General features: G+C 60.7%; 34 protein-coding genes and 2 rRNA genes. 26 read left to right on the plus strand and 10 right to left on the minus strand.

The window, feature by feature from the left end; genetic code table 11:
• Positions 1-99 precede the first annotated feature (99 nt).
• Together rrf (DYL61_RS24320) and rrf (DYL61_RS24325) are read left to right on the plus strand one after the other, a co-directional pair.
• Positions 100-215, plus strand: a 5S ribosomal RNA gene (gene rrf, locus DYL61_RS24320).
• 109 nt (positions 216-324) lie between these two features.
• Positions 325-440 (plus strand): 5S ribosomal RNA (gene rrf / locus DYL61_RS24325).
• A gap of 163 nt (positions 441-603) precedes the next feature.
• Here rrf (DYL61_RS24325) and DYL61_RS24330 read toward each other — a convergent pair.
• From DYL61_RS24330 to DYL61_RS24340, 3 genes are all read right to left on the minus strand, one after another.
• On the minus strand, positions 604-3,090 hold the full coding sequence (locus tag DYL61_RS24330) for a TonB-dependent siderophore receptor (protein ID WP_135310449.1): 2,487 nt from the start codon (positions 3,088-3,090) through the stop codon (positions 604-606).
• Positions 3,091-3,174: 84 nt separating this feature from the next.
• On the minus strand, positions 3,175-4,158 hold the full coding sequence (locus DYL61_RS24335; RefSeq protein WP_135310450.1) for a FecR domain-containing protein: 984 nt from the start codon (positions 4,156-4,158) through the stop codon (positions 3,175-3,177).
• Entirely contained in the window at positions 4,155-4,670 is a 516-nt protein-coding gene (locus DYL61_RS24340) for a sigma-70 family RNA polymerase sigma factor (protein ID WP_135310451.1), read from the minus strand. Before DYL61_RS24340 ends, DYL61_RS24335 begins: the two co-directional genes overlap by 4 nt.
• A 282-nt stretch (positions 4,671-4,952) precedes the next feature.
• Between DYL61_RS24340 and DYL61_RS24345 the strand changes: the two genes are divergently transcribed.
• Entirely contained in the window at positions 4,953-6,833 is a 1,881-nt protein-coding gene (locus DYL61_RS24345) for a methyl-accepting chemotaxis protein (RefSeq protein ID WP_135310452.1), read from the plus strand.
• Between the two features lie 40 nt (positions 6,834-6,873).
• On the opposite strand, the gene DYL61_RS24350 is transcribed toward DYL61_RS24345, so the two are convergent.
• The 5 genes from DYL61_RS24350 to DYL61_RS24370 form a co-directional block, all read right to left on the minus strand.
• Positions 6,874-7,332 carry an SRPBCC family protein gene (locus DYL61_RS24350; protein ID WP_135310453.1) on the minus strand — a complete coding sequence of 153 codons (459 nt, stop codon included), beginning with the start codon at positions 7,330-7,332 and terminating at the stop codon, positions 6,874-6,876.
• A gap of 17 nt (positions 7,333-7,349) precedes the next feature.
• Complete coding sequence (locus DYL61_RS24355) at positions 7,350-10,727, minus strand: amino acid adenylation domain-containing protein (RefSeq protein WP_135310454.1); 3,378 nt, start codon at positions 10,725-10,727, stop codon at positions 7,350-7,352.
• Positions 10,724-11,671: a diiron oxygenase gene (locus DYL61_RS24360; RefSeq protein ID WP_135310455.1), complete on the minus strand. Its 948-nt coding sequence runs from the start codon at positions 11,669-11,671 to the stop codon at positions 10,724-10,726. Before DYL61_RS24360 ends, DYL61_RS24355 begins: the two co-directional genes overlap by 4 nt.
• The gene (locus DYL61_RS24365; RefSeq protein ID WP_135310456.1) at positions 11,668-12,426 is read right to left on the minus strand and encodes a DUF3050 domain-containing protein; all 759 of its coding nucleotides are present in this window, start codon (positions 12,424-12,426) and stop codon (positions 11,668-11,670) included. Before DYL61_RS24365 ends, DYL61_RS24360 begins: the two co-directional genes overlap by 4 nt.
• A 318-nt stretch (positions 12,427-12,744) precedes the next feature.
• The gene (locus DYL61_RS24370) at positions 12,745-13,452 is read right to left on the minus strand and encodes a GntR family transcriptional regulator (RefSeq protein ID WP_135310457.1); all 708 of its coding nucleotides are present in this window, start codon (positions 13,450-13,452) and stop codon (positions 12,745-12,747) included.
• A 244-nt stretch (positions 13,453-13,696) separates the two neighbouring features.
• Between DYL61_RS24370 and DYL61_RS24375 the strand changes: the two genes are divergently transcribed.
• The 9 genes from DYL61_RS24375 (at position 13,697) to DYL61_RS31735 (ending at position 22,850) form a co-directional block, all read left to right on the plus strand.
• Positions 13,697-14,590 carry a TauD/TfdA dioxygenase family protein gene (locus DYL61_RS24375; protein ID WP_135310458.1) on the plus strand — a complete coding sequence of 298 codons (894 nt, stop codon included), beginning with the start codon at positions 13,697-13,699 and terminating at the stop codon, positions 14,588-14,590.
• A gap of 14 nt (positions 14,591-14,604) precedes the next feature.
• On the plus strand, positions 14,605-15,630 hold the full coding sequence (locus DYL61_RS24380; protein ID WP_135310459.1) for an ABC transporter substrate-binding protein: 1,026 nt from the start codon (positions 14,605-14,607) through the stop codon (positions 15,628-15,630).
• A 1-nt stretch (position 15,631) separates the two neighbouring features.
• Positions 15,632-16,483 (plus strand): ABC transporter ATP-binding protein, encoded by an 852-nt coding sequence (locus DYL61_RS24385; RefSeq protein WP_135310460.1) that lies wholly within the window; start codon positions 15,632-15,634, stop codon positions 16,481-16,483.
• A gap of 10 nt (positions 16,484-16,493) precedes the next feature.
• On the plus strand, positions 16,494-17,342 hold the full coding sequence (locus tag DYL61_RS24390) for an ABC transporter permease (protein ID WP_105698297.1): 849 nt from the start codon (positions 16,494-16,496) through the stop codon (positions 17,340-17,342).
• A gap of 53 nt (positions 17,343-17,395) precedes the next feature.
• Complete coding sequence (locus DYL61_RS24395) at positions 17,396-18,322, plus strand: LysR family transcriptional regulator (protein WP_135310461.1); 927 nt, start codon at positions 17,396-17,398, stop codon at positions 18,320-18,322.
• 242 nt (positions 18,323-18,564) lie between these two features.
• Entirely contained in the window at positions 18,565-20,100 is a 1,536-nt protein-coding gene (locus tag DYL61_RS24400; RefSeq protein WP_135310462.1) for an MFS transporter, read from the plus strand.
• A 15-nt stretch (positions 20,101-20,115) separates the two neighbouring features.
• Positions 20,116-21,174: an HlyD family secretion protein gene (locus DYL61_RS24405; protein ID WP_135310463.1), complete on the plus strand. Its 1,059-nt coding sequence runs from the start codon at positions 20,116-20,118 to the stop codon at positions 21,172-21,174.
• Positions 21,171-22,616: an efflux transporter outer membrane subunit gene (locus tag DYL61_RS24410; protein WP_135310464.1), complete on the plus strand. Its 1,446-nt coding sequence runs from the start codon at positions 21,171-21,173 to the stop codon at positions 22,614-22,616. Before DYL61_RS24405 ends, DYL61_RS24410 begins: the two co-directional genes overlap by 4 nt.
• A 105-nt stretch (positions 22,617-22,721) precedes the next feature.
• The gene (locus tag DYL61_RS31735) at positions 22,722-22,850 is read left to right on the plus strand and encodes a hypothetical protein (protein ID WP_274594959.1); all 129 of its coding nucleotides are present in this window, start codon (positions 22,722-22,724) and stop codon (positions 22,848-22,850) included.
• Between the two features lie 209 nt (positions 22,851-23,059).
• Here the strand turns inward: DYL61_RS31735 and DYL61_RS24415 are convergent, their stop codons facing one another.
• Both DYL61_RS24415 and DYL61_RS24420 read right to left on the minus strand, forming a co-directional pair.
• Complete coding sequence (locus DYL61_RS24415) at positions 23,060-23,764, minus strand: DUF3142 domain-containing protein (protein ID WP_135310465.1); 705 nt, start codon at positions 23,762-23,764, stop codon at positions 23,060-23,062.
• Positions 23,761-25,920 carry a PA5441 family protein gene (locus DYL61_RS24420; RefSeq protein ID WP_135310466.1) on the minus strand — a complete coding sequence of 720 codons (2,160 nt, stop codon included), beginning with the start codon at positions 25,918-25,920 and terminating at the stop codon, positions 23,761-23,763. Before DYL61_RS24420 ends, DYL61_RS24415 begins: the two co-directional genes overlap by 4 nt.
• Before the next feature lie 173 nt (positions 25,921-26,093).
• On the opposite strand from DYL61_RS24420, the gene DYL61_RS24425 reads away from it, so the two are divergent.
• The 14 genes from DYL61_RS24425 to pgaD all read left to right on the plus strand — a co-directional run bounded on the left by DYL61_RS24425 (position 26,094) and on the right by pgaD (position 43,924).
• Positions 26,094-27,662, plus strand: coding sequence for a glycosyltransferase family 39 protein (locus DYL61_RS24425; RefSeq protein ID WP_135310467.1), 1,569 nt, complete (start codon positions 26,094-26,096; stop codon positions 27,660-27,662).
• Between the two features lie 34 nt (positions 27,663-27,696).
• On the plus strand, positions 27,697-27,942 hold the full coding sequence (locus tag DYL61_RS24430) for a DUF2789 domain-containing protein (protein WP_135310468.1): 246 nt from the start codon (positions 27,697-27,699) through the stop codon (positions 27,940-27,942).
• Between the two features lie 101 nt (positions 27,943-28,043).
• Positions 28,044-29,534, plus strand: a complete 1,491-nt coding sequence (locus DYL61_RS24435) for a Fic family protein (RefSeq protein ID WP_135310469.1) — start codon at positions 28,044-28,046, stop codon at positions 29,532-29,534.
• 387 nt (positions 29,535-29,921) lie between these two features.
• Positions 29,922-30,332, plus strand: a complete 411-nt coding sequence (locus tag DYL61_RS24440; protein WP_135310470.1) for a MarR family winged helix-turn-helix transcriptional regulator — start codon at positions 29,922-29,924, stop codon at positions 30,330-30,332.
• A complete protein-coding gene (locus tag DYL61_RS24445; protein WP_135310471.1) occupies positions 30,329-32,407 on the plus strand; it encodes an FUSC family protein in 2,079 nt (692 codons plus the stop codon). Before DYL61_RS24440 ends, DYL61_RS24445 begins: the two co-directional genes overlap by 4 nt.
• The gene (locus DYL61_RS24450) at positions 32,404-32,613 is read left to right on the plus strand and encodes a DUF1656 domain-containing protein (protein ID WP_010214247.1); all 210 of its coding nucleotides are present in this window, start codon (positions 32,404-32,406) and stop codon (positions 32,611-32,613) included. Before DYL61_RS24445 ends, DYL61_RS24450 begins: the two co-directional genes overlap by 4 nt.
• On the plus strand, positions 32,610-33,500 hold the full coding sequence (locus DYL61_RS24455) for an efflux RND transporter periplasmic adaptor subunit (protein WP_135310472.1): 891 nt from the start codon (positions 32,610-32,612) through the stop codon (positions 33,498-33,500). Before DYL61_RS24450 ends, DYL61_RS24455 begins: the two co-directional genes overlap by 4 nt.
• Complete coding sequence (locus DYL61_RS24460; RefSeq protein ID WP_135310473.1) at positions 33,497-34,939, plus strand: efflux transporter outer membrane subunit; 1,443 nt, start codon at positions 33,497-33,499, stop codon at positions 34,937-34,939. Before DYL61_RS24455 ends, DYL61_RS24460 begins: the two co-directional genes overlap by 4 nt.
• A gap of 79 nt (positions 34,940-35,018) precedes the next feature.
• Complete coding sequence (locus DYL61_RS24465; RefSeq protein WP_135310474.1) at positions 35,019-35,651, plus strand: NADH:ubiquinone oxidoreductase subunit N; 633 nt, start codon at positions 35,019-35,021, stop codon at positions 35,649-35,651.
• 159 nt (positions 35,652-35,810) lie between these two features.
• Positions 35,811-37,307 (plus strand): YdgA family protein, encoded by a 1,497-nt coding sequence (locus DYL61_RS24470; RefSeq protein ID WP_135310475.1) that lies wholly within the window; start codon positions 35,811-35,813, stop codon positions 37,305-37,307.
• A 298-nt stretch (positions 37,308-37,605) separates the two neighbouring features.
• Complete coding sequence (gene pgaA, locus DYL61_RS24475) at positions 37,606-40,086, plus strand: poly-beta-1,6 N-acetyl-D-glucosamine export porin PgaA (RefSeq protein WP_135310476.1); 2,481 nt, start codon at positions 37,606-37,608, stop codon at positions 40,084-40,086.
• Between the two features lie 12 nt (positions 40,087-40,098).
• Positions 40,099-42,096 (plus strand): poly-beta-1,6-N-acetyl-D-glucosamine N-deacetylase PgaB, encoded by a 1,998-nt coding sequence (gene pgaB / locus DYL61_RS24480; protein WP_135310477.1) that lies wholly within the window; start codon positions 40,099-40,101, stop codon positions 42,094-42,096.
• Between the two features lie 2 nt (positions 42,097-42,098).
• Positions 42,099-43,439 (plus strand): poly-beta-1,6-N-acetyl-D-glucosamine synthase, encoded by a 1,341-nt coding sequence (gene pgaC, locus DYL61_RS24485; protein WP_135310478.1) that lies wholly within the window; start codon positions 42,099-42,101, stop codon positions 43,437-43,439.
• 2 nt (positions 43,440-43,441) lie between these two features.
• On the plus strand, positions 43,442-43,924 hold the full coding sequence (gene pgaD / locus DYL61_RS24490; RefSeq protein WP_135310479.1) for a poly-beta-1,6-N-acetyl-D-glucosamine biosynthesis protein PgaD: 483 nt from the start codon (positions 43,442-43,444) through the stop codon (positions 43,922-43,924).
• Positions 43,925-44,048 lie beyond the last annotated feature (124 nt).

The following is a 44,048-nucleotide window of genomic DNA, read 5'->3' on the forward strand; positions in this document are numbered from 1 at the left end:
AAATGAACCGAAAGTTCGACGCTCACAAAACACCGATTTTTATCACATACCCAATTTGCTGAAGCGAAGCCAGCTGGCTACGACTCAGTACCCGAATTTCTTGACGACCATAGAGCATTGGAACCACCTGATCCCATCCCGAACTCAGCAGTGAAACGATGCATCGCCGATGGTAGTGTGGGGTTTCCCCATGTGAGAGTAGGTCATCGTCAAGATTAAATTCCAAAACCCCTGATTGCTAACGCAGTCAGGGGTTTTGTTTATGTAGAAGTCCATGAATTTCATCGGCACGATGCTAACGCAACGGTCCGGTACACAGAATTTCTTGACGACCATAGAGCATTGGAACCACCTGATCCCATCCCGAACTCAGCAGTGAAACGATGCATCGCCGATGGTAGTGTGGGGTTTCCCCATGTGAGAGTAGGTCATCGTCAAGATTGAATTCCGAAACCCCTGTCTGCTAACGCAGACAGGGGTTTTGTCGTTTAGAAGATGTGGAAGCGCCTGCAACCCCACCGTGTGTCCAACAGGTCGTCAGTGGTAGCCACAAAAAAACCAGCGTCAGGTAGCGGACGCTGGCTTGGTTCAAACACGAATGAATCAGAACTGGTAGCTCACCGTCGCGCTGACGTTGCGCTCTTCCCCCAGGTAACAAAAGTTAAGGCTGGCACAAGACGCTACATAGGTTTCGTTGGTCAGGTTGTTAGCATTCAGTCGTACATCTACCCCCTTTAACCCAACCTTACCCAAGTCATACCCAACCGAGGCATCGAGCAAGGTGTAGGAGGGGACTTTCATCGTGTTCTCTGCGTCCGCCCAGCTGTAGCCCACATACCGGACGCCGCCGCCGAGCCTCAACCCATCAAGAACGTTGCTATCAAATTTGTAGTCCGCCCACACGGACGCCATGTGACGGGGTGCCTGTGTCGGCGAGTTACCCTTGTTCTCAACCAAATTGTCAGCAGTGCTGAGCGTGCTCACCATCGATTTGGAATACTTGATATCGGTAAAGGTATAGCTGCCCAGGATCTTGAGGTTATCGGTCAGTTGCATATGCGCTTCCAACTCCAACCCCTGAGAGCGCACCGCGCCCACCGCTCGGTAGAAATTCTCCTGCGGTAGTTTGGTTGCCAGATTTTCCTGGTCGATACGGAACCACGACGCGGTAAACAGGTTATCGGTGCCTGGCGGCTGATACTTCAACCCCACTTCCCATTGAGTACCATCAGTCGGAGCCAGTGGGTTGCCGGCACTGTCGGAATAAGAGTTGGGATTGAAGGATTCCGAGTAGCTGACATAGGGCGCAAGGCCGCTATCGAACAAATATAGCGCCCCCGCACGGCCCGTAAGCTTGGTGCGTTTATCACTGATCTCAGTGCCTACTGGCCGGCTAGCCTCGGCGATTCGGTTTTCATCGGACGTCTCTACCCAATCTTGGCGCAGTCCAAGGGAAAACCGCCATTTATCCATTTCAATCAGGTCTTGCAGATAAACACCGGTTTGCTCCAGTCGCCGTAGATAGCTGGTGGGGCTGTAGTAACTGATAGCGGAATTGCCGTAGACAGGGTTGAACGCATTGATCGGCTGCAACGATCCGCTCGTCCAGTCCACTACTGTTTTACGCCGTTGATAATCGGCGCCCATCAACACGGTATGTTTGGTGGCTCCCGTGAAAAATTCTGCTTGGAGCATGTTGTCGATAATGAATGCATGCAGCTTCTCATCACCGCCTGAGTAGTAACGGTTGAGCTCGTTACTGGTGGGTGTGGTCCAGCCGTAGGCGTACACCTGATCCAGCTGCACCTTGGAGTCCAGATAACGAAAATTCTGCCGTGCGGTGAATACATCATTAAAGCGATGCTCAAATTGATAGCCAAATGACTGCTGATCTCGCTTGTAGCCATCAACCCCCGGTTCACCCTCAAAGAAATGACTGGAGATTCGCTGGCCATTGCGCTGATGCAAGGCGCCATCCGCCGGCATGCCGCCGTGATAGCCGCCGTCTGGGTCATGCTGCAGGTAGGCCTGCAATGTCAGCGACGTGTCTTCGGTAAAGTCGATGCTCAGGGTCGGTGCCAGCGCGTAGCGTTTTTCCTTGGCGTGGTCGAATTGTGTGTCGGATTTGTCTGCTAACCCCGTCAGTCGATAGGCAATGCGCTTGTCGTCATCCACAGGCCCGCTGAAATCAAAACCCATGCCTCGCTGCCCGTTACTGCCTACTGTCGCCTGTACCTGGTGATAGGGCTCGAATAACGGCTTTTTGCTAGTGAGCGCCACCAGGCCGCCGGGCGAACTGCGTCCGTACAGCACCGAGGAAGGGCCCTTGAGAATATCCACGCGTTCCAGAAAGTACGGGTCTACCTGCATTGTGCTGTAGGTGCCGCTGTCCCCCATCGACTTCAATCCATCCAGGTAGATGTTATCCACCGAACCATCATTGAAGCCGCGCATTGCCACATAGTCATACCGATGCGTTGCGCCGTAGGGGTTGGTCAGCACGCCAGGGGTATAGCGCATGGCTTGCGCAACGGTCTGGGAGCCTTGGTCATCCATTTGTTCACGGGTCACGACGGAGACCGTTTGCGATGTCTCCAGCAGAGCGGTGCTGGTCTTGGTAGCAATCTGGCTATGCGTCGCGTTGTAGCCCTCCATGCTGCCCAGAGCGTTACCCAGGGCAAATCCCTTGATATCGGTGGTTGGCAAGGTAAGCGCGTCGCTTTGCGGCGGCACCTGCAATACGAAGCTGACGCCATCCTCGGAAATAGCCTGCAGCCCTGAGCCATTGAGCAAATGATTCAAGCCTTGCTCGACGGAGTACTCGCCCTGCAGCCCCGTCGATTGCTTGCCCTGAGTTTGCACGGGGGTACTGGAGAGGGTGATGCCCGCTTGCCGCGCAAATTGATTGAGCGCCTCGCTCAGTGGGCCTGCGGGGATCTGGTAGCGTTGATTGACCTGCTGGGCACCTGCTTCTGCGGCCATGCCAGTGACCGGCACTACGCTGATACCCAATGTTGTCGACAGCAAAGCCGCACGTATGGCTTTTCTTAATTGCGGGTAGGAAGAGTTGTAGGGTAAGCACACTGTCATGGTCAAGATCCGTAGAGGCCGGGGAAGGCAAAGTGAATGGCTTACTGTCTAAGCCGGACTCACGGAAAAAAGCCGCCAAAAAAATCAGGCCGATTGCTCCACGCTCACCCACCAACGGGTGCGATAGCGCACTTGTACGGGGAGTGTCTGCGGCAGGACCGCCAGTAACTTGTCGGTATCCTCCAGACGAAATACCCCCGATAAACGCAACTCGGCGATCCCTGCCGAACACCCTAAATAGCCATGACGATAACGCCCCACTTCGCCAAGAAAGTCCGCAAGACGCATACCCCGCGTGACGATCAGTCCATCGGCCCAGGCGCCGACATCCATGTTCATCGGCGGGGCAGGAACGGCTTCGGACGGGCGCACAAGGTAGTTTTCCCCCGCATGAACCTGGGTCGATAGCCCATCCGCCTGATGAGGTGAATGAATGGCCACGTTGCCGCTGACCACACTCAGACGCGTGCAATCACTGTCCTGGCGCACCGAAAAGCGCCCGTCGATGCCTTCGAACAGTCCATGGCGGGTTTGCACCAGCAAAGGTGCTGACGAATCTGCACCGCAGGTAACCAGGATTTCCCCACGCACCAGGTTGATCAGGCGTTGGTGCAGGTTGAAGTTCAAGTCCACTGCGCTGTCGGTATTGAGTTGCAGGCGAGTGCCATCCGGTAATTGGATACTGCGGCGCTCACCGGTCGCGGTCGCAAGGTCGGAAGTCCAGCGCTGCCAGCCCGTCAGGTCTCGGCTGATCCAGGCCGCAGAGCCTACCAGCGCCACGCCGGAAAGCATCTTCATCGCCTGGCGCCGGCTCAAACCCTGGGCACTGCTCTCCAATGCCACGTGCGCTCCCGGAATGGCAGTCAGCTGACTGCTCAGTTCCTGTTGCAGCGCCTGCACTCGCTGCCACGCCATTTCGTGATCATGATGAGCTGCGCGCCACTGTTCACATTGTGCGCGCAAGCGTACGTTGGCACGGTTGTTACGCAGGCGCAGTGCCCAACTTATGGCCTGTTTGACCACCTGGGGGTCAGGCCCGAAACGCGTGGCGTTGTTCACCCGCGTCATGCCTCATACCGTAGGACGTAGCAGTGATACAGCGCCTCAGCGATGTAACGCTCAACCGAGCGCAGTGACACGCCCAACTGCTCCGCGATTTGCTTGTACGTCAGCCCATCACACTGGGCCATTAGAAACGCCTTACGTACCTTGGGTTTCAATCCTTCCAAAAGCCGGGCGATGTCTTCCAGCAACTCGAGAACGAGCGCACGTGCTTCAGCACTCGGCGCCAATGCTTCAGGCAAATGGGCGATGGATTCCAGATACGCCCGTTCGATTTCTTCACGGCGCCAGTGATCAATCACCAGTCCTCGGGCAATGGTGCGCAAGAATGCCCGGGGCGCCTTGAGTTCAAAGCGTTCGGTCTTCTGCAGGAGTCGCACAAAGGTGTCTTGCGCCAGGTCTGCGGCATCGCACGCGTTGCCCAACCGGCTGCGCAGCCAGGTGTTCAACCACGTGTGATGGGCGTGATAAAGCGTCGTTACAACACTTTCACGCGGGATGTACTCAGAGGGCTGCATTCACACGAACCTGGCCAAACGTCACAAATGATAATTAGTCGCATTGTTTGGGAGGCTGACAAATTTTGCAACTCTGATCCTTGTACGACAACCACTGGTCGGTTTCCTACGTAAAACGAAGGGCAATCCTACAAATCGCTCAGTTTTGCTTCGACTTGGCCGAAAGCCTGATGAGCCATGCGTGCACCGAAATAGAGCGGCCAAAGAAGCCGCCTATACCCTTACATGGAATGTTCCTCTCGGCACGCTAACCCCCCTTTTGGCAAAAAGAAGTCGAATGAAATGAATCTAAAGTTCAGTCATAAAATTCTGTTGGCCGCGTCAGGCGTCGTGGTTCTAGCCTTCGCGTTATTCACGTTCTACAACGACTACCTGCAACGCAGCACCATCAAGCAAAATTTGGAGTCGTCGATCCAGCAGTCCGGCGAGCTCACTGCCAGCAGTGTGCAGAACTGGCTCAGTGGCCGAATATTGGTGCTCGAAAGCCTGACGCAAAACATCGCCCATCAGGGTAATAGCGCCGATCTTCCCGGACTGGTTGACCAACCCGCACTCACCTCGAACTTCCAGTTCACCTATGTTGGCCAAACCAACGGTGTATTCACTCAGCGCCCTGACGCAAAAATGCCCGACGACTACGACCCGCGTCAGCGGCCCTGGTACAAACAAGCCGTGGCTGCCGATAAACCCATGCTCACGCCGCCTTATATGGCTGCCGTGGGTGGGCAAATCGTAACCATCGCCATGCCGGTGAAAAAGAACGGCGAATTGCTCGGTGTAGTGGGGGGGGACCTGAGCCTGCAGACTCTGGTGAAGATCATCAACTCGGTGGATTTCGGTGGCATCGGCCATGCCTTCCTGGTCAGCGGCGATGGTCAAGTCATCGTCAGCCCTGACCAGGACCAGGTGATGAAAAACCTCAAGGAGATCTACCCAGGTACTTCGGTACGCATCGAGAAAGTCAGTCAGGAAGTGGTCCTCAATGGCCAGGACCGGATCCTGTCGTTCACCCCGATCAACGGGTTGCCAGGTGCAGATTGGTACATCGGCCTGTCGGTTGATAAAGACAAAGCCTACGCTCCACTGGGTAAATTCCGCACCTCCGCGTTGATTGCCATGCTGATTGCCGTGGTGGCGATTGCTGTACTTCTGAGCCTGCTGATCCAAGTGTTGCTGCGCCCGCTGACTACCATGGGCGTCGCCATGCAGGACATTGCCCAGGGCGAAGGCGACCTGACTCGCCGACTGGCGGTTACCAGCAAAGATGAATTCGGCGAAGTCGGCAGCGCATTCAACCAGTTCGTGGAGCGTATCCACGCTTCGATTTCCGAAGTGTCCTCGGCAACCCGCCAGGTTCACGACTTGTCCCAGCGGGTAATGGCTTCGTCCAATGCCTCTATCGTTGGCTCGGACGAGCAAAGCGCACGCACCAACAGCGTGGCCGCCGCGATCAACGAGCTGGGTGCTGCCACCCAGGAAATCGCCCGCAACGCCGCCGATGCCTCCCAGCATGCCAGCGGCGCCAGCGAGCAGGCCGACGACGGGCGCAAAGTGGTGGAGCAAACCATCCTGGCCATGTCGGAACTGTCGCAGAAGATCAGCCTGTCCTGCACCCAGATCGAAACCCTGAATGCCAGTACCGATAACATCGGTCACATCCTCGATGTGATCAAAGGCATCTCCCAACAGACCAACCTGTTGGCGCTCAACGCCGCGATTGAGGCCGCGCGTGCCGGTGAGGCCGGTCGCGGATTTGCCGTCGTTGCCGATGAAGTGCGCAACCTGGCTCACCGCACGCAAGAGTCTGCCGAGGAGATCCACAAGATGATCACCTCGCTGCAAGTGGGCTCGCGTGAAGCGGTCACCACCATGAATGCCAGCCAGACCTCCAGCGAAGAAAGCGTCCAGGTTGCCAACCAGGCGGGTGAGCGCCTGGTCAGCGTGACGCAGCGGATCGTCGAAATCGACGGCATGAACCAGTCGGTTGCCGCCGCTACCGAAGAGCAGACCGCAGTGGTGGAGACACTCAACGTCGATATCAACCAGATCAACCTGCTGAACCAACAGGGTGTGAGCAACCTCAACGAAACCTTGAAGGATTGCGATGCGTTGTCGCAACAGGCCAATCGTTTGAAACAGTTGGTCGACAGCTTCAAGATTTAATCGGTCGACAGGCAGGAGCGAGTCCCTTCGCTCCTGCTGTTCAACTGAGCAGTCGACGAACATTCTCCAAGGCGCTGCTGGCAAAGCCCTGCACAAACGACTCAAACCCCTCCTGCGCCGTGTCCATGGGCTCGGCAATCAGGATCCAGGTCACCTTGGAACATTGCTCCCCAAGTGCCTCCACGCTAATCGCCGCCCACAACCTGGCCAGGCCAAGGGTGTTGTAGATCATGGTCCAGGTCATCTGCATTGCATGCTCATCCCGACTATTGAGTTGCTCTACCACGCGGTTGCCATCGTGAAAGAATTTCGTGCGCAAAGCGCCCACGCCGGTACCCGTCATTTCGATGTGCGTCAGCGCAGGAATGAACACATCAAAGTTGGCGAACTGACCCACCATGCCCCACAACCGGTTAGCGGGGCAGTCAACCGTGACGCAGACCACTATCGGCGCGCTGTTGGGGTTTTGAATTAACGTATCGGGTCTCAGTGAGTTCATGTGGTCGTCCAGGGCGTTTAAAGAAAGCCAATGGCTTTGAGGTAGGCGCAGCCTTTGCTCAATAGCTGCGAGTTTTTTTCCGGGTAGGGCTCCCCCATCAGTCGAACCCCTTGTCGGGCGTTGTCATGTTTGATCATTGAGGTGTCTCCGATGTCCTCATCCAGGCAATCGAGATAAAACCCGAGCACGCCAAACAGCGCGTTATCGCGACCGACGGTGCGCAACCCCTGTTGCCAATGCGCAACGTCCACCCGCTCGAACGCATGGCCTGCCAAGCTGAATGCATCCAGGTAGTGTTCCCAACTCAGCGGCTGCGGATTGTGGAGGTTGAAGACGTTTTCACTGACGTCGAAACGTGCGCAATGGAAGGCGATGAATCGCGCGAGGAAGTCCACCGGCATCAGGTCGAAGTTCACGTCCAATCGAGGTAGCAGCCCCAGTTGCAGCGACCCCTTGAGCATCAGCATCAGCCGATTTTGCTGCGGTTGGCACACACCGTTGCGACTATTGAAACTGATGTTTCCAGGACGATGGATATTCACCCAGGCGCCCTGTTCCACCGCGTGCCCCAGCCACCGCTCGGCGACCCACTTGGACAGGTTGTAGCCATTCTTGATGTACAGCGGCAACGTGGCGGCGGCGGGGGTCTCCAGGACATGCCCCAAGGCATCGACGCTACTGCACGCCGACAACGTCGACACAAAATTGAAGACCTTTTTACGTCCGGTCTCGCACAGGCGCAGGCACTCAATAATCGGTTCGACGTTGTCCTTGGTCAGCGAGGCATAGTCCATCACGTGGTTGACCCGCGCCGCGTTGTGCACCAGTGCGCCGAATCCTTCGGTAAGCGCGTCATATACATCGCAGGCCAAACCCAACCGTGGCTGGCTGATATCGGCGGCAAATACCTGTACTCGGTTCAGGTCCAGATGCTTCAGGCGGTACTCCCGCATTGCCTGGGTGAACCGCTCCTTCGCCGATTGCCCCGGCGTCTCACGCACCAGGCACGCCACTTGGGTTGCGCCACTGTCCAGTAACGCTTCGACGATATGGATGCCGACAAAACTGTTGGCTCCCGTCACGATCACCCTGCGCGGGTCGCCCGCCTGTTCCCCGGGTAACGTCTCGGCGGGCCACTGCCGCTGAGCGTCCTGCATCGCTTGGCGTGAAGGTGTGTCGGGCAGTTCACCGTCTTCCAGCAACGTTGCAAGCGTTCTGATCGTGGGTGCTTCTATAAAGCGGCTCAACGCAAGGCTGCGACCAAATTGCTCGCGGACACGCAGCAACAGGCTCGACAGCAAAATCGAATGGCCGCCGAGATCGAAGAAGCGGTCATCGATAGATAGCTCACTCGCCGACAGCCCCAGCAATTCACCCCACAGGTCGGTCAAGCGCCTCTGCAGCGGTGTGAGTGCAACGCCGCGAGTTGTCGACAGCGTCGGCGGAACCGGCAACGCCAGCAATGCTTTCCGGTCGATCTTGCCGCTGCTGGAGTGCGGCATGCCTGCCAGTTCGGTCAAGGCGTCGGGACGCATATAGTCCGGCAACCATTGCCGTGCATGCTGTTGCAGGGTTGCCACGGTGGCCCCCGGTTCGGGCTGCGCGACAAACCCGCGAATTCTACGATCAGCGTCGATCACCACCGCCACCTGGCGGTACAGGCGGCTGTTGCGCAGGCAGTGCTCAATATCCCGAGGCTCGACGCGATAGCCGCGAATCTTGACCTGATCATCGCGGCGGCCACTCAGTACGATTCCGTCGGCGGTCCACTGCGCCAAGTCACCGCTACGGTAGGCGCGCAAGAGCCGACCACCCGGCAGTGTCAGTTCAACGAACCGGTCCGCGTCTTCTTGGGTCGCGTTCACATACCCCAGGCTCACTCCGGGGCCGGCGATATAAACCTCGCCTATCACCTGTTCATCCACCGGTTGCAGGGTGTCGTCGAGAATCAACACCTGGCTGTTGGCGATGGGGCGGCCGACGTTGCGATTATTGTCATTGGGCTGCAACGTCCGATGGGTGATCAACACGGTGGCCTCGGTGGGGCCGTACAGATTGTGAAATTGGCACTGGCCTGCCAGCCGCTCGATCACGTCGGGTTCACACACATCACCGCCCGTCAGCAAATGCACCAGGCCGATGGGTTGATCTCGTGCCAGCAGGCTGAGCAATGCGGGCGGCACAAAAGCATGGGTAACACGCTGATGATTGAGCAGCTCCATCAGTTGAATGGGGTCGCGCCGTTGATCTTCGTTGGGGACAATCAACTCTGCGCCCGCCATCAGCGCGGGGAAGATATCGATCAGCGATGAATCGAAACTCAACGATGAAAATTGCAGGACACGGCTCTGTTCATCCTGGGCCATGCGGGGTCGGAACCAGGCGGCAAAATGTGCAAGGTTGCCTTGGCTGAGCCATACACCTTTTGGCTGGCCCGTGGTTCCGGATGTAAAGAGGGCCATGCACGGCGAGTCAGTGCAAGGGCGCTGGAGCATCAGTGGCTGCGCAGTGCTGGCGTCGCTGGGGCCGATGGTACTCACGTTCAGTGAAAGGAACCGCTCCCGCAACGGGTGTTGGCCGGCGTCCAGCAAAACGCGGGCGTGGGTGCTTTCGAGCATGGCCTGATGACGCGCAACAGGAGGGGCCACTTCCAGCGGCAAATACACCGCACCGCAGCCCAGCACGGCGAGAATACTGGCATACAACTCGACGGACTTTTCCAGGCAGACACCGATCACCGGGGGCGCTTCAAGGGTTTCCAGCAAGGGGCACAGCCTCTGCTGGATCGCCAGCGCCAGCACTTGCAGCTCACGGTAAGTCACCTGGCTACCGCCGATGTTCAGCGCGGGCCGGTGGGCGAAAGCGTTGAGGCTGGCCTGTATCCGTTCAATCACCGGCACCTGGGCTTCCCGCAACAAGGCAGGGTCTGCCGTGCGATTGAAACGGTGCACAAACGCCAGGGCTTCAAGCTCCTGCAAACCTGCCTCGGGCCAGTCGTTGGCGAGCGCACTTGCGGTGAAGTAGCCCGAGTGCCGAGAAAAGCCACTGACGTGCAGCGCAACCCACTCCACCAACGCATCCGTCACTTGCCGACGCAATCGCTCGCCGTTGCCGCTGGGTTCCTCGTTGATATCCAGTACGGCGTACGCGCGCTGGTTCTGGTCGTAGGCACGCAGTTGCAGGGTGGGCAGCCCGCTATCCGTTGTCGGGCCAAGTCCCAGGCGTAAACGCACCCAGGGGCTTTGGCTCAGGGCAGGTGGCAATTCCAGGCTACCGTCTTCAATCCACAGGTCGGCGGCGTCATCGCCAGAAACATGGCCGTACTGCTCCAGCCTCTCCTTGATCGCGGCCATTGCAACGCTGGTGCCGAACCATCCGATAACCAATCGCCTCATATCGGCCTCCTGGGTGAAGGCAGGTAGTCATTCAATGCATGGGTCACGCTCGCCGTTTGCAGCAAGCCGCTGTGTTGCAGGAAACCCATGATGTTGGCCACCAGCGGATGCTGGTAGGTGATGGGAAACGTCAGTGCGATGACTTCATCGCGTAACGTGTTGCGCACTGTGGGACTCACATCGAGGTGTTCGATCAACTGCAGGTCGAAGGTTTTCTGCATCTCGTTGGTCAGGTAATTTTCCAGGAACACCGGCAACGCCAGCGCGATGCTATCGCGGTCCTCCGGGCTGGCCGCTTGCCAATAGAGGCGCACCAGGCGAGTCCAGAATTGCGCATGGCGGCCTTCGTCAGACAGATGGTCGGCCATCAAGCCACGGATGGATGCCTTGACACTGTTGTCCCTGGAAAATGCCGCGACATCCTGGGTCACGGTGTTTTCAGCGATGGCCACACCCATCAGTTCAACGGCATCACGCAGGTGCGCGGGGACCTGCGCTTGTGCCGCCGGCAGTGCACGGCTCAGCTCGATTTGTGCGGGGAGATTGATGGGCGGGATTCCGGTCATGTCCACGGTCTGTTGCAGGAAGTCCAGCGCGACCAGCGCGTGATAGTCCTCGTCCACCACGACGGTCATGGCGTCGTAGCGGCAGGCGAGGGGGAAGGGCGTCGAGAAGCGGTTTTTGGCAATGTTGCGTGCCGTCTTGTCGACGATCTCGGTCTCGAAGATCACGACGTCATTGATGAATTTGTAGAAGCTTTGCACCAGGACAAAGTCGCGCCACTGGGGGCAATGTTCGAGGAAGGTCGCGGTGAGCACCAAGGGCTGGCGGCACAGCGGGTAGATCAGCTTGTCGTCGTTTTCCAGCAGGCGGCGAGGGCGGGTGCGGACGGTTGCGCGGCGCTCCCAATCGTCGGCAAGGGACTGGTACTGCGCACCGTTCATGGGTGCACCTCTTGCAACGAGGCCCGCACGTGGTCCCACAAATGGATGCGACTTTGCACGCCGGCGATGGCCGCGTCGTGAGCCTGCTGTGGGTGGGTCGGGTCTGCGCTGACCAGGCGCTCGAGCAGGCGGTGTGCTGCCGGCCCGTGATCCTCGGTGTCCAGTTCGATGTGGCGCGTGAGATAACTGTAGAAGGTGGGTGCCTGGTGCGGGTTAATGTCCTCCGATTGCAGAAGATGCTCGAACATCTTCGGGATGACATGCTCGCGACCGTGCAGGAACACCGCCGCTACGCAGTGGGTAGGTGCGTTCAACGCGATGTGCAACGTATCGCGGACGAAAGCGCCAACCCCCGGGGGCGGATCCGCTTCAAGCAAGGCTGTATTGACAGCCTGACCCTCGCGTTGCAGCGCAATGAAGCGGTCGATCCTCGACGTGTTGGCACCGACTTCTTTCATGGCTTCGAGATACAACTCGAAATGACTGCAGTGGCCTTGTCGGGGATGCTCGTCCGATTCCTCACCCAGCACGATCTCATTGATCAAGCGTGCGGCTTGCGGGTCTACAGGGGGCAGCCAGGGAAGCTGCATGCAGGTCAGGTCCTGTTGCAGGCGCTTGGTGAGAGTCATGAAGTCCCACACAGCGAATACATGACTTTCCATAAATAGTTGTAACTTTCTAAGGGAAGTTATTTCAATAAATAACGGGTGGCTGCATAACTGCAGTTGTTTTTGTTCCAGTAGCGCTTGTTGCATGGTTGATGCCTATAAGTTGTTGCGTCTGCTGTAAACACAGCGATGGCTGTTGTAATCGGCTAAGAAATAAAGGGCTGCAAACCGATTCGAGCACGCAAGGCAGCTCGCACGCGGGAAGTAGGCAGTTCGATGAAGTGTGTTTTTTAGCGAGGCGAGATAATAAGCGGGTTAAACAGTTTGGCGACTATATGAATGTGTTGAATGTTTTGCGAAATAAGAATGGCTGTAAGTAAGTTGCTTTAGTTGCGGTGGGAAGTTTCTTCGCTGCGGGGCTTTATCACGCTAGACAGGGTGCCCCGCAGTATTCAAGCGCGCCTATTAGATGTTCTTCTTCGCGGCAGCCTCCAGGCCACTGAGGTACGTCGTGATGACCTCCATGCCTCGCATCAAGTGATTGCGCAGGGTCAGGATGCTTTCCTCGGTTTTCTTCTGCACCACCAGGTTCAGCAGTTCACGGTGGTCTTCCTGGGATGTTTCGCCCAGCCCCATCGCCTCAAGGTTGAAACGCAGAAAGCGCTCTTCCTCGTTCAACCCGTGTTCTACCAACTTGAGCAGGCGCTGGTTAGGGGCCTTGCTATACAGGGTCATGTGGAAGAGGCGGTTGAGACGTCCAATCTCGGTGTAGTCTTTCTCTTGCTCGAGGGCGCAGATCAAGGCATCCGCCTCGGCAATATCGGCTTCGGTGAGCAAGGGAATCGACAGGCGCAACGCCTCCGACTCCAGCAACATCCGCAACCCATAGGTCTCAGCCGAGTTGTCGTCAATCAACGGTGCAACCACGGCACCCTTGTGCGTCACCACATGCAGCAGTGACTGCGCCTCCAGTTGGCGCAAGGCCTCGCGCACCGGCATGCGGCTGACCCCGAACAGGCTGGCCAGCTCCTGCTGGCGCATGGCTGTACCACAGGGCAGGCGGCCATCGAGGATGGCATTGCGCAAGGTTTCTTCAATCACGGAGCGAGCGAGATGGGCGGGAATAGGACCGCTGATCTTGATGCTGTTCAAAGGGCTCGGCTTCTGCGTCACGGTTACGCTATCCTCCTTGTCGGATTGGGGTGGCTGATTGGATCCAATGCACACTAGAGACTGCCCACAAGCTTGTCAAACGGGTACGGTTTCGGCTTGTAAGCACTTCAACAGAGTGCTCAAGGCACCCACACTGGGCATTTGCAGTGTCTTACATTCCTGTCTATCGATATTCATTATCGGTATTTAAATTCGAGTTCTTATACCTATAAAGTCACTCTCCTGTCTGACCGGGAGTGACCTCATGTCCGCCACCTCTACTGTTCCAACAGTGACCCCAACCGCCCAAGCTTTCGAGATTCGCCCACTGCCCGGCAGCGTCGGTGCCGAGATTGTCGGGCTGGACCTGTCGCGTCCGGTCAACGACCAGGATTTTGCCCGTATTCACCGCGCGCACCTGGACTATCACGTGGTCGTGTTCCGCGACCAGCGCATCACCCCGGAACAACAGATCGCCTTCAGCCGTCGCTTCGGTGTGTTGCAGATTCACGTCCTCAAACAGTTCCTGTTGGCCAACCACCCGGAAATCCTGATCGTCTCCAACATCATCGAAAATGGCCAATCCATCGGCCTGGGGGACGCAGGCAAGTTCTGGCATTCGGACCTGTCCTATAAAGAGCTGCCGAGTCTGGGCTCGATGCTGCACGCCCAGGAACTGCCGTCCGAAGGCGGCGATACCTTGTTCGCCGATATGCACAAAGCCTGGGACCAACTGCCCCAGCACCTGCGCAACGCCGTTGAAGGCCGCAGCGCCGCGCATTCCTACACCGCGCGTTACAGCGAAACCAAATTCGAAGGCAACTGGCGTCCCACACTGACTCCCGAGCAACTCGCTCAGGTAGCCGAAGTGGTGCACCCCGTGGTGCGTACCCACCCGGAGAATGGCCGAAAGGCGCTGTTCGTCAGCGAAGGCTTCACTACCCGCATCGTCGGCCTGCCAGAAGACGAAAGCCGCGACCTGCTGGCCCAGCTCTACGCCCACAGCGTGCTGCCAGAAAACATCTATCGCCACCAATGGCAGCCCCACGACCTGGTGTTCTGGGACAACCGCTCGCTGATCCACCTGGCCGCCGGTTGCCCGAGCTACCTGCGCCGCAAGTTGTTTCGCACCACTATCCAGGGCGACGCGCCTTTCTGATTCGGAGCATGAGCATGTCCACGAAAATTCCATTCGCCCGACTGGCTGCGACCGTCGGCCTGGGCATCAGCCTGTTGGCTGGCAGCCTGGTTGCACCGACCGTGGCGCAGGCCGAAGGCCAGATTCGCATCGCCGAGCAGTTCGGCATCGTCTACCTGTTGCTGAACGTGGTACGCGACCAGAACCTGATCGAAAAATACGGCAAGCAGGAAGGCATCGACATCAAGGTCGACTGGACCCAACTGTCCGGCGGCGCTGCGGTCAACGACGCGTTGCTGTCCGGCTCGATTGATATCGCCGGCGCCGGCACCGGCCCGCTGCTGACCATCTGGGACCGCACCCACGGCAAGCAAAACGTCAAGGCCGTGGCGTCCCTGGGCAACTTTCCCTACTACCTGGTGAGCAACAATCCCAAGGTCAAGACCATCGCCGACTTCACCGAAAAAGACCGCATCGCCGTGCCGGCAGTGGGTGTGTCGGTGCAATCGCGCTTCCTGCAATACGCCGCTGCCAAGCAGTGGGGCGACAAGGAGTTCAATCGCCTCGACAAGTACACGGTGGCTGTTCCGCATCCCGATGCCACCGCTGCACTGATCGCCGGCGGCACCGAACTCACCGGGCATTTTTCCAACCCGCCGTTCCAGGACCAGGCCCTGGCCAACCCGAACGTGCATGTGGTGCTGAACACCTACGACCTGTTCGGCCCGAACTCGCCGACCGTGCTGTTCGCCACCGAAAAATTCCGCAACGACAATCCAAAAACCTACAAGGCATTCGTTGAAGCGTTGACCGAAGCCGCGCAGTTCGCGCAGAACGACAAAGGCGCTGCGGCCGATACCTACATCCGTGTGACCAAGGCCAAGATCGACCGCGCCGAGCTGCTGAAAATCATCGACAACCCGCAGTTCGAATTCAGCGTCACACCGAAAAACACCTACCCGCTGGCCGAATTCCTCTACCGCGTCGGTGCCATCAAGCACAAGCCTGAATCGTGGAAGGACTATTTCTTCCAGGACGCCAAGCCCCTGCAAGGAAGTTGAGATGAACGCGCCTTTGCAAGGCCACGAGGCCAGCAACCTGCACACCACCGTCCCGTTGTTGGCGGTGGATAACGTCAGCCTGGAATACCGAACCCCCGAACGCGTGGTGCGGGCCACCCACCAGGTCAGTTTCGAAATCGACCCGGCGGACCGTTACGTATTGCTTGGCCCGTCCGGCTGCGGCAAATCCACCTTGCTCAAGTCCATCGCCGGGTTTATCAAACCCTGCGAGGGCGAGATTCGCCTGCTGGGGCAAAAGGTCGAACAACCGGGTCCGGATCGTATTGTGGTGTTCCAGGAATTCGATCAACTGCCGCCGTGGAAAACCGTCAAACAGAACGTGATGTTCCCGCTGCTGGCGTCGAAAACCCTCAAGCGCCGCGAAGCCGAGGAGCGTGCTTTGCACTACCTCGAAAAAGTCGGCCTGAGCAACTTTGCCGACGCGTATCCGCACACACTTTCCGGCGGCATGAAGGCTCGCGTGGCCATCGCCCGCGCCTTGGCCATGCAGCCAAAAATCCTGCTGATGGACGAGCCGTTCGCCGCCCTGGACGCCCTGACTCGACGCAAGATGCAGGAAGAGTTGCTGCTGCTGTGGGAAGAAGTGCGCTTCACCTTGTTGTTCGTCACCCACTCCATCGAAGAAGCGCTGGTGGTGGGCAATCGCATCCTGTTGCTGTCGCCGCATCCGGGGCGCGTGCGGGCGGAAATCCATAGCCATCAATACGACCTGCACAGCCTTGGCGGCGTGGAGTTCCAGGCGTCGGCGCGGCGGATTCATCGCCTGCTGTTTGATGAAGCGCCCGAGGCCGAGCAAGAGCTGGGTTTCGCTGACATCCGCATCGCTTACTGAGGGACAACCCGTGCGCCAGGAATACGAAATACAACTCGAACCACTGCTCAGCGTCCCCGTGGAACGCGAGCTGCCCCTGCGCCAACGCCTGTGGCAACAAGGCTGGCTGCGCAAGGGCTTGATCCTGATCGTGCTGGCGATCCTCTGGGAAGCCGTTGCGCGCTACCAGAACAATGACTTGCTGCTGCCGAGCTTTTTGCAGACCTTTCACGCGCTCTACGACGGCCTGCTCAGCGGCGAATTACTCAGTAAGGTCAGCATCTCGCTGGTGGTGCTGATCAAGGGCTACCTGATCGGTATCGTGCTGGCGTTTGCCCTGACCACCCTGGCGGTGTCGACCCAGTTGGGCCGCGACCTGCTCAGCACGTTGACCTCGATGTTCAACCCGCTGCCGGCCATTGCGTTGCTGCCGCTGGCACTGTTGTGGTTCGGCCTGGGGCAGAACAGCCTGATCTTCGTGCTGGTGCATTCGGTGCTGTGGGCGCTGGCGCTCAACACCTATTCGGGTTTTCTCGGCGTGTCCGAAACCCTGCGCATGGCCGGTCGCAACTACGGCCTCAAAGGCATGCGCTTTGTGCTGTTCATCCTGATTCCGGCGGCGCTGCCGTCGATCCTCGCGGGCCTTAAGATCGGCTGGGCATTTGCCTGGCGCACGCTCATCGCCGCCGAGCTGGTATTCGGTGCAACCAGCGGCAAGGGCGGCCTGGGTTGGTACATCTTCCAGAACCGCAACGAGCTGTATACCGACAAGGTATTTGCCGGCCTGGCCGTGGTGATCCTGATCGGCCTGCTGGTGGAGAACCTGGTGTTTGATACCTTCGAGCGACTCACCGTAAAGCGTTGGGGCATGCAGCGCTGATCTCCTGCTAGGATTGCAGCCAATTCACTCCCCAGTCATCACGAGTGCTTGGCATGCAATTACCGGACATGAACCTGCTGGTCGCCTTCGACGCCCTGCTCGATGAGGGCAGCGTGGTCGGCGCCGCACGCCGCATGAACCTCAGCCCCGCCGCCATGAGCCGCACCCTCACGCGCATCCGCGAGGCGGTGGGCGATCCGATCCTGGTGCGCGCCGGCCGCGGCCTGGTGCCGACGCCCAAGGCCTTGCAGTTGCAAGCCCAGGTACGCAACGTGGTGGAACAGGCGGCGCTGGTGTTCCGCTCGGCGGATGAGGTGGATTTGAGCACCCTGCGCCGGCGTTTCAGCGTACGCGCCAATGACTTTTTCATTGGTGTGTATGGTGGTCGGTTGTTCGACACCATGGAGCGCGTGGCGCCGCTGTGCGAGCTGTGCTTTGTGCCCGAAGGCGACACCGACGACGAAGCCTTGCGTGAAGGCCGCCTGGATTTGCGGGTGAGCAACACCATGCCCACCAGCCCCGAAGTAAAGGTGCAGAACCTGTTCTCCACGACCTTCGTCGGCCTGGCACGGGAAGGTCATCCGTTGTTCGACGAAGAGATCACTGCTGCACGTTTCGCCAGCTATTCCCACATCAGCATTTCGCGGCGGGGCATTGCCCGTGGGCCTATCGACACGGCGCTGAATGCCCAAGGGCTGGAGCGCCGCGTGGCGATGATCGCGCCAGGGTTCCATGGTGCGATGTTCATGCTGCCGGATTCCGACCTGATCCTGCCGGTGCCCAAGGAAGCGCTCTACAGCGCCAATCGCCTGAAACTGCCGCTGCGTGCATTCCCGCTGCCGATCTCGCTGCCGACATTGGTATTGGCGCAGTCCTGGCATCCGCGTTTCGACAAAGACCCGGCGCACAAATGGCTGCGCGAAACCATGCGCGAGAGCTGCCATGCCACATGGCTGGAGGCCCAACCGACTCAATCTTGAGATGTACAATTTCCAAATGTGGGAGGGGGCTTGCCCCCGATAGCAGTGGATCAGTAAGAAATGTGTACCTGACACACTGCAATCGGGGGCAAGTCGAATCGTCGCACCGCCCCTCCCACAGGGTTTTTGTGGTGAGTTTAAGATTGTGTTTGGTGCAGTTATAAACTGCCGACAAGTAACTTTTTGTCATGAGTTAGCCTGATTAAACTGCTCGGGTATTTACCATTTCGAGTTACCCGTTCATGACTTCCCTCGCTGCCCCCACGCTAGCGGCCGCAGCCCTACCCACTGCGATGAGCCCTCCGGTATTCGGCCCGCGCATCATCATCGGCCTGGTCGGCGTGCTGCTGGCGGTGCTGGTGTCCGGTCTCAATGAGATGGTCACCAAGGTCGCCCTCGCCGATATTCGCGGTGCGTTGTACATCGGCTTCGACGAAGGCACCTGGTTGGTCGCGGCCTACACCGCCACCTCCGTCGCAGCCATGGCTTTTGCCCCCTGGTGTGCGGTGACGTTTTCGCTGCGCCGTTTCACCTTGTGTGCGATTGGCCTGTTCACCGTGCTCGGCATCCTGTGCCCGTTCGCGCCGAACTACGAAAGCCTGCTGCTGCTACGCACCGTGCAAGGCCTGGCCGGCGGTGCGTTGCCGCCGATGTTGATGACCGTGGCCCTGCGCTTCCTGCCGGCCAACGTCAAACTCTACGGCCTGGCCGGTTACGCGCTCACCGCGACCTTCGGGCCGAGCCTGGGCACGCCGCTGGCGGCGCTGTGGACCGAGTACGTCGGCTGGCAGTGGGCATTCTGGCAAATTGTCGGGCCGTGCCTGCTGGCGATGGCTGCGGTGGCTTACGGCCTGCCCCAAGACCCGCTGCGCCTGGAGCGCTTCAAGCAGTTCAACTGGCGCGGCTTGCTGTTGGGCTTTCCGGCGATTTGCATGTTGGTGATCGGCATCCTGCAAGGCAATCGCCTGGACTGGTTCGAGTCGGGCTTGATCACCTTCCTGCTCTGTGGCGGCACGGTGTTGCTGGTGCTGTTCATGGTGAACGAATGGTCGCAGCCGGTGCCGTTCTTCAAGTTGCAGATGCTTGGTCTGCGCAACCTGGCGTTCGCGTTGATCGTGCTGGCTGGGGTGCTGATGGTGCTGACCTCGGTGATCATCATCCCGTCGAGTTTCCTCGCTCAGGTCCAGGGTTATCGTCCGCTGCAAACCGCGCCGGTGATGCTGCTGATGGCGTTGCCGCAGTTGATCGCCCTGCCGTTGGTGGCGGCGCTGTGCAACCTGCGCTGGGTCGATTGCCGCTGGGTGCTGGGCATCGGCCTGGGCATGTTGGTGCTGTGTTGCGTGGGCAGTGCGCACCTGACGTCGGAGTGGATTCGCGATGACTTCTACGGCCTGTACCTGCTGCAAATCTTTGGGCAACCGATGGCCGTGTTGCCGCTGCTGATGCTCTCGACCGGCAGCATCCAACCCATTGAAGGGCCATTCGCCTCGGCCTGGTTCAACACCGTCAAAGGCTTGGCCGCCGTGATTGCCACCGGTGTGATCGACACGCTCACCACCCAGCGCCTGCATTTCCACTCGACCATGCTGGTGGACCGCCTGGGCAACTCGCCCCTGGCCGACGGTGACGCGCCGGGCCTGGCGCACCGCCTGCACGAGCAGGCCGTGGTGCTGACCTCTTCGGATTTGTATTACGTCATGGCCGCCGTCGCGGTGGCGTTGATCCTGCTGATTTTCTGGATGCCCACGCGGATTTTCCCGCCCCGCGCACCGACTTGATTGAAAGGACTGTTCATGAAACGCAAAGATAAAATTGCCGTCTCCGTTATCGCGGTCTTCGCCGTCGGTGTGCTGGTTTACCTGGTTGCGCCGGGCGTGCTGGGCAGCAAACACCAGACCACCAACGACGCCTTCGTCGCCGCCGACTTCACCCTGGTGGCGCCGCGCGTGGCCGGCTTCATCAAGGAAGTGCTGGTGGAAGACAACCAACGCGTCAAGGCAGGGCAACTGCTGGCGCTGATCGACGACCGCGATTTTCGCGCCGCCGCCCAGGCCGCCGACGCCGATACTCTCGTCGCCCAAGCCCAACTGAAAAACGCCACCGCCACCCTCGAGCGCCAAAGCTCGGTGATCGCCCAGGCTCAGGCGACTGTTGCGGCGGATCGCGCGGAAATGGCCTTCGCCGAACACGAACTGAACCGCTACAACCACCTCGCCGGCGTCGGCGCGGGCACCGTGCAGAACGCCCAGCAAGCCAAGACCCGCATCGACCAGGCCACCGCGCGCATGGCCAATGCCACGGCGGTGCTGGCGGCGGAGCGCAAGCAAGTCGAAATCCTCACCGCCCAGCGCGACGCTGCCGAAGGTGGACTCAAACGCGCCCAGGCCGCGCTGGAGCTGGCCAGTTATCAACTGTCCTACACGCGCATCGTGGCGCCGGTGGATGGCATGGTCGGTGAACGTGCCGTGCGGGTTGGCGCCTACGTGACGCCGGGCAGCAAGATCCTCGCCGTGGTGCCGCTGGAGCAGGCCTACGTGGTGGCCAACTTCCAGGAAACCCAACTCTCCCATATGCACGCCGGCCAAGCCGTGCAGGTGCGGGTCGACAGCCTGGATGGCGAGTTGCTCAACGGCCATCTGGAAAGCCTGGCGCCGGCCACCGGCGTGACCTTCGCCTCGGTAAAACCGGATAACGCCACCGGCAACTTCACCAAGGTGGTGCAGCGTATTCCGGTGAAGATCGTGCTGGAGCCGGGTCAGGCGCACATCGAGCGCCTGCGCGTCGGCATGTCGGTAGAGGCCAGCGTCGACACTCAACCCGCTGCGAAGCAACGCGAGGTAGCCCAGCAATGAAACGAGTGGCCTGGCTCACCTTGAGCCTCATCAGCCTGAGTGCCTGCACCGTTGGCCCTGACTTTCACAAGCCCCAAGGCCCGCAAGTCACCCAGTGGAGCGAACCCCAGGGCCGTCAAGCCGCCAGCCGTGCGGTCAGCGAGCCTTTGCAGGAGCGCTGGTGGGATGTGTTCCACGACGAGCAACTGTCGGCCCTCACACGCCGCGCACTCACCGATAACCTCGACCTGAAACTGGCCAGCAGCCGGCTGGAGCAAAGCCGCGCCGTACGCCAAGTGACCACCGCCGAGCGTTACCCGAACGTCGACGCCAGCGGCGCTTACCAGCGTAAACGCAACAGTGGCAAAGGCTTGAGCGACCCTTCCGGCGAGAACGGTCGCTCCGCGTTCAACCAGTGGGACGCGGGCTTCTCGGCCTCTTGGGAGCTAGACTTCTGGGGTCGCGTCAAACGCGAAACCGAAGCCGCCGACGCCACCCTGCAAGTCGCTGAAAACGACCGGCGCGCCGTACTGCTCTCGGTACTCGCCGAGACCGCCCAGGACTACATCCAACTGCGCGGCGTACAAAACACCCGCGCCGTCACCGAGCAAAACCTCGACGTCGCGCGCCACAGCCTCAAGCTCTCGCAACTGCGCCTGGCCGACGGCGTGGCCACCGACCTGGACGTGGCCGAAGCCGCCGCTCAAGTCGCCGCCATCGAAGCGCGCCTGCCGGACCTGCAACAACGCCAGGACCAGTTGATCAACGCCCTGAGCCTGCTGATGGGCGAGCCACCGCAAACCCTGCACGCGCAGTTGTCCAAGGACGCCGCCGTACCGCAGACCCAGCGCCAGGTCGCCATCGGCCTGCCGTCGGAGCTGGCCGAACGTCGTCCGGACATCCGCCAGGCCGAGGCCCGCCTGCATGCCGCCACCGCCACGATCGGCGTGGCCAAGGGCGACTTCTACCCGCGCATCACCCTGTCGGGCAGCCTCGGTTCTCAAGCCATGCAGTTGTCGGACTTCGGCTCCTGGGGCTCCCGCGCCTTTGCCTTCGGCCCACAGTTCAGCCTGCCGCTGTTCAATGGCGGGCGCCTGCAAGGCATGTTGAACCTGCGCGAAGCCCAGCAACAGGAAGCGGCGCTGGCCTACCAGCAAACCGTATTGCGCGCCTGGCATGAGATCGACGACCAGTTGACCCGCTACAACGCCAGCCAACTGCGCCGTGACAGCCTCGCCGAAGCCGTGCGCCAGAACCAGATCGCCCTGGCGACCGCGCAACACCAATACGTCGAAGGCGTGGCGGATTTCGTCAACGTGCTGACCGTGCAAAGCGCGCTGCTGGCGACGCAGGAGCAGTGGGTGGAAAGCTCTACCGGCGTGTCCCTGGCCATGGTGGGGTTGTACAAAGCGTTGGGCGGGGGCTGGGAATCGGTGTATCCGTTGCAAACTGCGGGGGGCTGAAGGTGTGAGCAAGCTGTAGGGCGTGCTGTGCCGATTATTGGGAGCCGCACGTAGGACCGCTCTTCATTCGCCTGGTGGCCCAGATGCCTGGCCCTGGCGCTGGTGGTGAGCGCGCTGCTGCCGCAGGCCTTCAACGTGTTTCTTGAACCCCTGATGGCGTTGAATGTGCAGAACCTGACCAACAAGGCCTATGTGTGGCAGTGCACCAGTGATCTGGATTGCTACTCCGGATAAGCCCTAATGGCAGTCAGTTAAGAGGTCTGAAGGATAAAAAGTAGCCTGTGGCGAGGGAGCTTGCTCCCGCTGGACTGCGTAGCAGTCCCAGTCTTTTAAAACAAAGAGCTGGGGCCGCTTCGCGGCCCAACGGGAGCAAGCTCCCTCGCCACAGGTACAGTGTTTGCCTTAACTGACTGGCATTAGGGCAAGCCCGCTCACCACACGCATCAAGGGTTTTGCAGGAATACCACATACCCCCGAAACCACTCACTCCCCTTCAAATACCCCGGCTCATCCCACACTCCACCCTGAATCAACCCAATTTTGAACGGCAACCCCATCCGGTTCATACGCGGCAAATACGCCGCGTAATCCGGAATGCTGTGCCGCCCCTGATAGGTCTGCACCACCACTTCATCCACTACGCCTTTGAGCTGGGCGATGGCGGATGGGTCGGCGTTGCTGCTCCAGTCCATCAGGCCGGTGATGCTCAGGCGAAGGTCGGTGGGCAGGCGTTCGCGCAGGTCGCGCAGGAAGGCGGCATATTCGTGCAGGTACTGGGTGCGGGCGTCGAAGTCGATCTGGATGCCGACCACCGGGTTGCCCGCGTCGCGCCAGCGTTGCACCTGGCCCAGCAATTGGGTGTAGACCGCTTCGGGCCAGTGCAGGGTGTGGGCGCGGTACACCACCCAGATTTCGCCCTGGGTAAGGCGCGGCACGCTGATGCCCTGGGCGATCATCCGTACGCCGCGCTGCGGTGCGCGGCGGGTGGAATTGATCTGGCCTTGCAGGATGTACAGGGTCTTGGCCTGCTGGAGCACCGGTTGGGGCGTGACGCCGCTCCACAGCCAGAAGGCGTCATAGTCGCGGGCGTCGACGGCGCCGAAGGCCGGGCTTGCCAGTAACAGCAAGCCTAGCCACAGCGACTTCACCAGTAGTACTGCAGGGATTTACCCCACTGGGTGTCGGCAAAACCAGTCTTCAACTGGCGGAACCAGGCCTTGCGTACGGCGGGCTCGACGTCCTGGCCACCGCAGCTGTTGTAGCCAGCTGGCGCATAGCAGTTGATGGCACGGAACAGTGCGTAGGCCTTGTCGTTTTTCGGCGCCTTGGCGTCGGCGATTACCCGCTTGTAGCCCTCAAGTCGCGAGAAGGTTTCGCCCTTGAACTGCGACGCCGTGCTGCCCAGGCTGCCGGCGGCGCGGGCTTGTTCCAGGGGCATGCCGTCCAGGTTGTTGCGCAGGATGAACTCACCGATGCAGTTCAGGCCGTGGGGGCTTTTTGCGTCGGCCTGCAAGGTTTCGGCGGTTTGCGCGATGCTCGGGCAGGCGTAGCCGGACTCGGCTTTGTCGCCGTTCCACTGGAACAACCTCAAGCTTTGGCTGGCGCTGTAGACGTAACCGAGGCTGGTGCCGAGCTTGTCTTCCGGAGCCGGCGTCGGCAGTTGCTTGAGGTCGTCGAGGAAGGTCGCGAACTGCCCGCGCAGCAAGTTTTTATACAGCAGCACAAACTGCGCGGTCTCGCGTTCCAGCGGGTCACTGGCCTGGGCGATCTGTTGGCGCAGCAGGTCGGGACCGGCAACGTTGCGCAGCAGGATATAGCGAACCTGCTGGGCGCTGATTGGCGAGTCGGCCGCGAACACCTTGGCCAATTGGCCGCTGCGTTCGTAGTTCAGCGCCAGCGCCAACTCAATCTGGTCTCGTTGCAGCGGCAACTTGGCCAGTGGCAGCAGTTTCAGCCACAGCGATTGGGCGTCTTGCCAGTCCTTTTTATCTTCCAGGGCCAGCGCCCGCAGGGTTTGCTGGCTGAACGCGAAGTAGTCCAGATTCGACGGCACTGCTTCGGGTAGATGCTTCAAGGCACTGTCGGGTTGATGCTCCACGTACAGTGCATACGCCGCCAGCAAGTAGTCATACAGCGCAGGGTCGTTGGCGAACACGGCTTTGCGTTGTTCGAGGTCTGCACGGGACAGGCTTGGCGGGGTATGGGCGCGCATCAACATCAGGTCGCTGACCACCTGGATCATCGGCGTATTGATCGGCCCACCGGTGACCATCAGCAACTTTTGGTCGGCCTCTTCCACCAGCTCATCCGCAGACACATTGCGCTGCCCGTCCGTGGCCTGGGTCAGTGCCCAGGCGTACGCCTCGGCGAGCTTGACGTTGTCGTCCGCCAGCCAATACACCCGACGCAACAGGCCACGGGCGGAGGCGGCGTAGTCGCCCTGTGGATAAGTTTTCAGGTAGGCGTTGAAGCCTTGTTCGGCACTGGCCAGCGCCGACTTATCCACACGCTCCAATTGCGGCACGCCATACGTGTCGTAAATGTTGGCTTGGGCCTGGTTCAGCGCGGTGCGGCCGGTCATGTACAGCGCGGTTTCTTTCAGCCAGGGCGAACTGGCGCTGCCCAGTGCCGAAAAACCGCGTTCCGCCTCGGCAAAGCGCCCGCTGTAGAAGTCGGCGGCCGCTTGTAGATAAGTGCGAAATTGTTGCCCATCGGCCGACTGGATCTGCTGCGGCTCGGCCATCACCGGGCCATCCCACTCGCATGTGGTGAGCAGTTGCAAGCGTGCCTTGGCCAGCGATGTGCGTTCGGTGGCGGGCATATCGGCTTTCACTACCTGGCGGATAAACGCGCTGGCACTGTCGTCGTCGTTACTGCGGCAGCGGCTGCCTTCGCCATTGAGGAAGGCCTCGCCAGCGGTTTTTTGTTCCTCACGCTTGATGCCCAACGGTTCGAGCAAGCTGTCGAGTTTGGCGGTGCGTGAGTCATCGGGCTCGGTGTTTGTGCCTGCAGGGGCGGTCAAGCGATACACCGGAAAGGGCACCGGGCCGAAACCCTGGGCCAGGTCATCTTCGTTCAAGGCGTTGGGCGCCAACGCCATGGCTTTCTTGTCGGCCAGCATCAGGCGCAGGTTGACCCGGCTGTCATTGCCGGGGCTCAGGAAGGGCAGGTTGTTACACCCCGCCAGGCTGTCACGCGAGACCCGCCAATCGGGGTAGCAAGAGTCATCGGAGCTGGCCACAGCCGGCAGGGAAACACTGGCCAGCAGAGCCAGTGCCAGGGGTGACAGAAAACCGATGCGCATGAAGTGTCCTTGATCCTGAGTCCTTGGAAGGCGGTAATGATAGCCCGTTCCTACGGTTGCTTCGGTGAAGGCCTACACAAATCGAAGATTCATCCGATTCAAGCAGCGAGTCCGGGGCATTTGTCCTAGAGTGGCGGTGTTTACGCATGGGCAATCAGGGCAGGGGAATCGAGGTGCGTCGGTCTGTGGTAGAGCAAAACGAAAAGGTCGGGGCGTTGCCCGCATTCAGTCGCCTCACGTGGGAAGGCGCCGCTTGGATCAGCCGCCTGTGGTGGGTGCCCATTCTGGCATTGGCCATGGCCCTGCGGTTTTACCACCTGACCTCGGCGGCTATTTGGGGTGACGAAGGCTCCAGCCTGTTGCTGAGCGAATATGCCGCGACCGACCTGTGGTTTCACGCGGCGCACGACGTGCATCCGCCGCTGTACTTTTTCATGCTGCGCGGCTGGATCGAGCTGTTTGGAGACAGCATCTGGTCGATTCGCGGCATGAGTGCGATTCCCGGTGTAATCGCTGTGGGCCTGGGGATCTGGCTGACGCGGCAGCTGTCCACCCGCCGCGCCGCCGTACTCGCGGGCATCTTGCTGGCGCTGCTGCCGACCGCCGTGCGCTACAGCCAGGAAGTGCGCATGTATTCGCTGCTGGGCGTGTGGCTGCTGGGGGCCACGCTGGCGTTGGTCTACTGGGTGCGTACACCTGAGCGCACGCGCTACCTGGCAGCGTATGTGCTGCTGATGGGCGCCGGTTTCTACACCCATTACTTCACCGCGCTCTGCGTGCTGGTGCACTGGGCCTACCTGGGCACGCTGCAACGAGACGAACGCCTGCTGACACGCCCGGCCTGGTGGGCGGCGAATGTGGCGATCGTGCTGGGGTACCTGCCCTGGTTGCCGAACCTGCTGGACTTGGTGCAGCACGTCGACCAGCTCAAAGTGGGCGGTGATATCGGCTGGGAAGAACCGGTCGGCCTGCTCTCGCTGCCGTCGATGATCTGGCAGTTCGTGATCCAGGACGAGGGCACGGAGTTCTGGCCGCCGCTGTTCTGGCTGGTTCCGCTGCTGCTGGTGGCGGTGGTGGTGCGCACGGCCTGGCGCGACCGGTCTGCTCGGCTGCTGGCGCTGTTTTTCCTGTTGCCGCTGCTGCTGGTGTACGCGGTGTCGTTCATCTCCCCGGTGTTTATCGAGCGCTACCTGACGGTGTACGCATTGGCCTTGCCGATCCTGATCGCCATCGCCGCCGACCGGCTGTCATGGTTGGGCGCCGCATTGTTCGTGCTGTTTGTCGGGATCGAGCTGGTCGGGCTCAAGAACAACTTCACGGTGGATGAACACGACCAGTTCAACGTGCCCGTGGAGTTCGTCAATCGCAATTACCAGGAAGACGACCGCATCGTCCTCAGCGACATGCTGTGGTACTTGAGCTACGTGTATTACGACCAGACCGACGCCCAATTGCAGCTCTACACCCCGCCCAAGCCCGACGGCACATCGACCCGGCCGAATGCCTACGGTTTCGGCACCCTGGTGGACCAGGACGGTGGGCGCATCTACCTCGACCGTTTGTCAGCGTTACCCGCCGAAACCCATCGCGTCTGGCTGATCAGTAGCAACGAGGACCCGGACGAATTCGCGCCCCTGCCCGCCGGCTGGCGCGAACTCAGCCGCCAGGACGGCGGCGGTGCCCGGGCGCGATTGTTTGTATTGTGCAATGTGCCATCAGCGCAGCCGGAGGGTTGCCGCTAGACTGGTTTATCTCGTCACTTATCTGGAGTTCGACATGGAACCGCCTGTGCATAGCTTGGCGTCACTGTTTAAACAGCTGGGGCTGCCGGATGACGCGGTCAGCATTGATAAGTTTGTGGCGGTTCATTCGCCGCTCAAGGCGGATCTGGAGCTGGCGGATGCGTTTTTCTGGACGCCCAGCCAGAGTGCGTTTTTGCGTGAGGAAAAACGCAAGGATGCGGACTGGGCGGAGTTAGTGGATGAGTTGGATGTGTTGCTGAGGAAGGGACGAGGGGTGTAAAAAAATATCCGTCAAAGTGCAAGTTTGTAAAAAAAAATGGTGAAGGGTAAAAAAAACTGAGCTTTAATCCTTCCAGTGGATTTTTTCTGGGGAAGCTCGCGTTGGCAATAGTCGGATATGCCCACCTCTGTGAGGCGCTGGACTTAAAAGTCATTGCGCCTGTTCGCGTCGCAATGATCAAACCGGTGACCCGGATCACCCTGATCGGCAACTGTTTGGCCGTTCCTCATAGCGTCGCCCCTGCGCAACACGCCTTGTTTGATCATGTACTGTTCGCGCTGAAACATGAAGGCGTCAATTTAGCCGTACTCGCCCAAGTGTTTGAACAGCTGGGCCCAGAACCGTTTCTAGCCGCGTTGGCAAGCTCCCCTAACGGAGCGTTTATCCGAAAAGCCTGTTTTTTATGGGAAGGTTTTACGGGGCAGTCACTTGATTACGTAGTGCCTGTTCGGGGGCGCGTGGTTGCCTTGTTCGACCCCGTCCGCTATGTAACGGGCCCCAGCATTCGCAACAGCCGCTGGCGAATAGATTTCAACGGGCTGGGCTCTCTGCATTACTGTGCGACCGTTGAGCGCACGCCGGAGTTAGACGCGTTGTTGGCGCTTGATGTATTGACCCGTGCCAAATCTTTCATGGCCACCCTCCCACCCGAAATGATGGACCGCGCGACCCAGTGGGCTTACCTCCACGAAACCCGCGATTCGTTCGCCATCGAAAAAGAGCAGCCCAGCGAAGAAAAATCCCGGCGCTTCGTCCAACTGCTACGCCAAGCTCACCAAGGCCGCCTGCTGACTGAAGACTACCTGGTCGAATTGCAAAACAGCGCCGTCTCCAACCCCTTCGATAAGGCCATCGCGTTTCGTTACGAACAAAACCATCTGCACAACGGCCTGCGTGGCGCAGCGGGCGTCAGCTACGTGCCGCCAGCGCCTGAGTTGTGCCAGGAACTGATGGAAGAGTTGATGGCCTTCGCCAATCAACCTGAGCGCGAAGTCGACCCCCTCGTGGCCGCGGCGATTACGGCCTTCGGCTTTGTGTTCCTGCATCCCTTCATGGACGGCAATGGGCGCCTGTCGCGCTTCCTGATCCACCAGACCCTCTGCCACTACGGCGCCTTGGAAAACGGCTTGCTGCTACCGGTTTCCGTCGCGATGAAACACGAAGAACAAGCCTACCTGGAGACACTGAAAGCCTTTTCCCAACCGACACGGGATTTCTGGAACGTCACCTGGCTGGACGGTGATCAAATGGCTTTCGACTTCATTGGCCATGCGTCGATCTACCGCTATTGGGACGCCACCCGCTGCGTCGAATTCACCCTGCAAATGGCCCGTCGCGCATTGGAAGTCGAGTTGCGCGAAGAAACCGAATTTCTTGACCGCTACGACCGTGTGATCAAGGCCGTGAACCAACGGTTTGACGTACGCGGCAGCGATTTGTCGAAGCTGGTGATGATGTGCCTGGATAACGATGGCAAGGTTTCCAAGCATCGTAGAAAGCAGTTTCAGTACAGCGTGGCGCAGGAGGTGTTTGAGTTTATTGAGCAGGAGGCGGGGCGGGTGATTGCTGATGTGGGAGAGGCAGTCGGTTAAGTGCAATACGACGTCTGTGGTGAGCGGGCTTGCCCCGCGCTGGGCTGCGAAGCGGCCCTGATTCAGCCGACGCGTTCTTCCAGGTAACCTGATTCGTCTGGTTTTGGGGCCGCTTCGCGCCCCAGCGCGGGGCAAGCCCGCTCACCACAGGGATGTGCTCGTCTTCCGTTTCCTTGATTGACTGGCACCTCCTCCCAAAACCCTTCCACATTTGCCCGGCAGTGTTGCAGCAATCGCTTAACCCGCTTTACTTACCCAACACCCACTCACCACCCATCGCGAATTTGTTTCAAAACTTGACGGCTCTCGATCCATCCACCATATTGATAGTTAGCAAACTAACTGTATGCGAACAATCCAGTGCCTCAATCCCTCGAACAACTCCAGATGAACCTCAGCAGCAGCATGGTGGTGGGTGCCCGTAACTGGCGCAAAATCTGCCAGACCACGCTGGTGAGCTACGGTATTTCCGAAGCCTGCGCGGTGCCGCTCTTGATGATCGGCCGCTTGGGCGACGGGGTGCACCAGGTAAAAGTGGCCCAGGCATCTGGCATGGAAAGCCCGTCGCTGGTGCGCCTGCTCGACCAGCTGTGCAACGGCGGTTACGTATGCCGCACCGAAGATGTCCACGACCGCCGCGCCAAGGCCCTGAGCCTCACCGAGCGTGGCCGCGAGTTGGTGCAAGCGGTGGAAGTGCAGCTGGTGCGCCTGCGCAAGGACGTCCTGGCGGATATCCCGCCTACCGATATGGAAGCCGCCCTGCGGGTGCTGCGGGCTTTTGAGGCGGCGACGCTTTGAACGGATTTTTTACCGGTTTCCCGCCTGCCCGTGATTGGTTCTATGGCGTACGTACCTTCGCCGCCTCGATGATCGCGTTGTACATCGCCATGCTCATGCAAATGCCGCGTCCGTATTGGGCGATGGCCACGGTGTATATCGTCTCCAGCCCGTTTGTCGGCCCCACCAGTTCCAAAGCGTTGTACCGCGCCATCGGCACCTTTATGGGCGCTGCGGCGGCGGTGCTGTTTGTGCCGATGTTTGTGCAGTCGCCTTATCTGCTGGTGGTAGTGATCGCCTTGTGGACGGGCACCCTGTTGTTCCTGTCCATGCACCTGCGCACCGCGAACAACTACGCGCTGATGCTGGCCGGCTACACCTTGCCGCTGATCGCCCTGCCGGTGGTGGATAACCCCCTGGCCGTATGGGACGTGGCCGAGGCGCGCACCGAAGAAATCTTCCTCGGCATCGCCGTGGCGGCGGTGGTGGGCGCGATGTTCTGGCCACGCCGCCTGATGCCGGTGTTCGACGGCTCGGTGGCCAAGTGGTTTGCCGATGCCCAGGTCTATAGCCAGCGCTTCCTCACCCGCAACGTCGACCCGACCGAGGTCAGCAACCTGCGCGGTGGCATGGTGGCCACGTTCAACACCCTGGAATTGATGATCGGCCAGCTACCCCACGAAGGCGCGCGGCCGCAGACGGTGCGCAACACCAAGGAACTGCGCGGGCGCATGATTCACCTGCTGCCGGTGGTGGAAGAACTCGACGATGCGCTCTACGCCGTCGAACACCGCGCACCGCAGTTCCTGGAAAAACTCACGCCGTTGTTGGAAGCGACCAACCAGTGGCTGCAGAGCAGCGAGAAAGACCCTTCGCTGGAAAACTGGCGCACCCTGCGTGATCAAGTCGATGCGCTGCTACCCACCGGCGACGCGCTGGACGACCGCCACACCCTGTTGTTCTCCAACGCGCTGTATCGTCTCGCCGAATGGATCGACCTGTGGCAAGACTGCCGCAGCCTGCAAGCCGCCATTGCCTGCGAAAGCCAGGACACCTGGCGCGCCGTCTACCGTCACTGGCGCCTGGGCCGGCTTACGCCGTTCCTCGACCGTGGCCTGATGTTCTACTCGGCGTTTTCCACGGTTACCGCGATCATCGTCGCCTCGGTGCTGTGGATCTTGCTGGGCTGGACCGACGGCGGCAGCGCCGTGATCCTGGCCGCCGTGGCGTGCAGCTTTTTCGCCTCGATGGACGACCCGGCGCCGCAGATCTACCGGTTCTTTTTCTGGACCGCGATGTCGGTGCTGTTCGCCAGCCTCTATCTCTTCCTCGTCCTGCCCAACCTGCACGATTTCCCGATGCTGGTGCTGGCGTTTGCCGTGCCGTTTATCTGTATCGGCACGCTCACGGTTCAGCCGCGCTTCTACCTGGGCATGTTGCTGACGCTGGTGAACACCTCGTCGTTAATCAGCATCCAGGGCGCCTACGACGCAGACTTCCTCAACTTCGCCAACGTCAACCTGGCCGGCCCGGTGGGCCTGCTGTTCGCCTTTGTGTGGACCCTGATCGCACGCCCCTTCGGCGCCGAACTGGCCGCCAAGCGCCTGACCCGTTTCAGCTGGCGCGACATCGTCGGCATGACCGAGCCTGCCACCCTCGCCGAACATCGGCACATGGCCGCGCAAATGCTCGACCGTTTGATGCAGCACTTGCCACGCCTGGCCCTGACCAACCAGGACACCGGCATCGCCCTGCGTGACCTGCGCGTGGCGCTGAACCTGCTCGACCTGCTGGCCTATTCGCCGCGCATCCTCGGCGTGCCACGGGTGCTGCTCAACCAGGTGGTCGAAGGCGTCGGCGGTTACTTCAAGGCCTGCCTCAAGGCCGGTGAACGCTTGCCGGCGCCCAGCGGTCTGCTGATGACCCTGGACCGCACGCGCCGCGCCCTCAACGGCCAGGGCCTGCAAGACGAAGACGACACCCGCGTGCACTTGCTGCATGCGCTGGCCGGCCTGCGCCTGGCGTTGTTGCCCGGTGTGGAATTCATTGGCGGCACCGAGATGGAAGCGCCGCTACCCGATGGAGCGCCTTTATGATCGGTGATCTGGATATCAGCGGGGTGTTCCTGCCCACGCTGCTGGTGCTGATGGGCATTACGTACGTGTTGTTCCTGGTGGTGCACGGGCTGTTGACGCGCCTCCACTTCTATCGCCTGGTCTGGCACCGGGCATTGTTCAATGTGGGGCTCTACGCGCTGTTGCTGGGCGCGGTGGACTCACTCAGTCGATACCTGATGACATGAAAAAACCTTTTTTGACCATCGGCCGTGTAGTCCTCACGTTGTTGATCGTGAGTTTTGCGGTCGTCGTGGTGTGGCGCATGGTCATGTACTACATGTTTGCGCCCTGGACCCGTGACGGGCATATCCGCGCCGACATCGTGCAGATCGCCCCGGACGTCTCCGGGCTGATCCAGCAAGTGGACGTGCGCGACAACCAGTTGGTGAGCAAGGGCCAGGTGTTGTTCGCGGTCGACCAGGACCGCTTCAAGCTGGCCCTGCGCCAAGCCCAGGCGGCCGTGGCGGACCGCCAGGAAACCCTGGCCCAGGCCAACCGCGAGTACAAGCGTAACCGTGGCCTTGGCAACCTGGTGCCCAGCGAGCAACTGGAAGAGAGCCAGTCCCGTGTGGCCCGTGCCCAATCGGCCCTGGCCGAAGCACAGGTGACGGTGGACTCGGCTCAGCTCAACCTCGACCGCTCGGTGGTCCGCAGCCCGGTGGACGGCTACGTCAACGACCGTGCGCCGCGCAATCAAGAGTTCGTCACTGCCGGGCGCCCGGTATTGTCGGTGGTGGACAGCAATTCTTTCCATATCGACGGCTACTTCGAAGAGACCAAGCTCGACGGCATCCATGTCGGCATGGCGGTGGACATCCGTGTGATCGGCGACAACGCCCGTCTGCGCGGCCATGTGCAAAGCATCGTCGCCGGGATCGAAGACCGTGACCGCACCAGCGGCTCCAACCTGCTGCCCAACGTCAACCCGGCGTTCAGCTGGGTGCGCCTGGCCCAGCGGATTCCGGTGCGCATCGCCTTTGACGATGTACCGGCGGACTTCCGCATGATCGCCGGGCGCACGGCCACCGTGTCGATCATCGGCGATAAAGTGAAAGACGGAGAGCAGCCATGAAGCAACGGCTGGCGATTGCTGCGCTGGGGTTGCTGTTGTCGGCCTGCCAGGCGGTGGGTCCGGATTACAAGTTGCCGGATGAAGCGGCGGTGAAGCGGGGCGACCTGCAAGGCCAGCTCGCGGGCGAAGGCAACAACGTGGTGTCGGCGCCGGTGCCGGCGGATTGGTGGCGGCTCTACAAAGACCCGCGCCTGGATGAGCTGGTGCGCCAGGCCATGGCCTCCAACACCGACCTGCGGGTGGCGGCGGCCAACTTGCAACGCTCGCGTTATCAGGTGCAACAAGCGGAATCCGCCGGCGGCTGGAGTGCTGGCGTCAAGGCCGAGGCCCAGCGCCTGCAAGAGTCCGGCGAAGCGTTTTTGCTGACGGAAAAAGTCCCGGTGGCCAATATTGGCAGCGTCGGTATCAGCACCTCGTATCAGTTCGACCTGTGGGGCACCTTGCAGCGTGGCATCGAGAGCGCACAGGCCAGTGCCGACGCCGCCCAAGCCGCCGCCGATATCGCCCGCATTACCCTGGTGGCCGATGTGGTGCGCTCCTACACCCAGGTGTGTGCGGCGAACGAAGAGCTGGCGATTGCCAACGAATCCCTGGACCTGCAACGCCAGAGCACCGAGCTGACCCAACGCCTGCGCGACGCCGGGCGTGGCGATGAAACCCAGGTGACCCGTTCGCAAACCCAATACAAATCCCTGCGCGCCGACATGCCGCGCTACGAAGCGGCACGCCAGGCGGGGTTGTTCCGCCTGTCGATGCTGCTGGCCAAGCCGGTGGACCAACTGCCGGCAGGCACCGGTAGCTGTGCCGAGTTGCCGCACATCGCTCAACTGCTGCCGGTCGGCGACGGCGCTGCGCTGCTCAAGCGTCGTCCGGATGTGCGCCAGGCGGAACGTCAATTGGCTGCCGCGACTGCGCGGATCGGCGTAGCCACGGGGGCGCTGTATCCGGACATCAGCATCGGCGCCACCGTCGGCACCGTCGGTATCCTCGATAACCTCGGCACCGGGCCCACCAACCGCTGGGGCTTTGGCCCGCTGATCAGTTGGACGGTGCCGACCAACGGCGCCCGCGCGCGTATCCACGAAGCCGAAGCCGCGACCCAGGGCGCCCTGGCGCATTTCGATGGCGTGGTGCTTAACGCCATCCGCGAAACCCAGACGGGCCTCGCGCAGTACACCGCGCAACTGCAACGTCGCGACGCGTTGGACGAAGCCGGCGAGTCGGCCAAGGAAGCGGCGGACCAGACCCATCGCTTCTTCCAGGCTGGCCGCGCATCGTTCCTCGCCGACCTGCAAGCCACTCGCACTTACACCGATGTGCGGGCGCAATTGGCGGCGGCGAACACCCAGGTTGCCATGAGCCAGATCGACCTGTTCCTGGCGCTGGGCGGTGGTTGGGAAAGCGGACGAACGCACGCAGCGCCGGCCAGCAAACCCTGAGCAAATAGCTATGCTTTGACAGGCGGGTCTCCGTGATGGCCCGCAGGTCATATCGCGTTTGCTCATGGGGATTCCAATAATGAAAAACCCTTATGCTCCCGCTTTCTGGTGCGTGTTCTTCGCACTGGTGCTGTTATCGGCTGCCTATTTCTACGGCGTCATGCTTGCCCATCAAATCGACAAGGCCATGGTGTTCCTCGACAGCGCCTGCCTGGTGATCGGCACCCTGTCCATCGGCGTGGTCGCCTGGGCGTCCTACCAAAACCAACGGGTCAAACGAAGACTGCTCGAACAGGGCAAGACCCGCGTGGCGATCTGGGACACCAAGGTTGCCTTGCGCCGTGTCGAGACAGTGTTCGATCGCTATTTCTGGGGCAGCTACTGGCAGCCGGGGCGTACGTTCCAGGAAGTCATGGGCGAACTCACCGGCACGCCCCTGGAAAAAAGCCTCGAAGCCCTGAAAAAACAATGCGTGGCCCTCGATCAGCAAGTCGCCGACGGTAGGCATTGGCTGAATAACGCGCGGGAATTGTCTGATGTTGCCACGCAAATGGCCCGTGAACGCTACCAACTGGACTTCTGCGACCCCAAGGCCGACACCCCGAGCAATGCGGTGATACACCGCGAGTTTGAGGTGCTGGTGTACACCTGGACGGCACGGTTGAAGAGCTTCGATCACCAACTCGACGAGATCGACCTGGAGTATTCCTGAACCTTTGGGTGAACCAACCGTTGCCCTGACCCCTCTGAAAAGCTGGGCCGTTCGCGGCCGCCAGTGCTAATCTTCCCCCGCTTTCGGCGGGCTTGAGCCAACCCTTTCGGGGTTCAAGGAAGACAGCCCACTTCTCACAGGATTTGATCAGGTCACTTCATGAATAAGCCAGCAGTCGTTCTTTTGGGTTTCGTTGTCGCCGTTGGCGTCGTCAGTGCAGGCGGTGCCTGGTACACCGGTAAACAACTGGAGCCGGTGCTGCAAACCGCAGTACAGGACGCCAACCAGGAACTGAAGCGCTCCATGGCCGGTGTCGACGGCACCCTGGCGCTGGAACTGGTGTCCCTGGACCGTGGCCTGTTCAGCAGCACCGCGCACTATCGCCTCAAGGGCCAGGGCTCGTTCTTCGGTGAAGAAAACCCGAACCCGGAACTGCTGTTCGTCGACCATATCGAACACGGCCCGCTGCCGTTCTCGCGCCTGGTGTCGCTGAAGTGGCTGCCGGTCATGGCCACCAGTCACTACGAACTGGAAAAGAACCCCACCACCGAAAAATGGTTCGCTGCCGCCAAAGACGTGTCGCCGCTCAAGGGCGTCGCCAATATCGGCTACAGCCGTTCGGTCAGCGGTAACCTTGAACTGCTGCCGCTGGAGTTCAAGGACGATAAGTCCTCGGTGAGCTTCTCCGGTGCCAACATGGACTTTGACAGCACTGCCGAAGGCAAGAAGGTCAAGGTCGACGGCTTTATGAACAGCCTCAAAGTGGCCGCCGTCGACGGCAACGGCACGCCGTTCGACATCGACCTCGCCGGCCTGACCGTGGCCAGCAACCTGGAGAAGTCCACGTTCGGTTTCTACACCGGGCAGAACACCGTTGAGCTGACCGATTCCAAGGTCACCTTCGGCCCGCAGAAGGCGGTGCTGACCCTCAAGGGCTTCGAGCAAAAAGACAGCAGCGACATCAAGGACAACAACCTGGCCGGCCGCGTCGACTACAAGATCGACGAGATCGGTTATCAGGGCAAACCCGTCGGCTCCGCCGCCATGGGCCTGAGCGTGAAGAACATCGACGTGCCGTCGGGGCTGGTGCTGACCAAGCTCTACCAGGACAAGATGCAACCGGTGCAAGCCGCCGCCGCCGCCGGCCAACCGGTGCCGGAGCTGCAACTGACCGAAGCCGAGCAAGCCGTGGCCGAGACCAACGTCAACCAATTGCTGGCCGCCAAGCCGCAAGTGGCGCTGGAAAACCTGTCGCTGAAAACCACCCACGGCGAAAGCAAGATGAGCCTGATCGTGGACTTGACCAAGCCGAGCTCCATGGAGCTGCCGCCGGTTGAACTGGGCAAGCAGATGATCGCCTTGCTGGACGCCAACGTGACCCTGTCCAAGCCGATGATCGCCGACGTGTCCGCCCTGCAAGCGCAGATCGGCGGCCTGACCGACCCTAAAGCCATCGAGCAGCAATCCCAGATGGCCGCCGAAATGGTCAGTGGTCTGGCGGTGGGCACGCAGTTGGCGACCCTGGTGGGCACCGACGTGGTTTCCAAACTGCATTACGCCAACAATGAAGTGACCTTCAACGGCCAGAAGATGACCGTCGAGCAATTCATTGGTTTTGTGATGGCCAAAGTCGGTTCGGTGAGCCGCGCGCAGTAAAGATTTCGCCATCACCCAGAAATAAAAATGGGGGAGCGGGGTTGCCCGCGATAAGGGTCAAACAGTCGACACTGATGTCGGCTGGCGACCCGTTATCGCAGGCAAGTCCGCTCCCCCATTCGTTTTTCAGATTTGCCGCCAAATCTGAACAATTGTGATGACTTGTCCTTTTTGATACACGCGTCGGGGATAGTTCCTACAGGAAAGCTAGGTCGGGTCATTGGACGCCGGCGCCCTGATGCAAATTGCTCAGGACCACCTATCGTTACAGCTTTCCGTGTGTAAGGAAGCTCACGATATGCTGCGAAACCTACCATTCAGTGCATCAGGCCGGTTGCGATTGCTGATCGGTGCAGCCTTATGTGGCCAGCTGCTGATGCCCGCTTTTGCCATGGCAGATCCTGCCTACGACGCCCTGATTATTCAGGCGCGCAACGGCAACTTCACGCCCGCCCTCACTCAACTGCGGCAACTGCCCGCCGAGCGTCAGACCCCTGGCCAGATCAGCGACCACATCGTGATCGCCGGTTGGGCCGGTCAGGATGCCGAGGTGTTGAAGGTGTATGAGGCTCAGGGCAAGCATCGCAACCTGACCACCCAGGCACTGGCGACGGTCGCACGCACGTACCGCAATCAACAGCAGTGGGCGCAGGCCTCAGAGGTCTATCGCCAGGCGTTGGTGCGTGAACCGAATAATGTCGACCTGCAACTCGGCCAAGCGCTGACCCAGGCCGACGGTGGCCAAGCCAACGAGGCCGTGCAACGCACCCGTGCGCTGGTCGCGGCCAAGCCTGATGATCCGAACCGGCGCATGGCACTGGGCTACGCGCTGACCCGCGCAGGCTTGCAGTACGACGCGCTCCACGAGTTCGACCAGGCGTTTATCCGCGCCGGCGACAAACCGGAAGTCGCCCGCGAATACATCGTCGCCCTGCAAAAAGCCCGTTTGCCGGAACCGGCGCTGCGTCTGTCGGCCAAGCGTCCCGGCCTGTTGGACCCAGTGACCCAGCGCCGCCTGGAAGGCGACCTCGCCGCCGAACGCGTGCGCATGGCCGAGTTCGCCACCCGTTCTGAAAACGAACGCTATGTGATCGCTGACCGCGCGCTGGCGGACTACGACAAGCTGCTCACCCGCTGGACCCCCGACGCCAGCGCCCACGACGACGTGGTGCGCTGGCGTATCGACCGCCTGGGTGCGCTCAAGGCGCGGGCACGCACCGCCGAGGTGATCCGCGAATACGAAACCCTCCAGGGCGAAGGTGTGCAATTGCCCACCTATGCGGTGCGTTGGGTGGCCGCTTCTTACCTCGATCAACGCCAGCCGGAAAAGGCCGAGCCGCTCTATCGCCAGGCGCTGAGTGCACCGGATGCCGAGCCGGATGATCGGGTCGAAGACACCTCGGCATTGTTCTACGCGTTGCAGGAAAGCGACAAAGGCGAAGACGCCCGCGAAGTCGCCAACAGCCTGGCCAACAGCCAGAAACCGCGGGTCGAACTCAAGGGTTTGCCAATCGGCAACCCCAACGATGCCTGGATGGACGCGCAGCAGCTGTCGGCCCAGGCTGGCGTGTACGGCGGCGACCTGCCAGGCAGCGAGGCGGGGCTGGAGGCTCTGGTGGCCAAGGCCCCCGGCAACGTCGGCTTGCGCCTGGCCCAAGCTGACATGTATCGCGCCCGAGATCTGCCACGCCGCGCCGAAGGCGTGCTCAAGGAAACCGAAGCCCAGGCCCCGCGTGAAATTGGCCTGGAAGTCAGTCAGGCCTACACCGCGATGGACTTGCAGGAGTGGCGCCAACTCGATGTGCTCACCGACGACGTGCTGGCGCGCAACCCGGACAACCGCCAAGTGCAGCGCCTGAGCCGTCTGCGCGATGTGCATGACATGGCTGAGCTACGTGTGGAGGCCTACACCGGTAAAAGCTTCGGCGGCGGTAACAACGGTGATGCCGGTGCCGTCTCGGGTAGCCGCGACTGGGGCATTGAAAGCCGTATCTACACGCCGCCCATCGACGAAGACTGGCGCCTGTTCGCCGGTGCCGGCTATGCCCGCGCCGACTTTGAAGAAGGCACCGGCCAGCACCGTTGGCAGACGGTGGGGGTAGAGCGGCGTACCCGCGATATGACGGTGGAAGCCGAAGTCTCCAACCATTCCTATGGCGATGGCTCCAAGCAAGGTGCTGCGGTGTCGATTGCCCGCGACATCAACGACAACTGGCAATACGGCGGCAGCCTTGGCTATCTGCTGTCCACCACACCACTGCGGGCGTTGAATGCCGGCATCACGGCCAATGGCGGCAGCGGTTTTGTCCGCTGGCGCGCCAACGAAAGCCGCGAGTGGAAACTGACCCTCAGCCCCTCGCATTTCAGCGACGGCAACGACCGCTTCGAAGCCTTGCTCAGTGGCCGTGAGGGCCTCTACAGCTCATCGCGGGTGCAAGTGGACCTGGGCCTGGAAGTCGGCGCCAGCCGCAACAGCAAGGAAGACACGATCTACTTCAATCCGAAGTCGGACTTCACCGTGTTGCCTGTCATCAACATCAACCATGTGCTCTATCACCGCTACGAGACCCAGTGGAGTCAGCAGTTCCAGGTCGGTGCGGGTACTTACAGCCAGCAGGATTATTCCACCGGTGGCATCGGTCTAGTGGGCTACGGCCAACGCATTCGCTGGAACGATGTACTGGACGCGGGCGCCAACCTGAGCCTGATCAGCCGACCTTACGACGGTGATCGCGAACGCGATCTGCGTCTGCTCGTCGACCTCACTTACCGTTTCTAGAAGAGCCTGACCATGACCGTCCTCAGCCGTTGCTTGTTGATCCTGGGCGTATTGCTGGCCAGTGCCTGTGCCCAGCAACCCGCGCCCTTCACGCCTCCCGCCGAGCGGCCGATAGCGGCCAATGAAGCGCCGTGGCCAAAGAACCACTTCCTGGGCATTGCCTACCACGATGTCGAGGATCGCGACCCCGATCAGGCGGTGGTGGCAGTGCGTACCGAGCGCTTGATCGAGCAGTTGGCCTGGCTGCGTGAGAACGGCTACCAGGCGGTCAGCGTCGACCAGATCCTGGCGGCCCGCAACGGCGGACCGGCGTTGCCGCCCAAGGCCATCATGCTCAGCTTCGACGATGGTTACGCCAGCTTTTACACGCGGGTGATGCCGATCCTGCGCGCCTATCACTGGCCGGCGGTGCTGGCGCCGGTGGGCTATTGGATCGACACGCCGCTGAACAAACCGGTGGACTTTGCCGGGCAGCCGCGGCCGCGTGGCGAGTTTCTGACCTGGCAGCAGATTCGTGAAGTGTCCCAGTCCGGCCTGGTGGAAATCGCCGCGCACACTGATGCCAGCCACACCGGCATCCTGGCCAACCCCCAGGGCAACCTGGAACCAGCGGCGACGTCGCTGCGCTTTGACCCGGCCACGGGGCGCTATGAAAGCCAGGCGCAGTTCGACGCGCGGATGCGTGCCGATGTGACGGCGATCAGCCAAAAAATCCAGCGTGTCACCGGCAAGAAACCTCGGGTGTGGGTCTGGCCGTACGGTGCCGCGAAGGGGACTTCGCTGGCCATCGTCGGCGAGCAGGGCTACCAGATGGCGCTCACCCTGGAAGACGGCCTCGACAGCTCCAGTGACTTGATGAACAGCCCGCGTTTCCTGGTGGCGTCCGATCCGGACGGTGAGCATTTCGCCAACAGCATTGTGGCGGTGCAAACCCCGGCCCCTCTGCGCGTGCTGCATGTGGACCTGGACAACGTCTACGACCCGGACCCGGCCCAGCAAGCGCGTAACCTCGACCAGTTGGTCCAGCGCGTGGTGGACATGGGCGCGGGCACTGTGTTCCTGCAAGCCTTCGCCGATCCCAAGGGCGACGGCCTGGTGCATGAGCTGTACTTCCCCAACCGCCATTTGCCGGTGCGTGCGGACCTGTTCAACCGTGTTTCCTGGCAGCTGCATACCCGGGCGCATGCCAGTGTGTATGCCTGGATGCCGGTGCTCAGCTTCGCCCTCGACCCCAAACTGCCCCGCGTGACACGTTGGGACCCGGAAACCGGCAAGATCGGCCTCGACCCGGACCAGTACAAACGCCTGTCGCCGTTTGACCCGCAAGTGCGCAAGATCATCGGCGAGATCTATGAAGACCTAGCGCGCAACAATGCCATCGACGGCGTGCTGTATCACGACGATGCGGTGTTCAACGATTTCGAAGACGCCAGCCCCGCCGCGCTCAAGGCTTATGCAGCCCACGGCCTGCCGGGCAACATCGAGGCGCTGCGTGCCGATCCTGCGGTGATGCAGCGCTGGACCCGCTTCAAGAGCCGTTACCTGATCGACTTCACCAACGAGCTGACCGCCAAGGTGCGTGCCATCGGTGGGCCGCAGGTGCAGACCGCGCGCAATATCTTCGCCGAGCCGATGCTCAACCCGCAAAGCGAAGCCTGGTTCGCGCAGAACCTCGATGATTTCCTCCAGACCTACGACTGGACCGCGCCCATGGCCATGCCGCTGATGGAAGGCCAGGAGTACAGCAACTCCAACGCCTGGCTGGAGAAACTGGTGGCCACGGTCAAGGCGCGCCCGGGCGCGATGCAAAAAACCGTCTTTGAACTGCAGGCCAAAGACTGGCGCACGAAGGCCGCACCGGATATCGACGGCAAGCAGATGGCTGAATGGATGGGTGTACTCAAGCGCCAGGGTGTCACGAGCTTCGGTTACTACCCGGATAACTTCCTGGAAAACTCCCCGGACTTGAAGACTGTGCGTCCGGCCCTTTCCAACCAATGGAATCCTTGACCATGTTCGACAGAATCCTGGCTTTATTCGTATTGGCGCTGGTATTGGGCGTGCCGCTGGGCCTGATCTTCCTGGTCACCGGGCAGTTCCTGATGGACTTCGTGTTCTTCTACCCGCTGTTCATGTCGGCGTTGTGGATCTCCGGTGGCCTGTATTTCTGGCTGCACTGGGAGCGGCACTGGCCGTGGAAAGACGACACCCCCGCACCGGTGCTGGCCGGCAACCCGCTGATCTCGATCATCATCCCTTGCTACAACGAGGGCGATAACGCCGCCGACACCATCCATGCCGCGCTCGACCAGGTGTACCCGAATATCGAAGTGATCGCGGTCAACGACGGCTCCAAGGACAACACCGCAGCGGTACTCGACGCCCTGGCGTTGGAGAACCCACGCCTGCGGGTGCTGCACCTGGCGCAGAACCAGGGCAAGGCCGTGGCCTTGCGCATGGGCGCGGTGGCGGCGCGCAGTGAGTACCTGGTGTGCATCGACGGCGATGCGTTGCTGGATAAAAACGCGGCGGCCTATATGGTCGCGCCGATGCTCGACAACCCGCGCCTGGGCGCCGTCACCGGCAACCCACGCATTCGCACGCGCTCGACCCTGATCGGTCGGGTACAGGTGGGCGAGTTCTCGTCGATCATCGGTTTGATCAAGCGTACGCAGCGGGTGTTCGGGCGGATCTTCACGGTGTCCGGTGTGGTGGTGGCGTTCCGTAAAAAGGCGCTGGACCGCATCGACTACTGGAGCACCGACATGATCACCGAGGACATCGATGTCAGTTGGAAGCTGCAACTCGATCACTGGAGCATCTTCTACGAGCCCCGCGCCCTGTGCTGGATCCTCATGCCCGAAACCGTCGGCGGCCTGTGGAAACAACGCCTGCGCTGGGCCCAGGGTGGCGCCGAGGTGTTGTTCAAGAACATCCGTGGCATCTGGCAATGGCGCCATCGCTACCTGTGGCCGCTGTTGTTCGAGTACTGCCTGTCGACCGGTTGGGCGTTTACCTTCCTGCTCTCGGTGATCTTCTGGGGCGTGGGTAAATTTATCCCGCTGCCGCAGGCGATTGCGGTGGATTCCCTGGTACCGCCGGCCTTTACTGGCCTGGTGCTGGCCATGGTCTGTCTGGTGCAGTTCGCGGTGAGCATCCTGATCGACCGGCGCTACGAGAAAGACCTGTGGAAAACCCTGTTCTGGACCGTGTGGTACCCGATGGTGTTCTGGCTGGTCAGCCTGTTTACCACCCTGGTCAGTTTCCCCAAGGTGCTGTTCAACCAGCATCAGAAGCGCGCGCGCTGGGTCAGCCCGGATCGCGGTATCAGCCCTGCTGAAGAGGAGGCGTGATCATGAAACTGGTCAGAACTCGCCAACGGAAGGTGATGTGGTTAATCGATGTGCTGTTGACCCTGATGGCCTGGGCCGGGTTGATCTGGCTGTTGGCCCGCGGGATCAACGCGATGCTCGAAACCCACGGCGGCCCGCGTCTGGAAGCGCCGATCTTCGCGGCCCTCAATACATTGCAGGTGTATATGTGGATTGCCGTGCTCAACGCGGTGATCCTCGTCAGTTGGGCACGCTACCAGCAGCGCAAGGGCCGCAAGTTCGCCCAGCGTCGGGCGCAAGCCAACGCCTTGAGCGACAAGAACCTCAGCGAGAGTTTCAGCTTGGGTGAGGGCGATCTGGAGCAACTGCGTAGACCCGGCGTGCTGGTGATCCACAACGACGAGGACGGCGGCGTGGCCGAAGTGAAATCCCATGTCTCCCGCGACGTGGAAAAACCGGGCCTGACCCTGGTGCCTGGCAAGGACCAGAACAAAGACGCCAGCTGAATAGTAGTGACGAACTCTGTGGTGAGCGGGCTTGTGTGGGAGCGAGCTTGCTCGCGATGGCGGCGTGTCAGTCAACACACCTGCAAGCTGACCCACCGCTATCGGGGGCTTGCCCTAATGCCAG

The sequence above is a fragment of the Pseudomonas nabeulensis genome, from assembly GCF_004682045.1.
Lineage (GTDB): Bacteria > Pseudomonadota > Gammaproteobacteria > Pseudomonadales > Pseudomonadaceae > Aquipseudomonas > Aquipseudomonas nabeulensis.

Excerpts from the sequence above, each read along its gene's own strand:
- DYL61_RS24330 (WP_135310449.1), bottom strand. The coding sequence starts at position 3,090 with ATGACAGTGTGCTTACCCTACAACTCTTCCTACCCGCAATTAAGAAAA.
- DYL61_RS24335 (WP_135310450.1), bottom strand. The coding sequence starts at position 4,158 with ATGACGCGGGTGAACAACGCCACGCGTTTCGGGCCTGACCCCCAGGTG.
- DYL61_RS24340 (WP_135310451.1), bottom strand. The coding sequence starts at position 4,670 with ATGCAGCCCTCTGAGTACATCCCGCGTGAAAGTGTTGTAACGACGCTT.
- DYL61_RS24345 (WP_135310452.1), top strand. The coding sequence starts at position 4,953 with ATGAATCTAAAGTTCAGTCATAAAATTCTGTTGGCCGCGTCAGGCGTC.
- DYL61_RS24350 (WP_135310453.1), bottom strand. The coding sequence starts at position 7,332 with ATGAACTCACTGAGACCCGATACGTTAATTCAAAACCCCAACAGCGCG.
- DYL61_RS24355 (WP_135310454.1), bottom strand. The coding sequence starts at position 10,727 with ATGAGGCGATTGGTTATCGGATGGTTCGGCACCAGCGTTGCAATGGCC.
- DYL61_RS24360 (WP_135310455.1), bottom strand. The coding sequence starts at position 11,671 with ATGAACGGTGCGCAGTACCAGTCCCTTGCCGACGATTGGGAGCGCCGC.
- DYL61_RS24365 (WP_135310456.1), bottom strand. The coding sequence starts at position 12,426 with ATGCAACAAGCGCTACTGGAACAAAAACAACTGCAGTTATGCAGCCAC.
- DYL61_RS24375 (WP_135310458.1), top strand. The coding sequence starts at position 13,697 with ATGTCCGCCACCTCTACTGTTCCAACAGTGACCCCAACCGCCCAAGCT.
- DYL61_RS24380 (WP_135310459.1), top strand. The coding sequence starts at position 14,605 with ATGTCCACGAAAATTCCATTCGCCCGACTGGCTGCGACCGTCGGCCTG.
- DYL61_RS24385 (WP_135310460.1), top strand. The coding sequence starts at position 15,632 with ATGAACGCGCCTTTGCAAGGCCACGAGGCCAGCAACCTGCACACCACC.
- DYL61_RS24395 (WP_135310461.1), top strand. The coding sequence starts at position 17,396 with ATGCAATTACCGGACATGAACCTGCTGGTCGCCTTCGACGCCCTGCTC.
- DYL61_RS24400 (WP_135310462.1), top strand. The coding sequence starts at position 18,565 with ATGACTTCCCTCGCTGCCCCCACGCTAGCGGCCGCAGCCCTACCCACT.
- DYL61_RS24405 (WP_135310463.1), top strand. The coding sequence starts at position 20,116 with ATGAAACGCAAAGATAAAATTGCCGTCTCCGTTATCGCGGTCTTCGCC.
- DYL61_RS24410 (WP_135310464.1), top strand. The coding sequence starts at position 21,171 with ATGAAACGAGTGGCCTGGCTCACCTTGAGCCTCATCAGCCTGAGTGCC.
- DYL61_RS24420 (WP_135310466.1), bottom strand. The coding sequence starts at position 25,920 with ATGCGCATCGGTTTTCTGTCACCCCTGGCACTGGCTCTGCTGGCCAGT.
- DYL61_RS24430 (WP_135310468.1), top strand. The coding sequence starts at position 27,697 with ATGGAACCGCCTGTGCATAGCTTGGCGTCACTGTTTAAACAGCTGGGG.
- DYL61_RS24440 (WP_135310470.1), top strand. The coding sequence starts at position 29,922 with ATGAACCTCAGCAGCAGCATGGTGGTGGGTGCCCGTAACTGGCGCAAA.
- DYL61_RS24450 (WP_010214247.1), top strand. The coding sequence starts at position 32,404 with ATGATCGGTGATCTGGATATCAGCGGGGTGTTCCTGCCCACGCTGCTG.
- DYL61_RS24455 (WP_135310472.1), top strand. The coding sequence starts at position 32,610 with ATGAAAAAACCTTTTTTGACCATCGGCCGTGTAGTCCTCACGTTGTTG.
- DYL61_RS24460 (WP_135310473.1), top strand. The coding sequence starts at position 33,497 with ATGAAGCAACGGCTGGCGATTGCTGCGCTGGGGTTGCTGTTGTCGGCC.
- DYL61_RS24465 (WP_135310474.1), top strand. The coding sequence starts at position 35,019 with ATGAAAAACCCTTATGCTCCCGCTTTCTGGTGCGTGTTCTTCGCACTG.
- DYL61_RS24470 (WP_135310475.1), top strand. The coding sequence starts at position 35,811 with ATGAATAAGCCAGCAGTCGTTCTTTTGGGTTTCGTTGTCGCCGTTGGC.
- pgaA (WP_135310476.1), top strand. The coding sequence starts at position 37,606 with ATGCTGCGAAACCTACCATTCAGTGCATCAGGCCGGTTGCGATTGCTG.
- pgaB (WP_135310477.1), top strand. The coding sequence starts at position 40,099 with ATGACCGTCCTCAGCCGTTGCTTGTTGATCCTGGGCGTATTGCTGGCC.
- pgaC (WP_135310478.1), top strand. The coding sequence starts at position 42,099 with ATGTTCGACAGAATCCTGGCTTTATTCGTATTGGCGCTGGTATTGGGC.
- pgaD (WP_135310479.1), top strand. The coding sequence starts at position 43,442 with ATGAAACTGGTCAGAACTCGCCAACGGAAGGTGATGTGGTTAATCGAT.